55 protein-coding genes, 1 other RNA gene and 1 pseudogene (1 of these 57 cut by a window edge) are annotated in these 57,671 nt (G+C 46.5%); 18 read left to right on the top strand and 39 right to left on the bottom strand.

Annotated features, from left to right (window positions below):
• Positions 1-32: 32 nt before the first annotated feature.
• From moaA to AOB49_RS11350, 4 genes are read left to right on the top strand one after another with little or no spacing between them, the layout of a single operon-like run.
• Entirely contained in the window at positions 33-1,145 is a 1,113-nt protein-coding gene (moaA, locus tag AOB49_RS11365; protein WP_062311168.1) for a GTP 3',8-cyclase MoaA, read from the top strand.
• The gene (mobA, locus tag AOB49_RS11360; protein ID WP_062311160.1) at positions 1,145-1,753 is read left to right on the top strand and encodes a molybdenum cofactor guanylyltransferase MobA; all 609 of its coding nucleotides are present in this window, start codon (positions 1,145-1,147) and stop codon (positions 1,751-1,753) included. Before moaA ends, mobA begins: the two co-directional genes overlap by 1 nt.
• Positions 1,746-3,074, top strand: a complete 1,329-nt coding sequence (gene moeA / locus AOB49_RS11355) for a molybdopterin molybdotransferase MoeA (protein ID WP_062311158.1) — start codon at positions 1,746-1,748, stop codon at positions 3,072-3,074. The genes mobA and moeA overlap by 8 nt, the downstream gene beginning before the upstream one ends.
• Positions 3,075-3,085: 11 nt before the next feature.
• Positions 3,086-3,379 (top strand): hypothetical protein, encoded by a 294-nt coding sequence (locus AOB49_RS11350; RefSeq protein WP_015421612.1) that lies wholly within the window; start codon positions 3,086-3,088, stop codon positions 3,377-3,379.
• 33 nt (positions 3,380-3,412) lie between these two features.
• Here AOB49_RS11350 and AOB49_RS11345 read toward each other — a convergent pair whose 3' ends face one another.
• On the bottom strand, positions 3,413-4,426 hold the full coding sequence (locus tag AOB49_RS11345; protein ID WP_062311156.1) for a 2-hydroxyacid dehydrogenase: 1,014 nt from the start codon (positions 4,424-4,426) through the stop codon (positions 3,413-3,415).
• A 119-nt stretch (positions 4,427-4,545) separates the two neighbouring features.
• On the opposite strand from AOB49_RS11345, the gene fdxA reads away from it, so the two are divergent.
• From fdxA to AOB49_RS11325, 4 genes are read left to right on the top strand one after another with little or no spacing between them, the layout of a single operon-like run.
• Positions 4,546-4,869: a ferredoxin FdxA gene (fdxA, locus tag AOB49_RS11340; protein WP_062311154.1), complete on the top strand. Its 324-nt coding sequence runs from the start codon at positions 4,546-4,548 to the stop codon at positions 4,867-4,869.
• A gap of 1 nt (position 4,870) precedes the next feature.
• The gene (locus tag AOB49_RS11335) at positions 4,871-5,914 is read left to right on the top strand and encodes an NAD(P)/FAD-dependent oxidoreductase (protein WP_062311152.1); all 1,044 of its coding nucleotides are present in this window, start codon (positions 4,871-4,873) and stop codon (positions 5,912-5,914) included.
• Positions 5,915-5,952: 38 nt separating this feature from the next.
• Complete coding sequence (locus AOB49_RS11330; protein WP_062311150.1) at positions 5,953-6,747, top strand: thymidylate synthase; 795 nt, start codon at positions 5,953-5,955, stop codon at positions 6,745-6,747.
• A 14-nt stretch (positions 6,748-6,761) separates the two neighbouring features.
• Positions 6,762-7,259, top strand: a complete 498-nt coding sequence (locus AOB49_RS11325) for a dihydrofolate reductase (RefSeq protein WP_062311148.1) — start codon at positions 6,762-6,764, stop codon at positions 7,257-7,259.
• An 82-nt stretch (positions 7,260-7,341) separates the two neighbouring features.
• Here the strand turns inward: AOB49_RS11325 and AOB49_RS11320 are convergent, their stop codons facing one another.
• Positions 7,342-8,424, bottom strand: a complete 1,083-nt coding sequence (locus AOB49_RS11320) for a TRAP transporter substrate-binding protein (protein ID WP_062311146.1) — start codon at positions 8,422-8,424, stop codon at positions 7,342-7,344.
• A 100-nt stretch (positions 8,425-8,524) separates the two neighbouring features.
• Positions 8,525-9,871: a metalloprotease PmbA gene (pmbA, locus tag AOB49_RS11315; RefSeq protein WP_062311144.1), complete on the bottom strand. Its 1,347-nt coding sequence runs from the start codon at positions 9,869-9,871 to the stop codon at positions 8,525-8,527.
• 26 nt (positions 9,872-9,897) lie between these two features.
• Here pmbA and mog point away from each other — a divergent pair, with 26 nt between their 5' ends.
• On the top strand, positions 9,898-10,521 hold the full coding sequence (mog, locus tag AOB49_RS11310) for a molybdopterin adenylyltransferase (RefSeq protein WP_062311143.1): 624 nt from the start codon (positions 9,898-9,900) through the stop codon (positions 10,519-10,521).
• A gap of 55 nt (positions 10,522-10,576) precedes the next feature.
• On the opposite strand, the gene orn is transcribed toward mog, so the two are convergent.
• The 5 genes from orn to AOB49_RS11285 all read right to left on the bottom strand — a co-directional run bounded on the left by orn (position 10,577) and on the right by AOB49_RS11285 (position 16,099).
• Complete coding sequence (orn, locus tag AOB49_RS11305) at positions 10,577-11,176, bottom strand: oligoribonuclease (protein WP_082784158.1); 600 nt, start codon at positions 11,174-11,176, stop codon at positions 10,577-10,579.
• Positions 11,177-11,246: 70 nt separating this feature from the next.
• Positions 11,247-12,326: an ABC transporter ATP-binding protein gene (locus AOB49_RS11300; protein WP_062311141.1), complete on the bottom strand. Its 1,080-nt coding sequence runs from the start codon at positions 12,324-12,326 to the stop codon at positions 11,247-11,249.
• 35 nt (positions 12,327-12,361) lie between these two features.
• Positions 12,362-14,062, bottom strand: a complete 1,701-nt coding sequence (locus AOB49_RS11295; protein ID WP_062311139.1) for an ABC transporter permease — start codon at positions 14,060-14,062, stop codon at positions 12,362-12,364.
• Between the two features lie 11 nt (positions 14,063-14,073).
• Positions 14,074-15,357, bottom strand: a complete 1,284-nt coding sequence (locus AOB49_RS11290; RefSeq protein ID WP_245640680.1) for an ABC transporter substrate-binding protein — start codon at positions 15,355-15,357, stop codon at positions 14,074-14,076.
• Between the two features lie 88 nt (positions 15,358-15,445).
• Complete coding sequence (locus AOB49_RS11285) at positions 15,446-16,099, bottom strand: histidine phosphatase family protein (RefSeq protein ID WP_245640679.1); 654 nt, start codon at positions 16,097-16,099, stop codon at positions 15,446-15,448.
• Between the two features lie 118 nt (positions 16,100-16,217).
• On the opposite strand from AOB49_RS11285, the gene AOB49_RS11280 reads away from it, so the two are divergent.
• A complete protein-coding gene (locus AOB49_RS11280) occupies positions 16,218-17,468 on the top strand; it encodes a M48 family metallopeptidase (RefSeq protein WP_062311133.1) in 1,251 nt (416 codons plus the stop codon).
• Positions 17,469-17,482: 14 nt separating this feature from the next.
• The gene (rsgA, locus tag AOB49_RS11275; protein WP_062311131.1) at positions 17,483-18,496 is read left to right on the top strand and encodes a ribosome small subunit-dependent GTPase A; all 1,014 of its coding nucleotides are present in this window, start codon (positions 17,483-17,485) and stop codon (positions 18,494-18,496) included.
• On the opposite strand, the gene AOB49_RS11270 is transcribed toward rsgA, so the two are convergent.
• The 6 genes from AOB49_RS11270 to rpsP all read right to left on the bottom strand — a co-directional run bounded on the left by AOB49_RS11270 (position 18,441) and on the right by rpsP (position 22,397).
• A complete protein-coding gene (locus AOB49_RS11270; RefSeq protein WP_062311129.1) occupies positions 18,441-19,400 on the bottom strand; it encodes a CobD/CbiB family protein in 960 nt (319 codons plus the stop codon). The genes rsgA and AOB49_RS11270 overlap by 56 nt on opposite strands.
• Positions 19,397-20,134, bottom strand: coding sequence for a CoA pyrophosphatase (locus AOB49_RS11265; RefSeq protein WP_062311127.1), 738 nt, complete (start codon positions 20,132-20,134; stop codon positions 19,397-19,399). Before AOB49_RS11265 ends, AOB49_RS11270 begins: the two co-directional genes overlap by 4 nt.
• 64 nt (positions 20,135-20,198) lie before the next feature.
• The gene (gene rplS / locus AOB49_RS11260) at positions 20,199-20,588 is read right to left on the bottom strand and encodes a 50S ribosomal protein L19 (RefSeq protein WP_062311125.1); all 390 of its coding nucleotides are present in this window, start codon (positions 20,586-20,588) and stop codon (positions 20,199-20,201) included.
• A 126-nt stretch (positions 20,589-20,714) separates the two neighbouring features.
• Complete coding sequence (gene trmD, locus AOB49_RS11255; RefSeq protein ID WP_062311123.1) at positions 20,715-21,461, bottom strand: tRNA (guanosine(37)-N1)-methyltransferase TrmD; 747 nt, start codon at positions 21,459-21,461, stop codon at positions 20,715-20,717.
• Positions 21,462-21,494: 33 nt separating this feature from the next.
• On the bottom strand, positions 21,495-22,058 hold the full coding sequence (gene rimM, locus AOB49_RS11250) for a ribosome maturation factor RimM (protein WP_062311121.1): 564 nt from the start codon (positions 22,056-22,058) through the stop codon (positions 21,495-21,497).
• A 93-nt stretch (positions 22,059-22,151) separates the two neighbouring features.
• Positions 22,152-22,397 carry a 30S ribosomal protein S16 gene (rpsP, locus tag AOB49_RS11245; protein ID WP_062311119.1) on the bottom strand — a complete coding sequence of 82 codons (246 nt, stop codon included), beginning with the start codon at positions 22,395-22,397 and terminating at the stop codon, positions 22,152-22,154.
• 325 nt (positions 22,398-22,722) lie between these two features.
• Between rpsP and AOB49_RS11240 the strand changes: the two genes are divergently transcribed.
• Both AOB49_RS11240 and AOB49_RS11235 read left to right on the top strand, forming a co-directional pair.
• Positions 22,723-23,175: an META domain-containing protein gene (locus AOB49_RS11240; RefSeq protein ID WP_245640678.1), complete on the top strand. Its 453-nt coding sequence runs from the start codon at positions 22,723-22,725 to the stop codon at positions 23,173-23,175.
• A gap of 35 nt (positions 23,176-23,210) precedes the next feature.
• Positions 23,211-23,657 carry a hypothetical protein gene (locus AOB49_RS11235; RefSeq protein WP_062311116.1) on the top strand — a complete coding sequence of 149 codons (447 nt, stop codon included), beginning with the start codon at positions 23,211-23,213 and terminating at the stop codon, positions 23,655-23,657.
• Between the two features lie 40 nt (positions 23,658-23,697).
• Here the strand turns inward: AOB49_RS11235 and AOB49_RS11230 are convergent, their stop codons facing one another.
• From AOB49_RS11230 to AOB49_RS11210, 5 genes are read right to left on the bottom strand one after another with little or no spacing between them, the layout of a single operon-like run.
• Positions 23,698-25,485 (bottom strand): acyl-CoA dehydrogenase, encoded by a 1,788-nt coding sequence (locus AOB49_RS11230; RefSeq protein ID WP_062311114.1) that lies wholly within the window; start codon positions 25,483-25,485, stop codon positions 23,698-23,700.
• Positions 25,486-25,522: 37 nt separating this feature from the next.
• On the bottom strand, positions 25,523-26,467 hold the full coding sequence (locus tag AOB49_RS11225; RefSeq protein ID WP_062311112.1) for an electron transfer flavoprotein subunit alpha/FixB family protein: 945 nt from the start codon (positions 26,465-26,467) through the stop codon (positions 25,523-25,525).
• Positions 26,468-27,217 (bottom strand): electron transfer flavoprotein subunit beta/FixA family protein, encoded by a 750-nt coding sequence (locus tag AOB49_RS11220; protein WP_062311110.1) that lies wholly within the window; start codon positions 27,215-27,217, stop codon positions 26,468-26,470.
• A gap of 58 nt (positions 27,218-27,275) precedes the next feature.
• Positions 27,276-28,928, bottom strand: a complete 1,653-nt coding sequence (locus AOB49_RS11215; protein ID WP_062311108.1) for an acyl-CoA synthetase — start codon at positions 28,926-28,928, stop codon at positions 27,276-27,278.
• Between the two features lie 42 nt (positions 28,929-28,970).
• Complete coding sequence (locus AOB49_RS11210) at positions 28,971-29,891, bottom strand: histone deacetylase family protein (protein ID WP_062311106.1); 921 nt, start codon at positions 29,889-29,891, stop codon at positions 28,971-28,973.
• A gap of 83 nt (positions 29,892-29,974) precedes the next feature.
• Here AOB49_RS11210 and AOB49_RS11205 point away from each other — a divergent pair, with 83 nt between their 5' ends.
• The gene (locus AOB49_RS11205; protein ID WP_062311104.1) at positions 29,975-31,222 is read left to right on the top strand and encodes a lytic murein transglycosylase; all 1,248 of its coding nucleotides are present in this window, start codon (positions 29,975-29,977) and stop codon (positions 31,220-31,222) included.
• Positions 31,223-31,229: 7 nt separating this feature from the next.
• On the opposite strand, the gene cysM is transcribed toward AOB49_RS11205, so the two are convergent.
• The 18 genes and pseudogenes from cysM to gyrA form a co-directional block, all read right to left on the bottom strand.
• Positions 31,230-32,141 carry a cysteine synthase CysM gene (gene cysM / locus AOB49_RS11200; protein WP_062311102.1) on the bottom strand — a complete coding sequence of 304 codons (912 nt, stop codon included), beginning with the start codon at positions 32,139-32,141 and terminating at the stop codon, positions 31,230-31,232.
• Positions 32,142-32,182: 41 nt separating this feature from the next.
• Complete coding sequence (locus AOB49_RS11195) at positions 32,183-32,578, bottom strand: ComEA family DNA-binding protein (RefSeq protein ID WP_062311101.1); 396 nt, start codon at positions 32,576-32,578, stop codon at positions 32,183-32,185.
• 123 nt (positions 32,579-32,701) lie between these two features.
• Positions 32,702-33,490 carry a hypothetical protein gene (locus tag AOB49_RS11190; protein WP_062311099.1) on the bottom strand — a complete coding sequence of 263 codons (789 nt, stop codon included), beginning with the start codon at positions 33,488-33,490 and terminating at the stop codon, positions 32,702-32,704.
• Complete coding sequence (locus AOB49_RS11185) at positions 33,490-33,927, bottom strand: hypothetical protein (protein ID WP_062311097.1); 438 nt, start codon at positions 33,925-33,927, stop codon at positions 33,490-33,492. Before AOB49_RS11185 ends, AOB49_RS11190 begins: the two co-directional genes overlap by 1 nt.
• A 44-nt stretch (positions 33,928-33,971) precedes the next feature.
• A complete protein-coding gene (locus AOB49_RS11180) occupies positions 33,972-37,136 on the bottom strand; it encodes a CHAT domain-containing protein (protein WP_062311095.1) in 3,165 nt (1,054 codons plus the stop codon).
• Between the two features lie 117 nt (positions 37,137-37,253).
• On the bottom strand, positions 37,254-38,273 hold the full coding sequence (gene rfaD / locus AOB49_RS11175) for an ADP-glyceromanno-heptose 6-epimerase (RefSeq protein WP_062311093.1): 1,020 nt from the start codon (positions 38,271-38,273) through the stop codon (positions 37,254-37,256).
• Positions 38,270-39,199: a D-glycero-beta-D-manno-heptose-7-phosphate kinase gene (gene rfaE1, locus AOB49_RS11170; RefSeq protein ID WP_062311092.1), complete on the bottom strand. Its 930-nt coding sequence runs from the start codon at positions 39,197-39,199 to the stop codon at positions 38,270-38,272. The genes rfaD and rfaE1 overlap by 4 nt, the downstream gene beginning before the upstream one ends.
• 35 nt (positions 39,200-39,234) lie before the next feature.
• On the bottom strand, positions 39,235-40,599 hold the full coding sequence (locus tag AOB49_RS11165) for a UDP-glucose dehydrogenase family protein (RefSeq protein ID WP_062311090.1): 1,365 nt from the start codon (positions 40,597-40,599) through the stop codon (positions 39,235-39,237).
• Positions 40,600-40,631: 32 nt separating this feature from the next.
• Positions 40,632-41,846, bottom strand: a complete 1,215-nt coding sequence (lapB, locus tag AOB49_RS11160; RefSeq protein WP_062311088.1) for a lipopolysaccharide assembly protein LapB — start codon at positions 41,844-41,846, stop codon at positions 40,632-40,634.
• Between the two features lie 66 nt (positions 41,847-41,912).
• A pseudogene (locus AOB49_RS11155) lies at positions 41,913-42,251 on the bottom strand (integration host factor subunit beta); the annotation flags it as partial.
• Between the two features lie 52 nt (positions 42,252-42,303).
• On the bottom strand, positions 42,304-43,977 hold the full coding sequence (rpsA, locus tag AOB49_RS11150; RefSeq protein WP_015421646.1) for a 30S ribosomal protein S1: 1,674 nt from the start codon (positions 43,975-43,977) through the stop codon (positions 42,304-42,306).
• 142 nt (positions 43,978-44,119) lie between these two features.
• Entirely contained in the window at positions 44,120-44,782 is a 663-nt protein-coding gene (gene cmk, locus AOB49_RS11145) for a (d)CMP kinase (protein WP_062311084.1), read from the bottom strand.
• Positions 44,783-44,794: 12 nt separating this feature from the next.
• The gene (gene aroA, locus AOB49_RS11140) at positions 44,795-46,114 is read right to left on the bottom strand and encodes a 3-phosphoshikimate 1-carboxyvinyltransferase (protein ID WP_156471418.1); all 1,320 of its coding nucleotides are present in this window, start codon (positions 46,112-46,114) and stop codon (positions 44,795-44,797) included.
• Positions 46,115-46,122: 8 nt separating this feature from the next.
• Positions 46,123-47,004 (bottom strand): prephenate dehydrogenase, encoded by an 882-nt coding sequence (locus tag AOB49_RS11135; RefSeq protein WP_062311080.1) that lies wholly within the window; start codon positions 47,002-47,004, stop codon positions 46,123-46,125.
• A 40-nt stretch (positions 47,005-47,044) separates the two neighbouring features.
• Positions 47,045-48,169, bottom strand: coding sequence for a histidinol-phosphate transaminase (gene hisC / locus AOB49_RS11130; protein ID WP_062311079.1), 1,125 nt, complete (start codon positions 48,167-48,169; stop codon positions 47,045-47,047).
• Positions 48,166-49,260 carry a prephenate dehydratase gene (gene pheA, locus AOB49_RS11125; RefSeq protein WP_062311077.1) on the bottom strand — a complete coding sequence of 365 codons (1,095 nt, stop codon included), beginning with the start codon at positions 49,258-49,260 and terminating at the stop codon, positions 48,166-48,168. The genes hisC and pheA overlap by 4 nt, the downstream gene beginning before the upstream one ends.
• Positions 49,260-50,357 carry a 3-phosphoserine/phosphohydroxythreonine transaminase gene (gene serC / locus AOB49_RS11120; protein ID WP_062311075.1) on the bottom strand — a complete coding sequence of 366 codons (1,098 nt, stop codon included), beginning with the start codon at positions 50,355-50,357 and terminating at the stop codon, positions 49,260-49,262. The genes pheA and serC overlap by 1 nt, the downstream gene beginning before the upstream one ends.
• A gap of 31 nt (positions 50,358-50,388) precedes the next feature.
• Positions 50,389-53,112, bottom strand: a complete 2,724-nt coding sequence (gyrA, locus tag AOB49_RS11115) for a DNA gyrase subunit A (protein WP_062311073.1) — start codon at positions 53,110-53,112, stop codon at positions 50,389-50,391.
• 159 nt (positions 53,113-53,271) lie between these two features.
• On the opposite strand from gyrA, the gene ompA reads away from it, so the two are divergent.
• The 4 genes from ompA to ssrA all read left to right on the top strand — a co-directional run bounded on the left by ompA (position 53,272) and on the right by ssrA (position 55,740).
• On the top strand, positions 53,272-53,850 hold the full coding sequence (ompA, locus tag AOB49_RS11110) for an outer membrane protein OmpA (RefSeq protein WP_062311071.1): 579 nt from the start codon (positions 53,272-53,274) through the stop codon (positions 53,848-53,850).
• Positions 53,851-53,951: 101 nt separating this feature from the next.
• On the top strand, positions 53,952-54,641 hold the full coding sequence (ubiG, locus tag AOB49_RS11105; protein ID WP_062311069.1) for a bifunctional 2-polyprenyl-6-hydroxyphenol methylase/3-demethylubiquinol 3-O-methyltransferase UbiG: 690 nt from the start codon (positions 53,952-53,954) through the stop codon (positions 54,639-54,641).
• Entirely contained in the window at positions 54,638-55,321 is a 684-nt protein-coding gene (locus AOB49_RS11100) for an HAD family hydrolase (RefSeq protein WP_062311066.1), read from the top strand. Before ubiG ends, AOB49_RS11100 begins: the two co-directional genes overlap by 4 nt.
• Before the next feature lie 60 nt (positions 55,322-55,381).
• Positions 55,382-55,740, top strand: a transfer-messenger RNA (tmRNA) gene (gene ssrA, locus AOB49_RS11095).
• A gap of 61 nt (positions 55,741-55,801) precedes the next feature.
• On the opposite strand, the gene AOB49_RS11090 is transcribed toward ssrA, so the two are convergent.
• Both AOB49_RS11090 and AOB49_RS11085 read right to left on the bottom strand, forming a co-directional pair.
• Complete coding sequence (locus AOB49_RS11090; RefSeq protein WP_245640677.1) at positions 55,802-56,797, bottom strand: tripartite tricarboxylate transporter substrate binding protein; 996 nt, start codon at positions 56,795-56,797, stop codon at positions 55,802-55,804.
• Positions 56,798-56,936: 139 nt separating this feature from the next.
• Positions 56,937-57,671: the 3' portion of a Bug family tripartite tricarboxylate transporter substrate binding protein gene (locus AOB49_RS11085; RefSeq protein ID WP_062311062.1), read on the bottom strand. Its footprint extends 240 nt past the window's final position; only the last 735 of its 975 coding nucleotides appear in the window; the start codon falls outside the window, past its right edge; the stop codon is at positions 56,937-56,939.

Genomic DNA, 57,671 nt, shown 5'->3' with positions numbered 1-57,671 from the left:
GCAGAAACACCGTTTCACAGCCATAATTAGCCATGGTTGAAAAAGTCATCCCCATTCGTTTAGATGAAGGCAAGGGCCTTGTGCCGTCCATTCCCAATCAACTTCGAGCTGCTAATGACTTAACTACCGATACGCGTGGACGTCCTTTGCGAGATTTACGAATCTCCGTAACTGATCGATGCAACTTCCGGTGCACCTATTGCATGCCTAAAGAAGTTTTCGATCAAAACTACCCATACCTCTCCCAAAAAGAACTCTTGAGCTTTGAAGAAATCACTCGCTTAAGCTCTATCTTTGCCACGCTTGGCGTAGAAAAAATTCGCTTAACTGGTGGCGAGCCGCTTCTGAGAAAAAACTTAGAAATTCTGGTTGAGATGTTGGCCAAAATTAGAACGATTGATGGTAACCCCCTCGATCTCACGCTCACAACCAATGGTAGCGTCTTACGCAAAAAGGCTGCTGCATTAAAAGCGGCTGGCTTACATCGACTAACTATTAGTCTTGATGGCCTGAATGATGATATTTTCAAAAAAATGAATGATGTCGATTTTCCGGTGACCGATGTACTCGATGGAATCGCTGCCGCCCAAGAGGCTGGCTTCACCAATCTCAAAGTCAATATGGTGGTTAAAAAGGGTACCAATGACCAAGAGATTATTGCTATGGCAAAACATTTCAAAGGTAGCGGTATTACCCTTCGCTTTATTGAATTTATGGATGTTGGCAGCTCAAATGGCTGGGACATGTCACAAGTACTCCCCTCCCAAGAAGTTGCCAATCGCATTAACGAATTTTTTCCTATTGAACCCATTGAGGCAAATTATGCAGGTGAGGTAGCTCAACGCTGGCGCTATCTTGATGGTTCCGGTGAAATTGGATTTATCTCCAGTGTTACGCAAACTTTTTGTCATGAATGCACGCGAGCACGTATCTCAACTGATGGGCAGCTATATCTTTGTCTCTTTGCGAACTCGGGTTTTGATTTCAAAACACTGCTGCGCTCCGGAAAATCCGATTTAGAGATCGCTAATGCCGTGATGAGTACATGGGCAGCCCGCGATGACCATTACTCCGAAATTCGAGGGTCAAATACGGTCAAAACAAGCGACACTCGCAAGGTCGAAATGTCTTACATCGGCGGCTGATGATTTCCTCAGAAAAAATTACAGGACTCATTTTGGCGGGTGGTCGCGCCCAAAGAATGGGGGGCATCGATAAAGGATTGATTCCCTTCCATGGCAAACCCTTAATTGAGTCTTCTATTAGTCGACTCAAACCTCAAGTAAGCGCGATCATCATCAATGCTAATCGTAATATTACAAAATATGCTTGCTACGGATATCCAGTCATCATGGATGAAACCCCAGACTTCTCTGGGCCATTAGCTGGATTCTCAATTGGACTAAAGCATTGCAAAACTCCGTACCTTTTAACCACCCCCTGCGACTCCCCTCTATTGCCAACTGATCTCGCAGAAAAGATGGTGGCCGAACTCGAGTTAAAGAATCTGGATTTGGTATATGCCTCATCTAGAGAAGCTGATGGAAAAGTCTGGTCTCAACCTGTTTTCTGTTTAATGAAAGCTAGCCTACAAGACTCTCTGAATCACTTCCTTGGCAAGGGCGACTTGAAGATTGATCACTGGTTTAAAGACTTAAAAGCGGGAACCGTAGTGTTTGAGAATGCTCGTGGGTTTGCCAATGTCAATACTCCTGAAGAGCTAGCTACTTTAGAAAACACACCCAATGAATAAGCTTGAAATTCACTCTCCGAATAGCCCTATTTTGCTAACAGCCTCATTGCATGTCGATGAAGCAAGAAAAGCGATCGCCAGTTTGGTCAGTGATTTACTGACCGAATCGCAATCTAGAAATGAGGCTGGGAGTGTTGAGCTTGTCACTCTTGATCAAGCTATTAACCGAATTCTGGCAGAGGACCTACTATCACCTATTGATGTGCCGGCTGCTGATAACTCTGCGATGGATGGCTTTGCGTTTAATGGCGATTGCTTAAGTAGCAAAGACGATATCGTCACCCTGAAAGTCGTTGGCACTGCATATGCAGGCAAACCTTATGAAGGAAGTATTGGGAAGACTGAATGCATCAAGATCATGACTGGCGCACTCATGCCAAACAATTGCGATACGGTCATTCCCCAAGAATTTACCGAGTCTTCTGATAGCTCATCAGTTACTTTCAAACAAAATCAAGTCAAGCGCGGTGAGAACCAACGTTTACGCGGCGAAGACTTGCAAAGCGGCAAAGCAGCAATTTCTGCCGGACGCTTATTAAGACCTTCTGATCTGGGTTTAGCAGCCTCTTTAGGCATTGCTACACTCAAAGTACATCGCAAACTGAAGGTTGCGATTTTGTCCTCCGGCGACGAATTACGCCCTCTTGGGCAAGCTTTGGATGCTGGCGGCATCTACGACAGTAATCGCCATAGTCTTACTGGCTTATTAAATCGCCTCAACTTGGAAATCATTGATTGCGGCATCGTACGTGATGACCCAGCATCGCTTAAATCGGCATTCTTAGAGGCTGCGTCTCTAGCAGATGTTCTAATCTCTTCTGGCGGAGTTTCCGTTGGAGAGGCTGACTTCACCAAGCAAATTATGCAAGAGCTGGGGGACGTGGGATTCTGGAAAATTGCGATGCGTCCAGGTCGACCTATGGCCTTTGGGGTCCTCAAACCAGCGGATCCAAAGAATCCTGATCGGAAGAGCCTTTTCTTTGGGCTCCCAGGCAATCCTGTTGCGGTCATGGTCACTTTTTATCAGTTTGTTCGCTCAGCCCTATTGCAACTGAATGGCGCGAACCAGACTGAGCCGCCATTAATTCAGGCTATTGCGCAAACCCCTATTCGAAAAAAGCCTGGCCGTACCGAATTTCAACGCGCTATTTTGGAGCGTGGGCCCGATGGAAGGCCTACCGTAAGACTTACCGGTAGCCAAGGTGCTGGAATTCTAAGATCCATGAGTGAGGCAAATTGCTTTGTCATCCTCCATCACGACCAAGGGAATATAGCCGCCGGAGACTGGGTAGATGTGGCGCTTTTCGACGGACTGCTTTAAGATTGCATCTCATGAAACTCACCAAAAAAGAAATCGCCTTCGTTGATCCAATGCATACCGCCAAAACCCTAGTTTTGGTTTATCTCTGCTTCTCCGTGCCAATCGTTTTATTAGCCCTGTTTGTGGCTTTCATTCGCGACGGCGCAATCCCTGGATTTACCGTACTCTCCGCATTGATCCTCAATGCTTTGCTTGGTTTTGCCTTATTGTGGATTGCTTGCAAGGTATACAACTGGGTTGCAGGTAAGTTTGGCGGAATCGAACTTGCACTGAGAGAGCTTCCAGAAGAAATTGAAGCCGACTAAATTTCAGTCGACTTCAATAGGCCTCACTCCTTCTTAAGCACCAAATACTTCAGCATTAATCAAGCTTGGTGGTTTTCTGCCAGCAAGCGCTGCATCTAAGTTTTCAATCGCCAGATCTACCATCGCCCTACGCGTTTTTTCTGTAGCACTCGCAATGTGTGGAGCCAAAACAATATTGCTGCATTTCAGCAATTCCGGATGCACTTTAGGCTCACCCTCAAACACATCCAATCCAGCAGCAAAAATCTTTCCCGATTGCAGGGCTTGAGCTAAAGCGACATCATCAACAATTCCGCCACGAGCAATATTAATCAGAGTTGCAGTTGGCTTCATCATGGCAATTTCTGCAGCGCCAATGGTGTGATGATTTTGTGCGGTGTAAGGCAACACCAACACCACATGATCAGCAGTGCGAAGTAATTCTTCCTTGGAAACATAAGTAGCACCACAAGATTTTTCATCCTCAACCGAGAGATGACTACGATTGTGATAAATCACCTTCATTCCAAAGCCTAAGGCACGCTTCGCAATACCTTGACCAATACGACCCATGCCAATAATGCCTACGGTGCTGTGATGCAAATCCATCCCGAGCGGGTTATTCACAATCGACCATTGATCCCACTTCCCATTTCTCACCCAATGCTCAGATTCGGTAATACGTCTTGCCGTAGCCATGAGTAATGCAAAACCAAAATCCGCCGTGGTATCCGTAAGGACATCAGGGGTATTGCTTGCCATAACACCAGCAGCAGTAATCGCTGGCACATCAAAGTTGTTATAGCCAACGGAGATATTGGCAACAATCTTGAGATTTTTAGCGCGACTCAGGGCGCTAGCATCAATTCGCTCGCTACCAGCAACCAAGGCCCCCTCCACCTCCGAGAGGGCATTTTGGAGCTCTTCTGGGGTGAAGATTCGGTCAGATTGATTAGATCGAACCTCGTAAGACTTCTCTAATTTAGCTAGCGCCTCAGGAAATATGGCTCTTGCAACCAAAATCTTCGGCTTATGAGTAAATGCGGGGGTAATGGCTTGAGTATTCATAGCGTGACTTTACCCCAAGTAATTACATACTTTTGCCTGAAAAATAGGCTGATTCGGCTAAAATTGAGGTTTTACAACTTGGCAGCCTAAAAATTTAGGCTCCTCACATCCAAACCATCATGACTTACGTTGTTACTGAAGCCTGTATCCGTTGCAAATACACAGATTGCGTTGACGTCTGCCCTGTCGATTGTTTTCGCGAAGGCCCTAACTTTCTGGTAATCGACCCGGACGAATGCATCGATTGCGCAGTGTGTGTTCCTGAGTGCCCAGTCAATGCCATCTATGCAGAAGATGATGTACCAGGCGATCAGCAAACATTTATTCAATTAAATGCAGACCTGTCACCTTCATGGACATCCATCACTAAATCTAAAGCACCATTACCAGATGCTGAAGAGTGGAAAGACGTTAAAAATAAACTCGACCAATTGGTAAAGTAAATTGCACTCCCCCATTGAAACCGATGCAGTCATTATTGGCGCCGGTCCAGTGGGACTCTTCCAGGTCTTCGAACTTGGACTTCTAGAAATCAAAGCCCATGTCATTGACTCCCTACCTGAGGTAGGCGGTCAATGCATCGAGCTATACCCCGATAAGCCGATCTACGATATTCCTGCGATCCCCGTATGCACAGGTCGCGAACTCATTAGCAACCTACTCCAACAAATCAAACCATTTGCCCCCCAGTTTCATTTAAATCAAGAAGTTTCTACTCTTGAGAAACAAGCAGATGGCCGGTTTCTGATTGGCACATCACAAGATCAACACTTTCTCAGCAAGACTGTTTTTATTGCCGGTGGCGTCGGCGCATTTCAACCTCGCACCCTCAATCTTGATGGCATAGAATCTTTTGTAGATCAGCAAGTCTTCTACCGCGTCAGAGATCCCGAGCAATTTCAAGATAAACGCATTGTGATTTGCGGTGGCGGCGACTCTGCACTTGACTGGGCACTGCACTTTGTTGATAAGGCGGCGAGCGTCACCCTCATTCATCGTCGCGATGACTTTAGGGCTGCCCCGCAATCCGTAGCCAAGATGCGCACCCTTTGCACAGCGGGAGAAATGCAATTATTGATTGGCCAAATTACCGGTCTTGAATTATCGAATGGAAAACTGAGTGAAATTGCAGTTACCAATATTGATGGTGAAGTCCAAATGATTGGCCTAGACTCCCTCTTACTCTTCTATGGCCTCTCCCCCAAACTCGGTCCAATCGCTAACTGGGGATTGAATATTGACCGCAAACAAATAGCCGTTGATACCGCCCAGTTTCAGACCAGCACCCCAGGAATTTATGCCGTGGGGGATATCAATATTTACCCAGGCAAGAAAAAGCTGATTTTGTCGGGATTTCATGAGGCGGCCTTAGCGGCATTTGCTGCAGCTGCCTACATAGCCCCAGAAAAGCAGATTCAACTCCAATACACCACGACCTCCCCCAAGCTTCATAAAGCGCTCGGGGTAAGCTTGCCGACAATCGAGTAAGCTCTCCATATCACTGAATTATTTGACTGAATAAACCCATGCGTCAATATCACAATCTCATGAAGGAAGTCCTCGAAAAGGGCGTCCAAAAATCCGATAGAACCGGAACAGGCACGATCTCTATCTTTGGCCACCAAATGCGCTTTAATTTGGCTGAAGGCTTTCCAATGGTAACCACTAAGAAGCTGCACCTAAAGTCCATCATTTTGGAATTACTCTGGTTCCTCCAAGGCAGTACAGATAACAACTGGCTTAAAGAGCGTGGTGTTTCCATTTGGAATGAATGGGCTGCACCTGATGGTGATCTCGGCCCCATTTACGGCTATCAGTGGCGTTCTTGGCCAGCCCCTAATGGGCAACATATCGATCAAATCGCCGAGGTTGTAGAAACGCTTAAAAAGAATCCTGACTCTCGTCGCATTATTGTCTCAGCCTGGAACGTGGCAGATATTCCGCGAATGGCACTAGCACCATGTCATGCTTTCTTTCAGTTCTATGTTGCTGACGGGAAATTGTCATGTCAACTCTATCAACGTAGTGCGGATATTTTCTTAGGCGTACCCTTCAACATCGCTAGCTATGCTTTATTAACCCACATGATGGCGCAACAGTGCAATCTTGAAGTTGGTGACTTTGTTTGGACTGGTGGCGACTGCCATCTCTATAGCAATCACCTTGAGCAAGTCGACCTTCAACTCTCAAGAGATTTCTATCCATTACCGAAACTCAAAATTTTGCGCAAGCCCGACTCCATCTTTGATTATGAATTCGAAGATTTTGAGATCGCTGGCTATGAATCCCATCCCGCGATTAAAGCCCCTGTAGCTGTTTAAGAAATTAGATCACCATGACTGTAGCCACCCATCCCGCCATCTCCATGATTGTCGCCCGTTCACGCAATCACGTGATTGGTCGAGACAATCAAATGCCTTGGAAGATTTCTGCTGACCTACAGTTCTTTAAAAAAGTGACGATGGGTCACCCAGTCATCATGGGTCGCAAGACCTGGGAATCTATTGGCCGTCCGCTTCCAGGACGTCGCAATATTGTGGTGAGCCGTAATGCTAACTTACGACTGACTGGCGCCGAAGTGGTGAATTCCCTCGACGCAGCACTTGCCACCTTAAGTGAATTCCCCCGCGTATTCGTTATTGGTGGGGAACAACTTTTTACCCAGGCCTTTCCAAAAGCGGATCGTCTATACATTACAGAAATCGATATTGATGTGGATGGCGGCGATACCTTCTTTAAGGTGCCCAACGAATCCGAATGGAAAGAGGTAGAACGTACCCCGGCATCTGAGGGCGACATTACCTTTAGCTTTATTACGCTTGAGCGAAAGTAATTTCGCGCTTAAGTATCAAAGATACACAAATATAAAGGGCTCCTAGGAGCCCTTTATATTTCATTTGCAATCGCAAATCACATCATAATTTTTTAGCAAAGCTGTACTGCGCAAAGGCTTGCTCGGCAACACCAAACCACTGGGCCTCCATGTTTCTGAATACGCGATAGTCTTCGAATATTTTCTTGAACTGCGGATTCTTAGCAGACTCTTCCGCATAGGTTTGTTGAGCCGCCTTGAAGCAGGCATCTAACACGGAAGTATTGAACTTGCGCAATACGGCGCCGTTCTGAATGAGGCGCTGTAATGCTGGCGGGTTCAATGCATCATACTTTGCGCACATATCAGTATGAGCTTCAAAGCAAGCTGCTTCCCATGCGGCTTGATATGAAGGCGGCAAAGAATCCCACTGCTTCTTATTAACCAAGAATGAGAGCCCAGCCGCACCCTCCCAGAATGCGGGGTAATAATAATTTTTAGCCACCTTCGCTAGGCCCAACTTTTCATCATCATAAGGACCGACAAACTCAGCGGCGTCAATCGTGCCTTTTTCTAATGCAGAATAAATTTCACCGGCTGGTAGTTGTTGAGGAACTACTCCTAACTTTGCAAGCACTTGGCCTGCAAAGCCTGCGATTCGGAACTTAAGTCCCTTGAGATCTTCTGGTGATTTGATTTCCTTACGGAACCAACCCCCCATCTGAGTGCCCGTCTGTCCGCCCAAAAAATTCACGATGTTGTAGCTTGCATAAAGTTCACGCATCAATTTCATGCCGTTACCGTGCAACATCCAAGCAGCCTGCTGACGGGCTGTCATACCAAATGGGGCTGCCGTATCAAAAATAAAAGCACTGTTCTTGCCCAGGTAATAGTAGCTGGCCGTGTGCCCACATTCGACAGTACCGTTTTGAACAGCATCTAATACCTGCAATGCAGGCACCACCTCTCCAGCGGCAAAGACTTTGACATTAAATTTACCGTCAGTTGCTTTGCGTAATGCACTTGCAAATACCTCTGGGGTGCCAAATAAAGTATCTAGGGATTTCGGAAAACTGGACACCAAACGCCAGTTGAGCGTTGGCAAGCTCTGCGCCACTACTGGGGTAGCCAACGCTGCTGCGCCTGCGCCAATGGTAGCTTTCTTTAAAAAAGAACGTCTTTGCATTACTCTCTCCTTCAAATTGATTGCATCTATTTTAGTTTTGTATTTTGCTTTTATATCACTTCGGTTTCGCGCTTCGCTTTAACGATTGATTGATATCACTTTATTTACCACCAATGGTCATCGATCCAATTAATATGGACCCAGTCTCCTTGGTACCGCGGATCAATGAATCACTACCAATCATTTGAATATCCAAGAGCATATCTCGTAAATTACCAGCAATGGTTACCTCTTCTACTGGATATTGAATTTCACCATTCTCGACCCAGTAACCAAAGGCGCCTCGCGAGTAGTCGCCGGTCACATAGTTCACGCCCTGCCCCATCAACTCAGTTACCAAGAGCCCAGTACCCATCTCCTTCAACAAGGCAGGCAAACCCCCTTTAGGCGTCTTGCGACTTTGCAATGTTAAGTGGTGTGAACCACCGGCATTGCCGGTTGTCTGCATGCCTAACTTGCGCGCAGAATAAGTGGATAAGAAGTAACCCTGCAAGATTCCCTTATCGACTACTGTTCTGGCAGAAGTCTTGACGCCCTCTTCATCGAATGGCGCGCTTCCTGTCATTCCTTTGAGGTGGGGATTTTCCAAAAGGCTAATATGTTTGGGTAAAACCTGTTTACCTAAGCTATCTAATAAAAAGCTTGAGCGACGATATAAAGCGCCACCTGAGACCGCTTGAACCAAGCCACCTAATAAGCCAGCAGCTAATGGAGCTTCAAAAATCACTGGGCAACGACGGGTGGTGAGCGATCTTGCCTTGAGCCTTGAAAGTGCTCGCTCTGCCGCATATCGACCAATTGCCGCAGGATCTGCCAACGCCTCTGGAATTCGCGAGCTGGAATACCAATCATCCCTTTGCATGCGACCATTTTTACCACCCTCATTTGCAATAGGAGCGCAAGAAATATAGTGACGTGAAAATGGATAACCCCCCATGAAACCATGGCTGGTCCCCATCATGAAATGGGCGTGATGCGCTGAAACGGAAGCACCATCACTATTTTGAATTTGCTTGCTTACGGCAAAAGCAGCGCCCTCAGCAGCACGGGCAATCTCTATTGCTGTGGCGGAATCCAAATTCCATGGATGATACAAATCGAGATCTAAGGGATTTTTTTCTAGGAGTGCTTTTTCAGCAGGTCCTGCGCAAACATCCTCCGCCGTATGTTGAGCAATATGATATGCCGCCTCGATAGTAGTTTTTAAAGATTCCCTGGAAAAATCGCTGGTACTCGCATTGCCCCGTCGATGTCCTAAAAATACGGTAACCCCAACCTGTTTATCGAGACTTTGCTCAATTGTCTCCACTTCACCTTTGCGGACCGTCACCGAAAGACCTTGACCTTCGGAGATCTCGGCTATGGCATCTGAGGCACCCCTTCTTTTGGCCTCTTTAAGCATGAAATCAACGATTTCTTGAAACTGATTTGATGAGTATGTAAACATGTCCTAATAATAGCTAGAATAGAAACATGAAGCATACCGAAGCCTGGAAACGATCCTCCCCCAATGAAATCAAAATTGGCCTAATTTCGATCTCCGATAGAGCAAGCAAGGGTATATATACCGACGAGGGGATTCCCGCACTGCAAACCTGGCTTCAAAACGCTATCAGCACCCCATGCGTCTTTCATGAGCGTCTCATCGCCGATGAGCGCGAGATTATTACAGAAACCATTGTGGAGCTGGCGGATGAGCTGGGGTGCGATTTAATCCTCACTACAGGCGGTACAGGCCCCTCTCGCAGAGATGTGACCCCTGAGGCCACCCTTGATGCTGGAACCCGCGAAATGCCTGGATTTGGCGAGCAAATGCGTCAAATCAGCCTGCGCTTCGTGCCAACAGCCATTCTGTCCCGTCAAACAGCCGTTTTACGAGAAATTGAGGGCCATACCGCCCTGGTGATCAATTTACCTGGCCAACCCAAATCCATTAAGGAAACTCTAGAGGGCTTGAGGGATGCAGAGGGTAAATCAATTGTTCCCGGCATCTTTGCAGCCGTACCCTACTGCATTGATCTCATTGGCGGGCCGTATATTGAAACTGATGAAACCATCGTCAAAGCATTTAGACCCAAAAGCGCCATCAAAAAATGATTGAGTCAGGGATTCTAAAAAGGCCCATATTGGACCTTTTTCTTGATCTCATGCCTTAGCTTGAGGCTTGCGCTGGCAAGGGGACAATGAATTTCTCGCGGTAATACTTCAGCTCTTCGATTGATTCTTCAATATCAGCTAAAGCCGTGTGTGCCTGTTTTTTTGTAAAACCCTTAAGAAGCTCTGGATGCCAACGCTTACAGAGCTCTTTCAGAGTCGATACATCAATATTCCGATAGTGAAAGAAGGCTTCTAGTTTTGGCATATATTTCGCCATAAAGCGCCTATCTTGGCCAATCGTATTACCGCACATCGGCGCAATACCGGGCTTGATGTATTTCTTCAAAAAGGCAATACATTCTGCCTCAACTGTAGCTTCATCCACAGTTGAAGCCTTCACCTTATCGATTAGACCGGAGCGTCCATGGGTGCCCTTATTCCAAGCATCCATTGCATCTAACAATGCATCTTCTTGATGCACTACCCATACTGGAGCCGTCGCAATCATATTGAGATGCGCGTCGGTCACAATAATGGCGATTTCCAGGATCCGCTCTTTTTCAGGATCTAAACCAGACATCTCCATATCGACCCAAATGAGGTGTTCATTGGCTGGTGCTGACTTTGTATTGGTGGTATTCATTGTGTCAATCATATCTTTATTGTGCCGCTATCCCTCATCCGCAAATTATGGGGGAATGCTAACAGCAAAAAATAGTCCACCTCTAAAAGAGTTTCACCTCTGAGAGCTTAAGCGCCAGACTGACTGATGCATTTTCTGCAAATGGTTTTAAACCAATGCGGTGAGGATGATCAACAACCAAATCCACGTCCCCAGCCTTCAGGTGATAGCGGGTAAATTGCCCGAGGAACTCACTTGATAAAACCGTTCCAGAAAAAATAATGCTTTCCTCGGGATTGACTTGATTGGGCTCACATATCTGAATTGCCTGAGGTCTAAAACTCACTTGCACGCGATCTTCAACTCGCCTATGAATCGCAGTCTGCACCAAAAAATCTCCAAGACTTGGGGCGGATAATTCTAGTCCGCCTGCGCGCACCCCCTTCACCCGGGACTCTACAAAGTTCATGCTACCTACAAAGCTAGCCACAAAGGGATTAACGGGGTCATCATATAACTCTGTTGGAGTTCCGACTTGCTGAAGGACGCCCTGATCCAAGACCGCCATTCGATCAGCCGTGGTCATTGCCTCTTCTTGATCATGCGTAACAAAAATAGTCGTTAATCCAAGCCTTCTTTGCATTGAAAGAAGTTCTTGACGCATCTGGACACGTAAGGTCTTGTCCAAATTGGATAAAGGCTCGTCCAAAAGCAGTACTTGAGGCTCAATCACAATAGTTCTTGCAAGTGCTACGCGCTGTTGCTGCCCACCCGATAACTGATTAGGTTTTCGGTGTGCAAATCCCAGCAAGCCAACCTGCTCAAGTGCCGCCGTTACTTTAGACTGGATCAGATCTTTAGGGGTCTTACGCTCAACCAATCCAAATGCAACGTTATCCCACACAGAAAGATGCGGCCAAAGCGCATAACTCTGAAATACCATGCCGATATTTCTTTCCCATGGTGCCTTAGAGCCAATATCCTTTCCATCTACCAATAACCTACCAGCTTGCTGCTGATTAAATCCAGCAATCAAACGTAAGAGACTTGACTTACCAGATCCCGATGGTCCCAGTAGGGCAAAAAATTCTCCCGGCTTAATCTCAAGACTAATATCTTTTAAGACCTCAGTGGCCCCATAAGAGAGTTTGATGTTTTCACACTGAACGGATACTTTTTTCATAGAGCCTAAATTGATTAGTCGATCCAATATAACTTTTAGTGTTGCGATGGGTTTATCTGAGCAGAATGGGTTTTACCAAGTCTCTCAACAATCACATGTGAAAAATAAGTGCCTAATGCCACTACAACAATAGCCAATACCCCCAATGCGGCCCCTGGCCCACGCCCTGCAGCACTTTGCATAAATAGATATATGCCATAACTCATTGGCGCCTGCGCCTCAGTTGAGGTTAATAGCAGGGTTGCAGAAAGCTCAACAGCTGCAGTAATAAAGCTAGTCACAAAGCCTGCCAAAATTCCACCAGCCATTAGTGGCACCAGAATTCTTTGAATAGTTCGCGTCTTACCAGCACCCAAAGATTCTGCCGCCTCCTCAAGGGAAATATGAACCTGCTGTAATGCGGCAACGCAAGAGCGCAAAGCATAAGGTAATCGCCTCACTGCGTATGCCAAAACAATCATTAATGAAGTGCTGGTTAACAAAATATCGCTGCCTGGCAAAGACACCCCCTTAAAAAGACGCAAATAGCCGATGGCTAGCACGATGCCAGGCACCGCCAAGGATGCAGTTGCCATCCAGTCCAATGATTTTCGATAGGGCAACTGTGTGCGGAAAATTAAATAGGCAATCGTTACACCAAGAACCACATCTAGACCGGCGGCCAATCCACAATAAACTAAAGTATTGCGAATCATTTCCGTAGAGCCGTTAAAGATAGTTTGATAATGCTCAAGGGTGTAACCATCTGGCAGCGGAGCAAAGCTCCACACCTTCGCAAAAGACAACAGCAGAACTCCAATATGGGGAGCCAAAGCAATGATCAGCACAACAAAAATCCACCCATAAATAAAGAAAGCGGACCACAAAGATAGTTTGCGCTTTTCAATACTAGAGCCCCCTTTTTGAGTGGTCGAGTATTCCTTATTCGCCAACATCCTGGCAGATAGAGCCATAGCCAGAATCGAAAACAAAATCATGATGACACTAATGACATAACCCAAAGGATCTTCGAGCCCTACCTGGGTAATACGTAAATACGCCTGTGGAGCGAGCATATTCGTTTGCCCCAAGACTAAAGGCGTTCCGAGATCATCAAACACTTTGACAAATACGAGCGAGGCGCCAGCAATAAAACCTGGCATCCCCAGCGGAAATATCACCCTCCAAAACAAACGCCAACCCTTACAACCTAAGTTAAGCGCAGCCTCCTCCATAGCACCATCAATATTTCGAAGTGCGACAGTTAGATTCATCAGGATAAATGGGAAGTAATGGATCGATTCAACAAAAATAATCCCATTCAATCCATCCATCAAAGGAATGGTGAAACCCCAATACTCCTTAAGCAAAAGGTTGATGGAGCCAGATCTACCAAAAATTAACTGCATTGCTACTGCGCCAACAAATGGGGGCATGATTAAAGGTAAAACGCCAAGAGTCTGAATGAGCAAAGCGCCTCGAAACTGAAACCGAACCGTGAAATAAGCTAACGGTACCGCAAGAATTGCTGCCATAACAGCAGACATGCATGCCACATAGAGACTGTTGAAGAATGATTCCCTCATTAAGCCTTGCGCAAAAAATGCAGTGAAATGATGAAGCGTAAAACCGCCATCACCATCGATAAACGCTGTATAAAAAACGCGTGCTACTGGAAGTAATAAGAACAGTAATAGAAAGCTGAAGACTAAGGCCCCAGCAATCCAAACACCCGGCTTAACTTGTTTAAAAGTCATTGCTCAAAGAGTTACTTAGCCAAAGCCAAAGCCTGCTCAGCAAAGTTTTTGGCCTTTGCGTAATGCTCTTTTGCTTGAGCATTCCATCGATCTTCCAGGCCCGAAATCTCCTTATTGGCAGCAGCATCCTTTTTACTAGTCGCAAACAAAGCAAGGAAATTTTTATTACCCACCAGACTCGAGGTCACAATTGGGGTGAAAGCTAAATCCTGCGCCTGTTTCAAAAGAGCCTGACCTTGGGCGGATGGTTTTTTTGCCAATGCTGCGCTAGCTTCATGGATAGCCTTGGTGGCCGCTTGCAATTCTTTGTGGCGAAATGTAATCGTTTGATCAAACATTGAAGAGACAACGTTATAGCGCTCTTCAGATAAATCTGAATTGAAGTTTACTTTTGCACGCTTAGCAATCTCAAACGCATTGGGGTATCCAGCAGGCACCTTGCTAGAAAAATTGTTTAACGGCAAAACAGGTAAACGAGAAATCTTTGGATCTAAAAGTAAAGTCTGACCTTCCAAGGAGACGCTAAACGCTATGAATTTCTTCGCTTCCTCAGAATTTTTACTACCATTGATCAGGCCGATATTAGCCGGCACAATTGCCGTGACATTAGGGTAAGCAAAATCCACCGGGAAACCACTAGCCTTACTAGCCAAAGCAAAAAAATCAACCACTAGGCCTACACCAAACTGTCCATTGTTTACGCCATCAGGCACACCAAAACTTCTTTCAGTAATCGCTGCGCTATTACCTGCAATTTGCAACAACTGACTCCAGCCTTTATCCCAACCCTCACCTTGCAAAATCGTTTCGACTGTTAAATGGGTGGTACCAGATCGCGAGGGAGAACTAATGGCGACATGATTGAAATAAATTGACTTAGTCAAATCGGCCCACTGACTTGGGGCGGGAATCTTATTGGCACTAAGATAGCGTGTGTTCCACATCAAGCCGTACCCAGAAAGGGCTTGACCCAAATACAAACCCTGCGGGTTATTTATCGGATAGTTACCGACTTTGGCGGGCACCGCCTTATTTGCTTGATCACTGACATTGAGCAATAGATTTTGCCCAGCAAGAACCTCAAATGCGTCAGGGGCGGAGGCCCAAAAAATTTCTGGGCGCTGACCAGCCGGCAACTCACGAACGTAGGATATTCCTTGAACAGTATTCTTATTCAGAATCTCCAGCTTAATAGTGGGGTTAGCTTTCTCAAATGCAGTCTTGTAAACCTGTGTAATTTCTTTCGAAAAAGAAGTGATGACGGTCACAGTTCCAGCATCAGAAGCGTTACTCATTAAACCTAGTAGAGCAAGCAAAGAAATGGAGCTTATTTTAGAAAACCGATTCATTGTCAGTCCTTTAGAAAATGATCATACAAATACATTACGGCCCAGGAAAACATTCCTTCATTTCATCTCGACCAGCTTGATCCAGATGCGACACATTTCCCCAATCTACCAATGAAAATCCATTTTCGTCATAGCGAAGATGATTCATAGAGGCGTTCTCCAAAGGCCATGTGCGAGGAATATCCATGGATAGCTTGGTGGCCTCGCGATACAAACAATCTAGCACGCCTCCGTGACACACTACCGCTAAAATTTCGCCAGGATGCTGCTTAGCAATCTGCTGTAACGCTTGAATGCAACGCTCTTTAAATTGATTGCGAGTTTCGCCGCCCTCAGGACCAAATTCGGGCACGCGATCATGCCACTTGCGATGGGCGTCTGGCCAACGCTCCTTAACCTCGGCACCAGTTAGACCCTGAAAAACGCCGTAATGCTGCTCCCGAAGCTCAGGAATGATGCGGACACTCTCATTTCGAGCCTGAGCAATTTCTGCAGCAGTCTGGGCTGCGCGACTAAGATTGCTTGTGTAAATGGCGTGGATAGTTTTATCGCGCAAAAACGAGGCGGCCTGCTTAGCTTGCGCCAGGCCAGAATCGTTTAAAGGAATATCAGTTTGTCCTTGATATCGACCAAGAGCATTCCAATCTGTTTCACCATGCCTAATGGCGATAATGTGAGTTGACTGCATTCCCATCTACTCCTTCAAATTACTAGCTAAGATGCGTTATTTTGAACTCTAACGATTTGAATAAGCATATTACAGCATAGTCCACGCAATCTATTTACGGCGCTTCTATAATGCATAAATGACATTTACTATCGTTTTCCTAATCGCCTTTTTCACCAGCTTTGGCTTACGCCACTGGTTATCCCAGCGTCAGATTCATCACGTGGCCATCCACCGTGATTCGGTCCCCGCGGAATTTTCCTCGCAAATCACTTTAGCGGAGCACCAAAAGGCCGCCGACTACACAATCGCCAAACTTCGACTTGGCATTTTGGAGAATGGCGTCAGCGCCATCATCCTTATCGCCTTCACTTTGCTAGGTGGCTTACAAATTCTCAATATAGCGTTACTGCAACTCCTAGGCGAAGGTATCGCGCAGCAAATTGCACTGCTCGTATCGATCGTATTGATCTCTGGAATCATTGACATTCCATTTTCTTGGTACAAGCAATTTTACTTAGAAGAACGTTTTGGCTTTAACCGTATGAATAAGAAACTCTTCTTTAGCGATATGTTTAAAGGCATCGGTATTGGCGGCGCTATTGGGGTGCCACTACTCTGGGTCATTCTTAGCCTTATGGCTCAAGCGGGTGACTACTGGTGGCTTTGGGCTTGGGGTGTTCTCACTGCCTTCAGTCTTTTGATGCAATGGATATTCCCTACATTTATTGCGCCCATGTTCAATAAGTTCCAACCTCTAGAGGAGGGCCCACTTAAAACCCAAATTGAAGCACTCTTAAAGCGCTGCGATTTTGCAAGCCAAGGCCTCTTTGTGATGGATGGGAGTAAACGCAGTGCGCACGGAAATGCGTTTTTTGCTGGAATGGGAAAAGCAAAGCGCATTGTCTTCTTTGATACGCTAATTGAAAAACTCAATCCTGGTGAAGTGGAGGCCGTTCTTGCTCACGAACTTGGCCACTTTAAGTGCAATCATATTCGCAAACGCCTGTTTGTTTCCTTCGCACTTAGTTTTGCTATGTTTGCATTATTAGGCTGGATTAGTACTCAAGCCTGGTTCTATTCAGACTTGGGTGTAATGCCCAACCCCAATGGTTACAACGGTGGATTGGCCCTAGCCCTCTTCATGCTGGTATCCCCTGTATTTAGCTTCTTTTTCACACCACTTTCCAGTCTTGCTTCTCGCAAACATGAATATGAAGCCGATGGCTTTGCAGCCGATAAATCATCTGCCAAAGACTTGATCACGGCCTTAGTGAAGTTGTATCAAGATAATGCATCAACTCTAACTCCTGATCCAATCTATACGGCTTTTTACAGCTCTCACCCTCCCGCCCCATTACGCATTGCCAACCTCAAACAATTTAAGTAAGAGTGCCGGGATCAATGGAGCAATTTCGCGCACTCTTAACCGCCTCCTACGGTAGGCATTATTTGGCGCAGCGCTTAGTCAAAGATGAGCGCGGAAATGAATCTCCTGCTGGCGAGTTGATTCAGGTCAGTACACCTGCAAAACAACATATTGGTGCAGTAGGTGATCGCATGTTGCTAGAAATGACATCGGCAGATCAAGCGCGCATCATTCATATTGAACCAAGAGAAAATCTCCTTTATCGTTCCGACGCATTCAAAAGCAAGCTCATTGCATCTAACGTAGATCAAATATTAGTAGTCCTGGCTACACAACCCGCCTTCTCACCAGATTTATTAGGCAGAGCAGTCGTTGCCGCAGAAGCCAATCAAATTGGCCTGCATATTCTTCTGAATAAATGCGACCTCAAGGACAATTTGGAGCAGGCTCGCAAAATCATCGCGCCCTACGCTCGTATGGGGTACCCTGTCACTGAGGTATCAGCTAAATTTGACGAAGCCTCGATAGAGGCTTTGAGGCCTGCTATTCGCGGCAAAGTCTCCGTATTTGTGGGTCAATCGGGCATGGGTAAATCCAGCCTGCTAAATGCTTGGGTGCCTAATGCTGCAGCCATCACTCAAGAATATTCAGTGCGCTTAGATACTGGCAAGCACACCACAACAGCCTGCCGCTATTTTGAATTACCAGAGTCCTGGGGTCGCGATGCCAATGGCAAATTAGGCGCTCTGATAGATTCCCCAGGCTTTCAGGAGTTTGGCTTAGCGCATATGTCCGTCAGCGAACTTGAGCATGCCTTTAGGGAGTTTCATGACCTGCTTGGGAAGTGTCGATTTCATAATTGTGCCCACCAATCAGAACCTGATTGCGCAATACGTGAGGCAGTAGACAGAAATGAAATAGCGCCAGAAAGACTAGCGCTATTTAGACAGTTACGCTCAGACTCTAAAACTGCCGATACGCAGATTCAGGGGATTAGCCAAGCCAAAGAGCGATGGTCAGCATTAGCAATAAAGCCATCCAAGCGATAACCAAGCGCCATACCAAGCCAATTGCAGATCGCATAGTGCGTTCATTAGGCTCCAGACCCACCTCGTAAACTACCGGCTCGCCGGCCTCAGCCATACGCAATGCTTCATCGCTATCGGGTTCACTCATCGGCTCACCTAAGCGCACTCCCAGAGCGCCACTTCCAGAAGCCAAAATCACTGCAGATAAAGAGTCAGACCATTTACCAGTCAAGTGACGCCAAGCATATACAGCACCTTCAAAGTTGCCAACAATCGCAAAGCCCATTGCGGTGATGCGAGCAGGAATCCAATCTAATACATAGAAGAAATGACGAGCAGCCTCGCTTAAATTAAAGTCACCCTTCTCAGACCAGCGCTGAGAAGCGGTATCAGCCAGGCGGTACAGAACAACACCAGCGGGACCCATTGGCATTAAGAACCAAAACAATACGCCAAAGACATGATGATGAGAACCAATAATCGCACGCTCCAAAGCCAAGGAGATAACCTCTGTTTCAGTGAGATTGGAAGCATCTAACTCAGGGCCATACCACTGGGCTAACGCTGCGCGAGCTGCAGGTAAGTCGTGATTCGCAATCGCCTCATGAACCAATGTGAATGAGTGGCTAAATTGACGGAACCCGAAGAATAAATAGGCGATCAATACATTCCACACAAACCCTAAAATTGGATATGTCACCATGAAGACAACATAAATCACAAACACAAGAAAGGTTGGCAGAATAAATGCTACCAAGCAAGCCATACGAGCACCAACGGGGCTTGCACCCTCCTCGGTTTTGCCACCAAACTCACCGGCAACCCAATCTAGCCAACGTGCACTGATACGCGCAATCCAATGAGTAGAAGTTACTGGGCGATATTGCTCAGCAATCAACGCGAAGAGTATAGAAAAGAAAGTCATACTTTTAATAAATGATAAAGGTTACGCAACATTCCAGCGGTAGCACCCCAGATAAAACGATTTTCATAGGGCATTGAATAAAACCGACGACCACCTCGATCACTCTCCCAGACCCGCACCTGATGATTTGCAGGATCCATCAAGAAATGTAAAGGCACTTCAAAAACATCCGCCACTTCAAAAGCATCTAAAGCATATTCTGCCTGAGGTTTTACTAATCCCACAACTGGCGTCACACTATAGCCTGAAACAGTCAAGTATTGAGGAAGATGGCCGATAATTTCAACGCCATCAGGGCTTAGACCAATTTCCTCCTGACTCTCTCGCAAAGCGGTGTCATAAGGACTTTGATCCTCAGGATCCATCCGACCTCCGGGGAAGCTAATTTGACCGGCATGATCGTGCAAATGATCAGTCCTCTGAGTCAAGAGAACTGATAAACCAGCTTCATTCAATACCAAGGGAATAAGCACAGCAGCACGAGTGACTTTTCCAGCCGCCTGGCGCTTAGAAACAATATCCATGGCTAGAGCATGTCGACTTTCATCCGTAATTTCCGGTTCCCAGACTGGGGGGTTTTGAAAGCGCTCCCTCAGGCTATGTGGCTCCAACCGAGAAGAGTGCACTCTGGGCTCATTAATACAAACCTCATGAATCGCAACTGCCTGCGCATCAAAACTAGCGGGCGCTGCGAAACTAATCACTTGCTTTTGAGGAGATGATTGCTCAGTCATGGGGCTATTTTAGGACAATAAAAAAGGCAGCCTAAGCTGCCTTCTCTTCGCATTAAAGCAATGCTTATGCAGCAGTTGGAGCGGCAACCTTACGAGCAGGTAGCTTCTCTTTAATACGTGCAGACTTACCTGAACGATCGCGCAAGTAGTACAACTTCGCACGACGTACATCACCGCGACGCTTCACTTCAATGCTAGCGATCAATGGTGAGTAAGTTTGGAATGTACGCTCTACACCTTCGCCAGATGAAATCTTGCGAACGATAAAGCTAGAATTCAGTCCGCGATTGCGCTTAGCAATCACAACGCCTTCAAAGGCCTGAGTACGCTTACGTGTACCTTCAACCACGTTTACACCAACGATTACGGTGTCGCCAGGAGCAAAACTTGGAAGAGTTTTGTTGGCACTTAAGCGAGCAATTTCTTCTTGCTCAATTTTTTCGATCAAATTCATTATTAATCCTTAAACATCTTGTCAGCGTTTAATCCCGAGATTTGCATCAACGGACCAGACAGAGGATGTAGTTAAAACCATTTCACTAAATCAAAACATAAACCATTTATCCGAAACTGCAATTACTCACAGTGTTCGAAGAAATTGCTCATCTTCTTTACTTAGCAACCCATTAGCTCTAGCCGATTCAATTAAATCAGGCCTGAGCCTTAGCGTCAGCTCTAAAGACTTTTGCCGACGCCAATCCGCTATTTTAGCGTGATGTCCGCCTAAAAGCACGTCCGGAACAGATAAATTTTCATATATTTCTGGGCGGGTGTAGTGTGGATAGTCCAAAAGACCATTAATAAAGCTATCCTGAACCGCAGACTCATCATCGCCAAGGACCCCAGGAATCAGACGAATCACCGCATCCATCATAGTCATTGCAGGTAATTCACCCCCAGAAACCACAAAATCACCCATTGAAAGTTGTAAATCTACATTTCTATCGATAAATCGCTGGTCAACAGCCTCGTATCGACCGCAAATAAAGGTTAAATTACGATAATTAAGGATATCTGTTGCTATCTTCTGAGAAAATACCTGACCTTGAGGCGCCAAAAGACAAATTGGCCCAGAAGCTAGCCCAGCAGACTGATGAGCTGCTTTAACAGCAGATATCGTATCTTCCAGGGGTTTTACCATCATGACCATACCTGGACCGCCACCATAAGCGCGATCATCCACAGTTTTACGGGCATCAGAACAATAGTCACGGGGGTTCCAAAGATTCACACTAGCAAGACCCTGCTCGCATGCTCGGCCAGTAATACCCCACTGCGTTAAAGCGGAGAACATTTCAGGAAATAGAGTAACTACATCAAAGCGCATAGTCGAAGATAGGCATCTTTACTGAATATCGGGCTACCAGTCAGCCTGCCAGTCCAGTGTAATGCGCTTGCTTGGTAAGTCAACGTTCTGCACCACTTCCTTAACAAAGGGAACGAGTTGCAAAATAGTTTTTGTTTCTGGGTTGCCAATAGCAATGACACCATGGGCACCATTATCGGTAACGTCAATCACCTCTCCTAAGTCTTGATCCTGGAGATTGATTGCTTTGCACCCAATGAGATCCACCCAGTAATAGCTATCTTTTTCTGTTTTTGGAAATACATCGCGGCCCACCAAAATACGTGCACCTTTTAATGCTTCTGCTTGATCTCGATCAGTAACACCATCAAGAGCAATCACCACGGTGCCGCTATGCATCTTTGCTTGCTTCACTTTGTAAAGCGTTAGTGATGCTTGTTCAGCGGACGCAGAAACGCCCACATGCCGGCGAGGAATGAGAGATAACCAAAGTTCTTTGCTGGATAAGAGGGCAACGGGGTCAGATGAATGAGGGCGAACCTTAATCTGACCTTGTAAGCCTTGAGCATCTTGTACTGCACCGAGCTCAATCAAATCATTTAGAGAAGGTGTGTTCATATTGAAGCCACCCTGTTTCTCCAAATAAAACTACCAATGAATTCTGCTACCAAAGACTTCATCGTGATGAAAAAGTCTTTGGATTTGAAGTCTTTAAACAGCAGGATTGTTTTTGATCAAACGAACTACAGTTGGAGAAATCTGCGCGCCAACACCAGTCCAATAAGTCAAACGGTCTTGAGCGATGCGCATTGCTTGCTCTGACTCAGCTGCCTGTGGATTGAAGTAACCAATACGCTCGATAAAGTTCGAGTCGCGACGATTGCGCTTGTCTGTAGCCACGATGCTATAAAAAGGGCGCTTCTTTGAACCGCCGCGTGCCAGTCGAATGACGACCATACTTATTCCTTAAAATCTAAAATGAAAACAGGTTGATTACAACCCAATGAAATTACTACAAAATCTTGGGCTCCAGCTAACTGAGCAAATTCATAAAACAAATGCACGGTATAGCGGAAAACCTCATATTCTAGACGAAAACCCCTACTTGATCCACCTATTTAAGCGCCCACCCACTTAGCTTAAACAGTAGAATAAGACGTGATAGATAGTTAAATATGTATAAAAAACAATAACTTATAAGAATATGCCCAAAAAAATAGCTTTTTTTACCCCCTCTAAGAGCGCTTCAAACAGGGTATTTCTTGTGATTTCATGTCTAGGATTGAGCTTATTAAGCGCTTGCGCCAATGTCATACCACCCTGTAATGCCAAAATCAGCCCTCCCAGCAGCGAATTACGCAACACCAAATGGGAACTTGTGCGCTGGAATCTAGCCCCCAATGCGCGAGGAGAAGTTCGCAGCCGTCAAATCCCCCAGGGCGATAGTAGCAACCCCATCCAAATGATTTTTGACGCCAATGGTGAACGGCTCAGCGGATCAACTGGTTGCAATCGGTTTACCGCTCGCATCACTGAGGATGCTCGTGGCTTTACTCTTGACCAAATTGCTAGCACCAAGATGGCATGCGCTCCGCAACGCATGGAACTAGAAAACGACTTCCTGTATGAGCTCAATGATTACCGCACCATTGTTCGCAATGGAGATCAATTACTCATGATTGGTGCGGACCGTGAAGTTCTTAGCTTCATACAGAAAAACAACCCTACCAAATAAAAAGATTAGAAAAATATTTGCTATCGAAAGTCTCAATGAAAAAATATAAATTACTGTTCTGCTCTCTTGGATTATTTTTCCCAGGAACGGGATTGAATTGTTTTTATCTACAAGGATTGAAATCCTTCTGGGGCTGGACTCAGCTCTTTGCATTTATCGGCGGTATCGCTGGATGGCTCATCCTCAAAGACTCTCACTTTCACTCCGCTCCGGGCTGGGTTCTGATTACCTTTGGCTTTATTACACTTGAAGCAAGCTGGCTAACCACTATTACCTTTGGTCTTCGCCCTGATGAAAAATGGGACGCTCAGTTTAATCCCGGAATCACTCCCGAGAGGTCTACCAAATCAGGCTGGCCAGTTGTTCTCACGGTTATTTTTTCATTGGTATTTGGTGCCGGCGTCATGATGACATTTCTTGCAGTTGCATTTGAGCAATTCTTTATCTCGCAACTCAAGGAAGCAAAAAAGCTATCCCAATAATGCGGATAGCTTTTGTAAAGTAGCAAGTAATATCAGATTCCTAGAATTGCTCCACAGAAAGTGCATTGGTAGACTGCCCACTTTCTACAATAGAAGTAGCCAAAGCTTGCGCTTGGGGCAATAAATTTTCAGCAAAGAATCGTGCCGTTGCAATTTTCGCATCATAGAAACTAGGATCAGCCCCTCGCAAACTTTGCGCAGCCAATAATGCACGCGCCATTTGCCATGCGCCCAAGACGAGCCCACATAAACGTAGGTAAGCAACACTTCCCGCATACACAGACTTCACTTCAGACTTGGCATTCGCAACGATATAGGCGACAGACAATTCAAATGATTCACGTGCCAGCGTCAATTGCTTAAGAACAGCCTTGGCATCAGCAGTTCCACTACTCGCCAAATCTTTTTCAGTTTGCTGAATTTTTTCCGAGAATATTTTTGCAGTAGCACCACCATCTCGTACCGTTTTTCTTCCAATCAGGTCATTTGCCTGAATAGCAGTAGTTCCTTCGTAGATTGTTAAGATTCGCGCATCGCGATAATGCTGGGCAGCGCCCGTCTCTTCAATAAAGCCCATGCCACCATGAACTTGCACGCCTAAACTTGCCACTTCAATCGACATTTCTGTCGAGAAGCCCTTCACAATAGGGACCAAGAATTCGTAGATAGCTTGATTCGCTTTGCACACAGCCTCTTCTGGAGCTGCATGCTGGGCATCATAAGCGGCGGCGGCATAATAAGCCAAAGCACGAGATGCTTCAGTGTATGCACGCATCGTCATCAACATGCGCTTTACATCCGGCTGATGAATAATTGCCACTGGGCCAGGCGAGCCAGCCAAGTCGCGACTCTGTACGCGATCTTTCGCATATTGAACCGCCTTTTGATAAGCGCGCTCAGCCACGGCAATACCTTGCATACCCACAGCAAAGCGAGCAGCGTTCATCATGACAAACATGTACTCTAGACCACGATTTTCTTCACCCACTAAGTAGCCCACTGCGCCACCATGGTCACCAAATTGCAATACCGCGGTCGGACTCGCTTTAATGCCAAGCTTGTGTTCAATGGAAACACAATGAACATCATTACGCTCACCCAAAGAGCCATCGGCATTGACTAAAAATTTCGGGACAACAAATAATGAAATTCCTTTAACACCCTCTGGGGCGTCAGGGGTTCTCGCTAAAACAAGATGCACGATATTCTTTGCCATATCGTGCTCACCGTAAGTGATATAAATCTTGGTAGCAAAAATTTTGTAAGTGCCGTCACCCTCAGGAACGGCACGTGCGCGGACCATTGACAAGTCTGATCCAGCCTGAGGTTCTGTGAGACACATAGAACCAGTCCACTCGCCTGAGATCATCTTCGGAACATAGCGTTCTTGGAGTTCAGGACTAGCGGCGGTAAGTAAGGCCTCAATCGCACCATCCGTCAACATGGGGCATAAAGCAAAAGACAGACTTGCTGAATGAACCATTTCAAAACAAGCTGTAGCAATCAACTTTGGTAAACCTTGGCCACCAAACTCTGGAGGATGAATCACTCCCTGCCAACCGGCTGCAGCAAATTGTTCAAACGCCTCTTTAAACCCTGGGGTGGTTGTCACCACCCCGTTTTTCAGGGAACTTGGATTTTGATCACCAGGCCAATTGAGTGGCGCCACCACATCTTGATTAAATTTGGCCGACTCTTCCAAAATAGCAGGAGCTAAATCCACATCCGCTCCTGCTTCTGCATACCGGGGATATACCACCACATCGGATAACCCAGAAAGCTCGTTCATTACAAACAACATATCTTTTACTGGGGCTACATATGGCATAAAACTCCAATCAATTGAAAGAGTATTAAAAAGTGGTTTAACTCAATGCGCTAGTCAACTCAGGTATAGCCACATTCAAATCCGCCACCAGGCCATAATCCGCAACAGCGAAGATAGGGGCTTCGGGATCCTTATTGATGGCGACAATCACATTGGAGTCTTTCATACCAGCTAAATGCTGGATCGCGCCAGAGATGCCTACAGCGATATACAACTGTGGAGCAACAATCTTACCGGTCTGACCAACTTGATAATCATTGGGAACATAACCAGCATCGACTGCCGCGCGTGAAGCGCCTAGAGCAGCTCCGAGCTTATCTGCCAGCGGTGTAATCAGCTCTTGATATTTTTCACCAGAGCCTAGGCCTCGACCACCTGAGACAATAATCTTAGCCGCAGTCAGTTCTGGGCGATCGGACTTAGTAAGCTCGCGACCTACAAAAGAAGATTTGCCAGCAGAGTCGGCAGTAGCTGCTTTTTCTAGTGCAGCAGAACCACCGGTAGCTGCGACTGGATCAAATCCAGTTGTACGCACAGTAATCACTTTAATTGGATCATTTGACTGCACAGTTGCTATTGCATTGCCAGCATAAATCGGACGCTCAAAGGTATCGGGTGAGACTACCTTCGTAATATCTGATAGCTGGGCAACATCTAACTTAGCAGCAACGCGGGGAAGAACATTCTTACCATTAGCAGTAGCTGGTGCCAAGATATGGCTATAAGCACTGGCAAGGGAGAGGATTTGCGCGGCCAATGGCTCAGCCAATTGATCGGCTAAGTTTGGAGAGTCGATTTGGATGACTTTACGCACCCCAGCAATTTGGGTAGCAGCCTGAGCAGCCGCATCTGCAGCGCTGCCAGCAACCAAGATATCGACTTCTGGTGAGATTTGTAGGGCAGCGGCTACTGCATTTAGGGTGGCCGCTTTGAGAGATTGATTGTCGTGTTCAGCTATCACGAGTGAGATAGGGGTAGCCATTTAAATCACCTTCGCTTCATTTTTGAGTTTTTCCACCAATGCCGCTACATCGGGAACCATCACACCAGCAGAGCGCTTGGGCGGCTCTTCAACTTTGAGTGTTTTAAGTCGCGGTGCAATATCTACACCGAGCTCTTCGGGCTTAATCACCTCTAAGGGCTTTTTCTTGGCCTTCATGATGTTAGGCAGAGTGACATAACGCGGCTCATTCAAACGCAAGTCAGTGGTGATCACCGCAGGCAAAGTAATCGCAATCGTTTCTAGACCACCATCAACTTCACGTGTCACGCTCGCTTTACCGTCAGCCACTACCACTTTAGAAGCAAATGTGGCTTGCGGGATATCCAATAGACTAGCCAACATTTGACCAGTTTGATTACTATCGTCATCAATCGCTTGTTTACCTAAAATAATGATTTGCGCCTGCTCTTTATCTGATAAAGCTTTGAGCAACTTAGCAACGCCTAGAGGCTGAACATCTTGCTCAGTCTCTACCAAAATCGCACGATCTGCACCAATGGCTAAAGCGGTACGCAGCGTTTCTTGGCACTGGGTAGGACCAACAGATACTACGATTACCTCGGTAGCAACACCAGCCTCTTTTAAGCGCACAGCCTCTTCTACCGCGATCTCATCAAACGGGTTCATGCTCATTTTGACATTTGCCAAATCTACGCCAGAGTTATCGGACTTCACCCGGATTTTGACGTTGTAATCAACAACGCGCTTTGCAGCCACTAGGATTTTCATACTTGCTCTCTACTTTTTTGGTAACTTTTCTATTTTATCCCTCTCGCACTACCTCAGACTAAACGTCGATTGCGGCGGCTGAACCGGCTTGCTTGCGCAGCTCAAACTTCTGGATTTTTCCAGTCGAGGTCTTGGGAAGTTCGCCAAAGACCACCGCCTTAGGAACCTTAAAGCCTGCCAAATGTTGCTTACAGTGGGCAACAATATCGGCTACGGTTACCTCCACGCCTGGCTTAATCTCCAGGAAGGCGCAAGGGGTCTCGCCCCATTTTGGATCTGGCTTAGCCACTACCGCAGCAGCAATAACAGCAGGATGACGATAGAGTACGTCCTCTACTTCGATTGAGGAAATATTCTCGCCCCCAGAAATAATGATGTCTTTACTACGATCCTTAATCTTGACGTAACCATCTGGGTTCATCACCGCCAAATCGCCGGAATGAAACCAGCCGCCCTCAAACGCTTCTTTAGTAGCTTTCTCATTTTTGAGATAGCCCTTCATTGCGATGTTGCCCTTAAACATAATCTCGCCCATGGTTTCACCATCAGCGGGAACGGGCTCGAGAGTTTCGGGATTAAGCACAGTAATCGCCTGCTGCATGTGGTAGCGCACACCTTGACGTGCATTTAAACGAGCGCGCTCACCAATATCCAATTCATTCCATTCATCTTGCTTCACACACACCGCTGCAGGGCCATAGACCTCAGTCAAACCATACACATGCGTTAGATCAAAACCTAATTTTTCCATACCCTCAATAATTGACGCCGGAGGGGCGGCGCCCGCAATCAAACCTTTTACACCAGAGGGCACACCCTCTTTTAATTCATCTGGCGCATTTACCAATAAGTTATGTACGATTGGGGCGGCACAGTAATGTGTTACACCATGATCCTTAATGGCAGCAAAAATATGTTGGGCGTCTACACGACGTAGGCAAACGTTAATACCTGCGCGGGCAGCAACTGTCCACGGAAAGCACCAGCCATTGCAATGAAACATAGGTAAAGTCCAAAGATAGACTGGGTGCTTATTAATATCCCAATCCAAAATATTGGAGACCGCATTAATCGCTGCGCCACGATGGTGATACACCACGCCTTTTGGATTGCCCGTAGTGCCAGAGGTGTAATTCAAGCAAATAGCCTGCCACTCGTCTGCAGGAACCTGCCATGCAAATTGGGGGTCGCCTTCCGCCAAGAGTTGTTCATAGGTCAGCTTGCCTAACTTTTCACCAGGAACATCAAATTCTTTTTCCTCAACATCAATCACCAAGAAATCCCGGCCACTCTCCTTCTTAGCCATTTCCAAAGCCTTCTTCATCACCCCAGAAAATTCCGGATCAACGATAACCACCTTAGCTTCGCCATGGTTAAGCATGAAAGCAATCGACTCTGGATCCAGTCTAGTATTCAGTGCGTTGAGAACTGCTCCAGCCATAGGGATCCCAAAGTGAGCCTCGACCATCGGGGGTGTATTAGGCAGCATCACCGCCACCGTATCCCCAAGACCAATGCCATGCTTTTGAAGGGCGCTTGCTAAGCGGCGGCAGCGGTCATAAGTTTGACTCCAGGTCTGCCGCAATTTGCCATGAACAATAGCTAAACGCCCTGGATACACTTCGGCTGATCGCTCTAAAAATAACAACGGAGTGATTGGCGTGAAATTCGCTGGATTACGTTCTAAGCCTTGCTCAAAAATATTTGCCATATTGACCTTCAATCTATTCTTCGCTAAAAATTAAAATTACTTTCAGATATCAGCTAGCGCCTTCACATGGGCAACTACGCTACGACCCAACGCTGAAAGGTTGTACCCACCCTCCAAGCAACTGACGATCCTGCCCTGAGAATATTGACCTGCAATCTCTTTGAGTTTTTTGGTAATCCAGGCATAGTCATCCTCTACCAATCCCATTTGTCCCAAATCATCTTCACGATGCGCATCAAATCCCGCGGAAATAATTACCAACTCGGGTTCAAAGTCTCGAAGACGTGGTAGCCATTGCTCCTCCACAATTGAACGCACAACATCTCCACGGGTGGATGCTGGTAGGGGAACGTTCACCATATTAGTTGCCTGATCCAGCCCGCTGTAGGGATAAAAAGGATGCTGGAAAAAGCTACACATTAAGACGTTGGGATCGTTAAAAAAAGCAGCTTCAGTACCATTGCCGTGATGAACATCGAAATCAATAATGGCAACACGTTCAATGCCGTAAGTTTCCATTGCATAACGAGCAGCTACTGCTACGTTATCAAAGACACAAAATCCCATTGATCGGGTTGGCTCAGCGTGATGCCCAGGCGGACGAACTGCACAGAAAACATTTTCAACTTCACCCTTCATGACCGCATCGACTCCAGCGATCGCGGCACCTGCAGCGCGCAAAGCAGCGCTCCAAGTATGGGGATTCATAATGGTATCGCCATCCAACATAAAGTAGCCGCTAGCTGGCGCCCGTTCCTTTACAAAGGCAATATGGTCAGGACTATGAACCAGCTCCAATTGATCCTCGGTCGCCAAAGGCGCATCTAGATGATGCAGGAAGCGGTCGACACCACTCCTAATCAGTTGATCATTGATCGCTTGAATACGCTCTGGGCACTCGGGATGATGGCCACCCATCTCGTGTTTCAGAAAATCCGGATGAGTTATGTATCCTGTTGTCATTACTAGAAATCCTCAATAGCAAAACTGTAATTTTTATAATGTAATTTAGTCCAACCGCTGATCAAAAACCCATCCGTCTATTCATGAATTTTCGCGCTTCCTACCTCACCTCAATCCTGCTCTTGACACTGTTCTTAAGCGCCTGCTCTACCGCACCAATTCAAAAGCCGGAACCTAAAGAGACTATCGTAAACCAGTCCGAGGATGTAGCTTCAGAAGCCCGCTTTAGTCAAAACCTGAGCGAACTCTTAGCCCAAGTAGCTCAAAATCAGAAAATCCCGTTGGCTACCCTAGAATCCAGCTTTTCTGATGCTAAAACGATTCCCTCGATTCGGAAATTGGTGTTACCCCCATCGAGCACCTTTAAAAAGAACTGGGTAGCCTATCGCAAACGGTTTATTGAGCCAGTACGCCTCAAGGCTGGCAACAGCTTTTGGGAGCAAAACCGAGCCTACCTCTCCCAAATAGAACAGGAGTCAGGGGTGCCCGCAGAGCTCATTGTGGCCATCATCGGCATCGAAACCATCTATGGGCGACAAACTGGGAATTTTCGGGTCAAGGATGTTCTATCCACCCTGGCATTTAGCTACCCAGATACTCCAAACAAATTAAGCCGAGAGCAGCTCTTTAAAGATCAACTTCGGGAACTTATCCTTTTATGCTGGGCTGAGGCAGGTGGAAATCTTCCGGCCAAGAACACCAATAAAGAAGTTAATCCAAGCCGCTTTAACGCCTGCCTAAATCAAAATAGCTCCTACGCTGGCGCTATTGGCTTACCCCAATTTATGCCCAGCAGCATCCGTAGCTTTGCAGTCGACGGAGATGGTGATGGTTACATTGACCTTAAACAATCTCCTAAAGATGCCATTGCCAGCGTTGCGAATTTCATGAAAAAGCATGGATGGCAACCCGGGATGCCGATTTACTTTCCCATACCAGAATCCGGAATTAATGCAGCTAAAGCCCTTGCTGACGGCGAGCCTCAATTAAAGTATTCCGTTGAAGAACTTATCACGAAAGGGATTTTGATAAAGGCCCAGGGCGATCTACAGGCAGGTGGGGTTGCGCCGCAGAGTAAAGCACTGATTGTTGACTTGCCTTATCCAGACAAAGATGGCAATGATCAGGTGCGCTATGTGGTTGGCTTAAATAATTTTCTAACTATTGTGCAATACAACCGTAGTTATTTTTACGCACAAAGTGTTGCGGAATTCGCTGAAGCGTTGGGATACAAAAATCAAAGTGTGGTGCCAGTAACACCTATCAAATCAAGCACTAAGGAAGTGAAGCCCAAGAAGACGAGCAACAAGAAAAAGTTAAAGCAAACCTAGGCAAATATTATGCTGGAAAAACGCCCGTAGAGAGATAGCGATCGCCCCGATCGCACACAATAAAAACTATCGTGGCATTCTCAACTTGACGAGCAATCCTTAACGCAACCACAAGAGCGCCGCCAGCAGAGATGCCGCAAAAAATACCTTCTTCTGCAGCCAGTCGGCGAGCCATTTCCTCAGCATCCGCTTGGGTAACATACTCAATACGATCCACCCTATCCCCTTGATAAATCTTAGGAAGATACTCCGGAGCCCATTTACGAATTCCGGGGATTTGAGAGCCCTCTTCTGGCTGTGCGCCGATAATCTGAATCGCTGGATTCATGGACTTCAAATAGGTCGATACACCAGTAATCGTTCCAGTCGTTCCCATTGCAGAAACAAAATGGGTAATTTGACCATCGGTATCGCGCCAAATTTCTGGGCCAGTAGTCTCAATATGGGCGCGTGGATTATCTGGATTGGCAAACTGGTCAAGCAATTTACCGCGACCTTCTTTTTGCAATTGAAGAGCGTAGTCTCGCGCAAACTCCATACCACCAGAAGCGGCAGTCAGAATTAGCTCAGCGCCATAAGCGGCCATACTCTGTCTGCGCTCAATACTTTGATTTTCGGGCATAACTAAAACCATTTTGTAGCCTAGCATAGCGGCTGTCATTGCCAATGCAATACCAGTGTTGCCGCTAGTAGCCTCGATAAGCGTATCGCCAGGTTTAATTTCACCACGCTCTTGAGCGCGCATAATCATCGACAGCGCAGGTCGGTCTTTAACCGACCCGGCCGGATTGTTACCCTCCAACTTCCCTAAGATCAGATTATTTTTAGAATCGTTTTCTGCGCCAGGAATACGCTGCAAACGAACCAAGGGTGTATTACCCACGGTCTGTGAAATAGTTAAGTAAGAAGGTGTGCTCATAAAGCCATTTTAGCCATAAGCGGGACTAGACATAAAAGGGCTTAATTTCGGCGATTTGGCCCCGCACGATCCGCATGATTGCGAGAACCATTCTGGCCACGCGAACCACGCCCTCTAGAGCTGGAGCCCTCCTTACTGGTGCGGCCATTGGGCTCGCGAAAAGCGCCAGGAGCCTCAATGGTTAATCCGTTATCCACCATCTTTTCCACTGACTTCATACCAATACCGCGAACCCGTTTTTGCAAATCATTGGCATCTTGAAAATGCCCTCCATCCAAGCGCTCGGCAATAATAGTTTTCGCTTTGGATGGTCCGATACCTTTAATGCTCTCCAACTCGGATTGAGTGGCAGTATTGACATTTATAGGGTTCGCCGCGCTCAAACCTGACACCGCAATCATGGCAGCAAATAGTAAGGACTTTAATAATTGACTCATTTAATCTCCATTAATAAATAAAAAATCCACTCACACAAGGTGCAAGTGGATCAGTTACAACGAATGGAAATAAAGGTTGTTGACCAAATTATAAGAGCTACAAATGAATCAATGATTTCCTACTTAACCAATAATTCCCTTTAAGCCAGTATAGATAGATACGATGGTGGTTCCAAGAGCAACAATTGTTCCACCATATTCCTGCATTTTTTTTAGCGTACTATGAAGACTAGCAGGAGAAATTTGCGCCCCGCCTAATCCGCCAACAACCACTTTTAGGAATGGGTTGATTAATGCCGCTCGAAGATGACGCTGTCTGCTTGCATAAGCAACACCCCCCAATAGCATCCCAGTTAGAAAACTAAAGGCAATACTTGCCGAGTACTCTAAAACTTCGCGCCATTCAAAGCCATTTTGAGGCCAAATGGGAGAACCATCTACGAGCGAAGTCATCCAACTCATTCCAATTACGGACGCTATTGCCAAAAATACCACCCCAATAAACCATGGGAATAGCTTGCGTGGTGCACTCTTAAACAGGAAATAACCAAAAGGTAAAGGCAACACAATTGATATCAACCTCAAATACAAAGGCTTGGTGTCATACACAATGGTAATGAGCCCATGTGCGGCCAATAAAAACAGAAGAGGAACGCCTATGTAAGTAAAAATATCAAGCAAAGACTTAGCGAGACTTCTAGGTTGAGCATATTTTTCAGCTTGCTCATCAAGCAATAACTGCAATTCGGCAATACGATGCTCATAGGCTTCTTGATTTGGAATTTGTTCGAGACGCTTCTCTAGCTCAACTACCTTAGCCATCATTGGCTTAAATAAGTAGACATCTCGAGTACAGACTTTGCAAACTGTAGCCTCCTCAGCAATTTCAGAGAGACAAAATGGGCAATCCATTATTTAGCAACATTCAAAGTAAATACTGAATTTGTTTCTCGCCCATCAACATCTTTCACTGTTACCCGGATCATGTGGGTTCCTGGAGGTATATCCGCCTTTGCAAAATCAATACCACTTGCGCTAATCGCGCTTTTCAGTCGAGGAGTTAGGTCTACAAAAGGGGATTTCATATAGATTACCTTGACAGAATTGGGATCAATTTTTCCCTCACCGCGCGCCTCAAAATGAACCTTAAAATCAATCGGGGAGTTTACGGGAACATCAGCCTCAGGGGAAGCCAGCTTGACTGAAGGCCCTCGAGAAATACCACGTGTTGCCAATGCGCCAGAAGCCGCTGGGAGTGCTGCCTCTTTTGGACTAATTAAAGGTGCTGAAAATGCTATTTGTGCGGCAAGCAGAAAAAGTGATGCAGCAAAAAATTGAATAAATTTCATAAATACCTCAGATCATTAAGAATCAATCATTACACAATACCAAATCAATCACCTACAACCACAAAGGGAGCCCAAAACAAAGGGTGGGCATAAGAATATTTCATGGCTCCACCCTCCCTCATGCCCCCTTGGTCGACTTGATTAAGCATCGCCTGACGCAAAGCTTCAGACTTTGGGAGCCCTTGATTTTGCTGTTGGCGTTTGAATAAGTCCGTCATCAATTGTCTTGATGCCACTGAATCCACTGGCCAATTAGAAACTAAAAGCGCTTTAGCTCCAGCAAAAAAGAATGCTCTACCCAAGCCAGAAACAGCCTCTGAGCCAGCACCCTCGCCTGCCGCAGTATTGCATGCAGAAAGAACCACCCAATCAGCGTCTAACTTCAAAGCAATCACTTTGTCCATTGTTAATAGGCCATCATCTTGGTCCCCTGTTACCTCAGGGGATGACATTGCAAGCGCAGGCTGAGTCAACCCATTGAGCTCGCCAGGAACTAAGCCATGAGTCGAAAACATGATAACTTTGCGATCTGACAAATCCATTGATGTCACCTGCTTCACGCTTGCCTGCTTATGCAAAAATATATCGCTAGACTGTGCCCCAACCACTTTGCCAATCTCCTCAATCTCCAGACTAGTGTCCGGCAATCGCGGTAAAAGAGCCAACTCTGCAGAGCTAACACCCGCAGTTTTAGGAACACTTCTTAGTGCAAGAGGTCTACCACGGGTAGCCAACTGTGTTGAAGCTGATTTTTGAGCATTCCTTTCTTGAGCGCCACTAAAGTAAGGATCTCCAAAGCCAATAAAATTTTTCCTATTTGAGTTACCCTCAGGAAGACTTCTCAGGGCGGTTAGCGCAGTTACAGAGGGAACCTGGGCGACTGCAATTTCCCTAGTAAGCCAAGGTACAGACTTATATCCCTCAAAAGTAATGGGGCCTCCCTTTGCAGGCTGAGCTATCGCCTGGGTAACCAACAAGGAAATTGGCAGCTGGCCAAGCTCTGCATGAGGAACAACCAACATGACTTTCTTGCCCTTAAAACCCGCCTCCACTGGCGCCAAAATTGTTTGATAAAGCTTATAGGCAAGGACTACATCAAACGCTGGTATTTCATCGATTGTTGACACCCCAGGGTCCAGCGCCTTCCTTAATTGCGCAACTTGGGCGGCCATTTGCTTGCGACCAATTGGTAATTGAGAAAATTGGGAGGCGCCCTGCTTGCCTATCGCCCAAACATATCCGACATTTTCGGCAAAATACCAAGAAACGAGAACTTCGTCAGCCTTCAATAAGCGCTGAGTACGCTCAATCGTGGCTGGTTTTGGCTCAACAAGTTCTGCATAATCAGGAAATTTTTTCTCAATCTCTTTTTTAAGCGCTTCACGCTGAGATTTAAATACCTCAAGATCAGACTGAATTTTTCCCTGCACTGCGGGTAACTGCTGATCGGGTGATGCCGAACGCAACCCCGTTAGCAATTCCGATAAGGTATTGATTCTTCTTTGCAAATCCTGCTCTTGCCTTGCCAGACCAGCAAGTTGAGGATCCTGAATATTTGCACGCGCTGCACTTGCAGTTAAAGCCCTCTGAACAGCGCTGCCTCTAGCAATATCTGCAACCTGGAAAGCCTGAGCCGCCGCCAATGAAGCTTGAGAAGAATCTCCCTTCGCGGCTAGCGCTAAGGAAGCTAAATAACTCTCTAGCAGAAACGCCATGCGTTGTTGTTGTCTAATACTCGCTGTATCATTCTCGGCATCATTTCGCGCTTGATCTATCAAGATAGGGATCGAAGCTTTAAACGCCTCATCTGCTTCCGACTGTCTCCCCTCAGCCTGTAAGCTTGCAGCCTTAAATGCGCGCGCCATTGCAAGTCTAGGCGAATTCTTATCGGATATACCCTCGAGATCCTGAGTCATTCTATTGGACATCTCATATGCTTGCTTAGATTTCCCAATCTTCAGGGACGCCAAAACCCAATCGAAGTCACCCAGCCGGTATGTCTTTGCCATCTCAGGGTCAGTTTTAATTCCAGCAACCATCTCATCAAAAACTTGATTAGCTTCGGCATATTTTCCATCCGCCACAAGTGATGCACCTAGAGATCTTCGGGCTAGAGCAAGAGTGCCATTTGCGCCATCCGCACCTGCAGCCTTAACCGTATTTAATGCAACCTTGGAAAGTGCTACAGCTTCAGGATATCGACCTTGCTCATTCACAATTACAGCAAGCGTACGAAGGCCACGAGCAACCTCAATTGAATTTGATCCAAAGCTTGATAATGAAAGTGTGATGGACTTACGAGCATAAAATTCAGCGTCTATTAGCCTTCGCTGCCTCAATAAAACATTTGCTAAATTTAACTCTCTATTAGCAATTTGAGTAACGTAAATTCGAGGGTTATTCATTGGATCCGATGCAGTGCGTACCTCATCGCTTGCTATATCAATTTTGTTGGCATTATGTTTGACTTTTTCATACTGTGCTTCAAGCAAAAAAATCGCCTTTCTCAAAGACCTCTCACTCTCAACCCATTGCCCTTGCGTGGAATAATAAATACCCCGAGCGCTCTCATAATTAGATTCCCAGAATGGGCCATAATTCGTAAAAGCCTTTGTCCGTCTCAAAGTATTTAAAGTAGCCTCTAAAGCATCCAAAGCCTTCTTTGCAGCCTCAAAATTACCTGAATAGGAATAATAGGAACTAAGGAGTCTGCCCATGGTTATTTGGAATCCAGTCAAATTGGGCAGGGTTGATAATTGGTAAGCTTGGGCTTGCTGAATGTAGTTAATTGCAAGCGATTGCTTACCAGCAGAATTCTCCAGGACGCTAAGATCAATTAGATCACCCAAATACAGCTTAGGATTTTTTGATGGGTGCTGTTTAACAGCAATTTCTAGATTTTTTAATGCCTCACTGGTATTACCAAGATCCTCAAACGCGGCTGATCGCCTTCTATAAAAATGATTTAATTCTTCATTATCCTGAGCGCTGGGCACAGGCATCGCGATGATTTTTTTAGCCCGCTCAACTACCGCTAAATCCGGCTTAGTTTGCTCTACTAATCTGAGAATATCCTTAACATCCCTAGGAGGAGCTTTGATACTTTCAATACTTACCTCATCCCGAGTGGTATTAGCTAAAGTGCTACTAGAAAAAAGCGGGAGGCAACAATACAGCAGAAATAACTGAACAGTGAAGTACTTGCGCATATTAACCCCCTAGCTTCATTAGTTACATAGTAGCTCGTGAATAGTTTGAAATAAAGAATAACTAAGTAAGGTACCTATCAAGCTTTGAATGAACCCCCAGGGGCCCTCATTTTCATACTAGAGCGGACTTGCCAAGAAATCTGCATTGGCCGATAGCCAGGCTATATAACGGCTGACACCCTGCTCCACATTTAAGAAAGGCTCTGTATATCCGGCAGCGCGTAGTTTTGTTAAATCAGCCTGAGTGAAGCACTGATACTTCCCCTTAAGAGCGTCTGGAAATGGGATGTACTCAATCGCCTTTTCTTTAACCAACTCTTCTAGGCTAGCGGGGTTAGCGTTATCGATTTTACGCATCGCGTTTGCTACCGCATGAGCAACATCATTAAATGGTTGCGCGCGACCACTGCCAAGATTAAAAATGCCACTAATTTCAGGATGATCTAAAAAATAAAGATTAACCTTCACCACATCTTCAACTGATACAAAGTCACGACTTTGCTCGCCAGGCCCATAACCGCCATACTCGCCAAAGAGCTTAACCTTACCATTCGCTTTGTACTGATGGTATTGATGAAAGGCAACAGAAGCCATACGCCCCTTGTGTGATTCACGCGGACCATACACATTGAAATACCGGAAACCAACTACTTGAGCAGAGTTTGCATTCTCAGCAAAGCGTTTACGCATGACCTGGTCAAACAGGAACTTAGAGTAGCCATAAATATTAAGAGGCTTCTCATGCTCACGACTCTCAACAAATACATCAGAACCACCATAAGTTGCAGCCGAAGATGCGTACAAGAGTTGCACCTTTTGCTCGGTACAAATATCAAGCAAATCCATGGTGTAGCGAAAGTTATTAGCCATCATGAAAATGCCATCAGTCTCCATGGTGTCAGAACATGCGCCCTCATGAAAAACCGCTTTAACCTTACCAAAGCGGCCACTCCTAAATGCTTCTAGGAACTCATCCTTGTCGAGATAATCAATGATGTCCAAGTCAGCAAGATTGCGATATTTATCTGCAGGGCGTAAATCATCTACAGCGATAATATTTTTCTCACCGCGCGCATTGAGTGCCTGAACAATATTGGCACCAATAAATCCAGCGGCGCCCGTTACGATAATAGTCATTGCAATTCCTCGGAAGTCACCGTCGCGGTTCCTAATTTTCCAACAACAATGCCACCCGCACGATTCGCCAAAGACATTGCTCTTTCAAGTGGCCACTGGGCCGCCAACGCTACCGCTAAAGTACCAATCACCGTATCGCCAGCACCCGAAACGTCAAATACTTCGCGAGCCTGAGCCTTGACATGACTCACACCAGCCTCGGTAAATAAACTCATACCCTCTTCAGATCGAGTCAATAGTAAGGCCTGGAGATCAAGGGAGCGTCGCAAATCTTGCGCCCGCCTAGTTAAATCTTCCTCGCTTGTCCACTGACCCACTACTTGACGCAATTCACTGCGATTAGGCGTCAATACAGTGGCACCGCGGTATTTAGCGTAATCATCGCCCTTAGGGTCAACCAATATCATCTTCTTCTGCGCCCTAGCCTGCTCAATCATCAGAGCCACCTGTCCTAAAGCACCTTTTCCGTAATCCGACAAAATCACCACATCAGCATCGCCAACGAGCTTCTCATACCGCTCCAGCTTATGGGCTAAGGCCGCCTCACTCGGAGCCTCTTCAAAATCTAAACGAATGAGTTGCTGCTGTCTCGCAATCACACGCAACTTAACGGTTGTAGGTACCTTGCCATCGATTTCCAGCTGGCTATCTACGCCACTTTCTTTGAGCAACTCGGAAACACGGCGTCCAGACTCATCATCACCAATCACGCCTAAGATCGTTGTCTTTGCGCCGAGCGCCGCTACGTTACGAGCCACGTTTGCAGCTCCACCAAGACGCTCATCAATCTTACCTACCTGCACAACTGGCACAGGAGCTTCAGGAGAAATGCGATTCGTATCACCAAACCAATAGCGATCGAGCATGACATCCCCAACCACCAACAAGCGGGCTTTAGAAAATTGTTCTCGGTTTGCTTTTTCCACGGGAGCTTATTTATCTATTGTTATTTGTATTGCGCTTAATTATGACGACCAATACCCTGGTATTCAATGCCTAATTCTTGCATAGCCTGAGGCTCATATAAATTACGGCCATCAAAGATAATAGGATTCTTGAGTTTAGCCTTCAAAAGATCAAAATCAGGGCTACGGAAGGCTTTCCATTCCGTGACGATAACTAAGGCATCTGCCTGCTCTACTGCAACCATCGGATCATCTACCAGCGATACTTGTTTTAGGCCTGCTGGATTATTCTTAAAGTCGAGATCCAAGCAATGTTTCGCCTCAGGCATTGCCACAGGGTCATGAGCAACGACCTGTGCTCCACGCTTAACCAGCTCTGTGATGATGACCCGGCTAGGTGCTTCGCGCATATCGTCAGTATTGGGTTTGAAAGCGAGGCCCCACAAAGCGAACTTTTTACCAGACAAGTCCTTGCCAAAGCGTTTCTCGATCTTTTCAACCAGAATATATTTTTGCGCCTCATTGACTGCTTCAACAGCATCCAGAATCTTAAGATCGCGGCCATGCTCGATAGCAGTCTTAGATAAAGCTGAAACGTCTTTAGGAAAGCAAGAGCCTCCATAGCCAGTTCCAGAATATAAAAAGCCATATCCAATGCGAGAGTCCGAACCAATACCTTGGCGAACCGCCTCAATATCAGCACCAACCAAGTCAGCCAAATTAGCCAACTCGTTCATGAAAGAAATGCGGGTGGCTAGCATTGCATTAGCGGCGTATTTAGTGAGCTCAGCACTTTTCACATCCATGTAATAGGTGCGCTCATGATGACGATTAAATGGAGCGTAGAGTTTACGCATTTGCTCTTTAGCGCGCTGACCAGCTGGAGTGTTTTGAGTTCCAATCACAATACGATCAGGGCGCATAAAGTCTTCTACAGCAGCGCCCTCCTTAAGAAACTCTGGATTAGAAACCACTGAGCAGAGTTCTGGCGAAAGACCTCTTTTACTTAACTCCTCGGCGATAGCAGCCGAAACTTTATCGGCAGTACCTACTGGTACAGTCGATTTATCCACGATCACTTTCGGAGTGGTCATATGGCGACCAATATTACGAGCAGCAGCAACCACATACTGAAGATCGGCTGAGCCATCTTCATCAGGAGGAGTACCAACAGCAATAAATTGAATATCGCCATGAGCAACAGAGGCTGCGATATCTGTCGAAAATTGGAGTCTACCAGCTGCGCGATTGCGCTCAATCATTTCTTTTAAGCCTGGCTCATAAATGGGGACGCCACCAGAATTCAGAATATCAATTTTTTTGGGATCCACATCCACGCAAAAAACATTATTACCCTGTTCTGCTAAGCAAGCGCCAGTAACAAGACCGACATAACCGCTTCCAATGATGGTGACTTTCAAAATATCTCCAAGTAAATCGTAATTATTTTCAGTTACATCGAAGGGCCGCTAGGAACGGCTCCCTCGCTACGCCTTGGGGAGTATGCCTCCCAATGATTACAGCCTGGGCATTGCCAATAAAAACGTCGCGCCCGAAAGCCGCAGTTCCCGCAGGTGTAGCGCGCAAGACTAGTTGTTCGCTGCTTCAATAAACTTAAAGTTGCCTGTAAGTCAGCAATTCTTTCTGGTGAACCGCTATTTGTCTGGGCAAGCATCAAACGTGTCTCAGCAAGTTTTGATAAAGCACTTAAGCTTGGTGAGTCCTGCATTACTTGGACCAACATCGCTTCGGCAGCTTGCGCACCACGAATTTGCACCATATGCTTTTGAACGATATCTAATAACTCGCCTGAAGCTTGAGTCTTTAGCAATTCGCAGAGGGCAGTCAAACCAGCATCCGCCTTATCAATCACGGCGTGCGCCGCCATCCAACGATCCGCCAATAAATGCATATATGCAGGATGGGTGCCGGCCACAATGCTCCAAACTTCTATTGCTTGAGCTGGACGATCAACCGCCATCAAATAATCACCCTGCAAAATCAATGCGCGCGCATGATTTGGAATGGCTTGCAAAGCCAATTGAATCGATCTCTCGACTTCCGGTAAATCTTTTCGGCGAAGCGCCTCTTGCCCAATCTCACAATGAAATTGTGCGATTTCTGTATGGTGTGACTTGCCCTGCAAACCTTCTAGCTCACTAGCAGCAACAATCGCTTTTTTCCAATCACGCTCGATCTGATACATCTCCAGCAAGCTTTCTTTCGCGGGGGCAGCGAACTTACCATCGCCCACACGATTCAAAGAAGCTTCCGCACGGTCTAGCAAGCCAGCACGTAAAAAATCGCGGCCTAATTCATAGGCGGCATGATCACGATCGCGGGGTTTTAAGTCATCGCGGTTGGCTAAATGTTGATGCACCCGAATAGCTCGCTCAGTCTCACCACGGCGGCGAAATAAGTTACCCAAAGCAAAATGCAACTCAATAGTTTCAGGATCTAATTGAGCAATCTTGACTAAAGTTTCAATTGCCTGATCTGGCTGTTCATTTAATAAAAGGCTTAAACCTTTAAATGTGGAGCGCTGCTGTCGCATACGCTCACGTTCATCCATGCGATTTTCAAGACGCAAGTCCCAGCGTGAAGCCAGCCACCCTACCCCGAATAGAATAGGCAACAACAATAGCCATGAGGTTGAGATCTGAATCATGATGTGCAGAACTTAAATAAAAAAATGGCCCGAATGGACCACTGCTTATGTGTTAGGCGACTAGGCACCAGAACCCTCTTTGGGTCCCGCTTGCTTTAGCGGCTTGTAATCAACGCGCTCACGCAATTCTTTTCCAGGCTTAAAGTGTGGCACCCTTTTTTCTGGGATTAATACCTTCTCACCAGATTTAGGATTGCGGCCAGTACGTGCTGGACGGTGATGCAAAACAAAACTGCCAACACCACGCAACTCAATACGCTTACCTGCGGCTAAAGCGTGAGTCATAGCGTCTAACAATGTTTTTACTGCTAACTCCACATCCCTAGGCAGCAGCTGGGGAAATTGTTCCGCCAAGCTCTCCACAAGTTCGGAGCGAGTAATTGCTTGTTGCTCTTGATCTGACATGATCTATCAATAAAAAACCGCCGCTCTCCTAATGGAAAGCGGCGATATTGATTTAGCCTTGATTGTCCAACTTAGCCTTCAACAAAGCACCCAGATTGGTTGTGCCAGACTGCGCATCACCTTGGAGCTTGCTCATAGCATCTTGTTGGTCAGAGCTGTCTTTAGCTTTGATTGAAAGATTGATTACACGTGACTTACGATCAATGTTAATGATCATTGCAGTTACGCTATCGCCTTCTTTCAATACATTGCGTGCATCTTCTACGCGATCTGTTGAGATCTCGGAAGCGCGCAAGTAAGCTTCAACTTCATCAGCCAAGTGAATGGTTGCACCCTTAGCATCAACAGCCTTCACAGTGCCAGTGACAAGGCTACCCTTATCGCTTACGGATGTGTAGTTATTGAATGGGTCACCAGACAATTGCTTAATGCCAAGAGAGATACGCTCTTTCTCAACATCGATGGCCAATACAGTAGCTTCAACTTCATCGCCTTTTTTGTATTTCTTAACAGCCTCTTCGCCTGGCTCATTCCATGAGAGGTCTGAGAGGTGAACTAAACCGTCGATACCACCTGGCAAGCCGATGAACACACCGAAGTCAGTAATAGACTTGATTGCGCCAGTCAACTTATCGCCTTTTTGCTGGCCACGTGAGAACTCTTCCCATGGATTAGCTTTGCACTGCTTGATGCCCAAGCTAATACGACGCTTGTCTTCATCAATGTCCAGAACCATCACTTCAACTTCGGTTCCTAGTGCAGTAGCTTTACTTGGGGCAACGTTCTTGTTGGTCCAGTCCATTTCAGAAACGTGTACCAAACCTTCAATGCCAGATTCGATTTCAACGAACGCGCCGTAATCAGTGAGGTTGGTTACCTTACCGAATAAACGGGTGTTCGGTGGGTAACGGCGAGCGATACCAACCCATGGATCATCACCAAGCTGCTTCACACCGAGTGAAACGCGGTTCTTCTCTTGATCGAACTTCAAAATCTTTGCTGTAACTTCTTGACCAACAGTCAACATCTCGCTTGGGTGACGCACACGACGCCATGCCAAATCGGTAATGTGCAAGAGGCCATCGATGCCACCGAGATCCACGAATGCGCCGTAGTCCGTAATGTTCTTAACGATACCTTGAACAACGCTACCTTCTTTAAGGTTAGACATCAACTTCGCGCGCTCTTCACCTTGGCTAGCTTCAACCACTGCACGACGTGACAACACTACGTTATTACGCTTACGGTCAAGCTTGATAACCTTGAACTCCATCGTCTTACCTTCGTAAGGGCTGGTGTCTTTGATTGGGCGTGTATCAACGAGTGATCCAGGCAAGAATGCGCGGATACCGTTAACCATCACAGTCAAGCCGCCTTTAACCTTACCAGTAACAGTACCGGTAACGATCTCAGCTTGCTCGAGAGCTTTTTCCAAGTTCATCCATGATGCCAAGCGCTTCGCTTTGTCACGGGAAAGGATTGTGTCGCCATAGCCGTTCTCAAGAGCGTCAATAGCAACAGAAACGAAATCGCCAGGAGCTACTTCAATCTCGCCAGCGTCGTTATGGAATTCTTCAACGGGAATAAACGCTTCAGACTTTAAGCCAGCGTTAACAACGACGAAGTTATGGTCGATGCGAAGAACTTCAGCCGAAATAACTTGGCCGGTCTTCATATTCGATCGGGTTAATGATTCTTCAAATAGTTCTGCAAATGATTCAGACATGTATATTCACTTTGTGCCGCCAGAAGGCCTGACGGGTTAGGTTAAAAAAGCCCCAAGAAACACGCTCTATTAGAAAATCGCGTTGTAGAGTTCCCCAAGACACCAAAACTACAGCTTTACTACTGACATCTACTACTGACGCTTAAGTTGCCTTGGATTGATACCAATCTAAAACCGTCTTAACCGCTTGATCTATCGATAATTCTGATGTTTCAAGCACTTTGGCGCCATCTGCTACCAACAAGGGTGCGGCACCTCGACTGCTGTCTCTGGCATCACGCTCCTGCAAATCATGCAGCAAGTCTTCAAGTTTAGCAGAAATTCCCTTAGCTATCAATTGCTTATACCGACGTTCGGCCCTAGCTTGAGCTGTTGCAGTCAGGAAAACCTTTAAAACTGCATCTGGAAATATCACGCTGGCCATGTCACGACCATCAGCAACCAAGCCAGGGGCAACCCGAAAACCATGCTGAACACCTACCAAGGCCTGCCTAACCTCAGGGTGGACAGCAATTGCTGAGGCGCGCAGACCGATTTCCTCGGCACGAATAGCTTCGGTGACATCCTCAGAATCGAGCAGAATTTGACCATTTTTAAAAGAAATCACCAGTTTTTTAGCCAAAATACCCAGCTCTGGACCGTTTTTTGGGTCAATTGAGGCTTTTTGACTGCCTAAGGCAACTAAGCGATAGAGCGCTCCACTATCCAAGTAATGAAAACCTAGCTTTTCTGCTACCAAAGAAGCAACCGTCCCTTTACCAGAAGCAGTTGGGCCATCAATCGCAATCACTGGGGGTAGATTCATTAATGCCAAGCGTTAAGAAACGACCTTTGCAAACTCAGCAAAGTAAGTTGGGAATGTTTTAGCCACGCAATCAGGATCATTAATCTGAAGTGCATTAGGACCAAACGCTGCCAAGGAGAAACACATGGCTACCCGGTGGTCGTCATAAGTATCAATACCCTCACTCGGTGACTTCCAATCTGCCGGAGCATGGGGTGCCTGAACGACGATATAGTCAGGACCCTCTTCGACAATTGCACCTAATTTTTTCAACTCTTTGGCCATTGCCGCAATACGATCTGTTTCTTTTACACGCCAACTAGCAATGTTATTAAGGCGAGTTGGGCCCTCGGCAAATAACGCAGCAACAGCGAGCGTCATTGCCGCATCAGGAATCTCCGTGCAATCCATCGTAATGCCATTGAGTTTGCCATTGGAATTTTTTACACCAGTGACCTCAATCCAATCCTCACCAGCATCAATCTTCGCACCCATCAATGCAAGCGCATCCGCAAAAGCGACATCACCCTGAATGCTATCGCTACCAACACCCAATACGCGCACAGGTCCACCACCAATAGCGCCTAGCGCCAAGAAGTAAGATGCTGAAGATGCATCACCCTCTACAGATAAGGTTCCAGGGCTTTGATATACAACTTCTGATGTTTTGGCAGGGATAATAAATGACTGCGCATCAGGGCAAGCGACCTTGACACCAAAACGCGACATCAATTTGAGTGTGATCTCAATATACGGTCGAGAGATGAGTTCACCAATCACTTCAATTTTGACCGACTGTGTAGCCACTAATGGCAATGCCATTAACAAAGCGGTGAGAAATTGACTAGATACGTCACCTCGAACCCTAACCACATCTTTAATTTGAATATCCGCGCCGGAGATCTTGATAGGCGGGTAACCTTCTTGCAATTCGTAATCAATCTTCGCGCCCACTTGGCGCAAACCATCCACCAAATCACGAATAGGGCGCTCATGCATACGTGGCACTCCCGATAAACGGTAGTTGCCACCCTGCATTGCGAGCGCGGCAGTTAGTGGACGAATCGCTGTACCCGCATTACCCATAAAAAGATCTGCATCTTGTATTGGAAATTTGCCGCCACAACCTTCGATCACACAAATCTTATTCGGCTGATCCGTTACGGTTAAACCCAACTTACGCAAAGCATTGCGCATCACTTGAGTATCATCAGCATCCAGTAAATTTTTGAGGGTAGTGGTACCCGTAGATAAGGCTGCTAATAAAAGAGCGCGATTGGAAATACTCTTCGAGCCCGGCAAGACAATGGAGCCTTGTGCTCGCTTAAATGGACCAATCTTAATGCCTGGCAAGCCACTCATCAAAGCACATCCAAATCTTGACGTGCTTTACTAGCCTTGTTAAATAATTTTTCCAGACCAGCGCCATCACTTTCAGAGATTAATTTACGCATATGACCGACGATCAATAAGTATTGATCCAATTCTTTTAGGATCGCCGCACGATTACCCAAACAAATATCTCGCCACATCTCGGGGCTCGAAGCTGCAATGCGGGTGAAATCCTTAAAGCCCGCACCGACATGACTGAGCTTTTGCTCTGCATCTTCTGAATTAACCACACTTGCCATCAATGCGTAAGACAGTAAATGAGGTAAGTGGGATACCGCAGCATAGATCGCATCATGCTGCACACAAGAAATCTTCTTCACTACAGATCCAGTGGACTGCCAAAAACCTTCGATTAAATCGGTATCTTGTGGAGAATTTTCTTGCAAAGGACAAAGAATCGTTTGTTTGCCCTCAAAGAGATCTGCTTTAGCAGCGCTAGCACCGTGTTGGGCACCACCCGCAATAGGATGTGCTGGAACAAACTGACAAGCTTTCTTACCTAACACTTCCTTAGCGGCCAATATCACATCGCCTTTAGTACTACCAGCATCGGTAATCATGGTTCTAGCTTCTAAATGAGGCTCAAGCACCTCAAAGGCCGCCCTCATTTGAGCAACGGGCACACAGAGCACAATCACGTCGGATTGCTTAGCGGCATCTGTTAAATCCACAACGCCATCAATGGCACCCATCTTTAGAGCCTGATCTAGATTTTCCTGGCTGCGCCCCACTCCCAAGACTTTTTTGACAACGCCAGCTTTCTTGAGAGACAAACCCAGAGACGCGCCAATCAAACCAACGCCAACAATAGTGACGGTACCGAAATTGCTTACTGGATTAATAATTGCCATGGGCGTCTTGAATGGATCTTCTGATTGTTGAATGATCGAATTACTTCGATGTCAAGATATCACTCAGTGCGGATATGAATGCATCATTCTCTTGAGGCAAGCCAATCGAAATTCGCAGCCACTGCGGCAGACCATAGTTACCCACTGGACGAACAATAACGCCACGTTTGAGCAACTCTAAATTAATACGAGCGCCAGCACCATCATCCTCGCCCACCTTGACCAATACAAAGTTACCGGCCGAAGGCAAATAGTTCAGACCAAGCCGATCAAATGCTTGGGTCAACTGAGCAAAGCCCGCACGATTTAATTCATAGCCTTGCTGCAAAAATTCAGCGTCTTGTAGTGCAGCAATTGCTGCCGCTTGCGCCAAACTGTTCACATTAAAGGGTTGACGAATACGATTCAATAAATCAGTCAAGACAGGCTGAGCAACACCGTAACCAATCCGCAAACCCGCTAAACCATACGCTTTAGAAAAGCTACGCGACAAAATCATATTCGGAAAACGCTTTACCCAGGCAACAGCGTCATATTGCTGCTCAGGAGTCAGGTACTCGTTGTAAGCCTCATCTAGTACCACGACAACATGCGGTGGTAAGGCAGAGAGAAACTCTTCAATCTCTTTGGCGCTTAAGTAGCTACCGGTTGGGTTATTCGGGTTAGCAACAAAAACTAGTTTCGCCTTATCGCCAGAGGCCTTAACAGCTTGCAACATGGCAGGCAAATCATGGCCATAAGCTGCGGTAGCATCTACTTCTATTGCGCGAGCTCCAACCGCTTGAGCGGCCAACGGATAAACGGCAAATGCGTGTCGAGAAAAAATAATGTCATCGCCTGATTGCGCAACAGCCCGTGCTGCCAACTCCAAAATATCATTACTACCATTACCTAAGGTAATCCAATCTGCTGGAACTCCTAAACGAGCAGACAGAACATTTTTTAACTCAAAGCCATTAGAGTCAGGATAGCGGCCTAAATCACCGGCAGCCTTGAGCATGGCCTCTTGAGCGGACTTTGGCATACCCAATGGATTCTCATTAGATGCTAGCTTCACAATCTTGTTTTCATCCAAGCCGTATTCGCGAGCTACTTCGCTAATAGGGCGACCACCTACATAAGGTGCGATTGCCTGAATATGTTTTAAACCGATCTTAGAGCTCATGCTGAGTGTGGATATGAACCAAGGTTTTTATAAAAAGCTGCTGTCGTCTTTAACTCTGCTAAAGCCTTTGCGACTCTAGCATCTTCAGCGTGTCCTGCGACATCAATGTAAAAGTGATATTCCCAAGTGCCCTTGCGCGCTGGACGTGACTCGAAACGATTCATTGAAACACCATGTTTTGCAAGAGGCTCAAGTAAGCGATGAACAGCGCCAGGTTGGTTATCTACAGAAAGCACCAAAGAGGTCTGATCTTTACCAGTAGGCTGACACTCATAAGTACCCACTACAACAAAACGCGTACGGTTATGTGGATCATCTTGAATCTGCGCAGCAACTGCCTGCAAGCCATATGCCTCTTGCGCAGGCTCACCTGCGATCGCAGCTAAGGTGGGATCGCTAGCAGCCATTCGAGCAGCCTCAGCATTGCTACTGACTGCCTGACGCTGAAGTTGTGGTGCATGCAAGCTCAACCACTGCTGACATTGGGCCAAAGCTTGAGCATGAGCGCAAACTGTTGTGACGCCATTCAAGTTACCGCTCTTTGTTAGAAGATGATGGCGAATCGGTAGGACTACTTCGCCACTAATGCGCATTGGAGAATCTAGTAGCAAGTCCAAGGTTCTTGAAATCGCACCTTCACTTGAGTTCTCGACTGGAACAACGCCAAACTGTGCCGCACCCTTCTCAACCGCTTTAAAGACTTCATCAATACTGCTACAAGGTAAACCTGCAATTGAGTGACCAAAATAGGTTTGTGCCGCTTGCTCTGAAAATGTTCCAACCGGACCAAGATAAGCAATAGTCTGGCGAGCCTCTAGGGCACGGCAAGCTGACATCACTTCACGCCAAATTGCAGCAATTCCATCTGGTAATAAAGGGCCCTTGCTGAGTTCTTGCAAGCGGGCAACGACTTGGCGCTCACGCTCCGGCCTAAAGACTGGCGATGCAAATCCGCCTTTGATGTGGCCGACTTCTTGAGCTGCTTTTGCGCGCTGTGTCAGCAAATCCAAAATCTGCGCATCGAGTGCGTCAATCTTGTCCCGTATTGGTGCTAAACGCTGCTCTTCGGTACTCTGGTCTTTGGAGCTCATTAGGCACGCCTTTCAAAGTCACGCATAAATTCCACTAGCGCCTTGACACCCTCGAGTGGCATTGCGTTGTAAATACTGGCACGCATACCGCCGGCCGCCTTATGACCACGCAGGGCTACTAGACCCGCTGCATTGGATTGCTCTAAGAACTGTGCATTTAAATTTTCATCCTTCAAAAAGAAGGTGACATTCATGCGGGAGCGATATTCCTTAGGGATACGATTCTCATACAAACCACTTTGATCCAGGAAGTTGTAAAGTAAATCCGCCTTTTCTTGATTGCGCTTCTCAATGGCCTTCACACCACCTTGCTTCAATAGCCACTTAAAGCCAAGACCAGCCATGTAGATTGCAAAGGTAGGTGGAGTATTAAGCATCGACTGATTGGCGGCTTGCTTTGTCCAATCCCAAATCGACGGTGTGATCTTCATACTATGACCAAGCAAATCTTTGCGGACGATCACAATCGTAACGCCAGATGGGCCAATATTTTTCTGAGCACCACCAAACCAAACCCCACATTTGGTGACATCCATTTCCTTGGAGAGGATATTGCTCGAGACATCGGCAACCAACAGTTTGCCATTGACATCGGGAACGCCCGGAAACTCTACACCGCCAATTGTTTCATTCGCACAATAATGAACATAAGCAGCATTATCAGATAAGCGCCAGGTAGAGCGTGCTGGAATCGTATTAAATTTTTCGTCTGCAGAGGATGCCGCTAAATGCGCAACGCCATATTTGTCCGCCTCTTTATAAGACTTTTCCGACCAAATACCAGTCACCAAAAAATCTGCTTTAGGGCCATTAGGTCCCAAGGACATGAGATTCATGGGAATAGCTGCGTTTTGACCAAGCCCGCCACCTTGAAGCAACAAGATCTCATATGAGTCGGGGATATTCATCAAAGTACGCAGGTCATGCAAGGCCTCTTCATAAACCGCCATGAACTCTTTACTGCGGTGACTAATTTCCATCACGCTAGTGCCGAGTCCATGCCAGTTCAACATCTCAGCAGCAGCCTGCTTTAGCACCTCTTCAGGCACGGTAGCTGGCCCCGCAGCGAAATTGAAAATGCGGCGGTCAAACGTCATGATGAATTAATTAACCTTAATCAAATGCCAATTAGGCATCACCAGCTTCATCGGAATTAGAGTCAACCGCTGGATCAGCGGCTACATCACCTGCTTCGCCCTCTTCACCATCATCGATTTCATTCTCATCATCCGAATCACTCTCAGCGATACGCTGTAAGCCAGACAAACGAGTGCCTTCATCGACGTTGATCAAGGTCACACCTTGAGTGGCGCGACCCATCTCACGAATCTCTGATACACGTGTACGTACCAAGATGCCGCCAGTGGTAATCAACATAATTTGGTCTTCAGGAGAAACTAAAGCCGCGGCCACCACCTTACCGTTGCGCTCTGTCGTCTGAATTGCAATCATGCCTTTTGTTCCGCGGCCATGACGGGTGTACTCGCCAATCGGCGTGCGCTTACCAAAACCATTTTCAGTTGCAGTTAAGACGCTGCTAGGAATAGTTACCCCATTAGCATCCACAACCGCAGCCTCAGCACCTTCCGCTGCTTCAGCTGGAGCAACTAGCATCGCAATCACTTGGTGGCCATCGCCCAAATTCATACCCCGTACACCGCGTGCTGTACGACCCATTGGACGCACATCATTCTCATCAAAGCGTACCGCTTTACCAGCATCAGAGAACAACATCACATCATGCTGACCATCAGTAATAGCTGCGCCAACTAAGAAGTCATTCTCATTTAAATCGACAGCAATAATTCCAGCCTTACGTGGGTTAGAGAAATCAGATAAACGCGTCTTCTTCACCGTGCCCAAGCTAGTAGCCATAAAGACATAGTGATCATCCTGGTATCCCTTGATTGGGAGAATCACAGTAATCTTTTCTCCTTCAATCAGCGGGAACATATTGACGATTGGTTTGCCGCGTGAGGTACGGCTTCCTTGCGGAACCTCCCACACTTTGAGCCAATACATGCGACCACGATCAGAGAAGCACAGAATAATGTCGTGCGTATTTGCGACGAATAAAGTTTCAATCCAATCTTCGTTCTTGGTAGCTGCAGCCTGCTTGCCACGACCGCCACGCTTCTGCGCGCGGTACTCGCTCAATGGCTGGCTCTTCATATAGCCGGTATTAGAAAGCGTGACCACCATATCTTGAGGAGTGATCAAATCTTCTGTAAACAATTCAGTCGCATTCATTTCAATAAATGAACGACGACCAGTATCGCCACCAGCAATACCGAATTCAGATTGAACTTCTTTTAATTCAGATTCAATGACTTGAGTAACGCGCTCTGGCTTCGCAAGCAAGTCGAGCAAGTCGGAAATTTCCGCCATTACCTCTTTATATTCATTCACAATCTTGTCTTGCTCGAGGCCAGTCAAGCGCTGTAAACGCATCTGCAAAATTTCTTGCGCTTGACTATCGGATAAGCGATATAGGCCAGTGGTCTGCATACCGTACTCTGGCAACAAACCTTCAGGACGATACGCATTACGACCACCAGGAGTATCGGTTTCAGCGCGAGCTAACATCTCACGCACCATAGATGAATCCCAAGCCTTACCCATTAACTCTTGCTTAGCAACAACTGGGTTTGCAGCGGCTTTAATGATGGCAATAAATTCATCAATATTTGCCAACGCAACAGCTAAACCCTCTAAGACATGGCCGCGTTCGCGCGCTTTGCGCAATTCAAAAATCGTACGACGAGTCACTACTTCGCGACGATGCTGTAAGAAGTACTCCAGCATCTGCTTTAAGTTCAACAAACGTGGCTGGTTATCAACCAAGGCCACCATGTTCATGCCAAAGTTGTCTTGAAGCTGGGTGCTCTTATAAAGGTTATTCAATACAACCTCAGGTACCTCACCGCGCTTAAGCTCAATCACTACGCGCATACCTGATTTATCAGACTCGTCGCGCAGATCAGAAATACCTTCTACTTTTTTCTCATTCACCAGCTCAGCGATGCGCTCAAGCAAGTTCTTCTTGTTTACTTGGTAAGGCAACTCATCAACGATGATGGCTTGGCGCGCACCCTTGTCGATATCTTCGAAATGGGTTTTGGCCCGCATAACCACACGGCCACGACCAGTGCGATAGCCCTCGCGAACCCCTTGAACCCCATAAATGATCCCGGCAGTTGGGAAATCTGGTGCCGGAATGATCTCGATGAGCTCATCAATCGTGCATTCAGGGTTATGAAGGACGTGTAAACAGGCTGAAACCACCTCATCCAGGTTATGGGGGGGGATATTTGTCGCCATACCCACAGCAATGCCAGAACTGCCGTTAATCAGCAAATTAGGCACTTTTGCAGGAAGAATCAGGGGTTCTTTCTCGCTGCCGTCATAGTTTGGTCCAAAGTCAACGGTTTCTTTGTCCAAATCGGCCAAAAGCTCATGAGCGATCTTACGCAGGCGGATCTCGGTATATCGCATCGCAGCGGCGTTATCGCCGTCTACGGAGCCGAAGTTACCCTGGCCGTCAACCAGCATATAGCGTAGCGAGAAGTCCTGGGCCATACGAACAATGGTGTCATACACCGCAGAATCGCCATGTGGATGGTATTTACCGATCACATCGCCAACTATACGGGCAGATTTTTTGTAAGCACGGTTCCAATCGTTGTTTAATTCATACATCGCGAATAAGACCCGTCGATGCACGGGTTTAAGCCCGTCACGCACGTCTGGCAGGGCTCTGCCGACAATGACGCTCATTGCGTAGTCCAAATAGGACCGCCGCATTTCGTCTTCGAGGGATATTGGTAGTGTTTCTTTAGCGGCTTGTTCCATTTAGAAATAATATCATTTTGATGACTGGTAGCCCCTATGCTAAGATTCTGTCAGTTTGTACGAAATTGAGATGTGTCGCTTTGCGGTTTTTTGCTTCAAAGTAGGGCGAATTACATTTAAGTTTGACTTTAATTAAAAAGAGATTTTTGAGGACTAAAAATGAACAAAACCCTAAAACTGTTGCTCGCTTCCGTTATTACTGTTTCTGCATCTGCAGCAATGGCTTCTGATAACTGGCAAAACGGCGATGGCGCCCTAAACTGGAAAAACGGCGATGGCACATTGTGCTGGCGCGATAACAACTGGACACCTGCAACTGCTGCTAAGGGTTGTGATGGCTGGTTGGCCCCTAAAGCTGCTGCTGCATCTGGTGTAAGCCAAAGCAAGATCACTTTGCAAGCTGACACACTTTATGACTTCGACAAAGCGACATTGAAGCCAGAAGGCAAGGCTACTTTGGACAAGATCGCCGCTGACTTGAAGAAGATCAAATTAGAAGTAATTATTGCTGTTGGTAACACTGATAGCGTTGGTACAGACGCATACAACATGGCTCTTGGCCAGCGTCGTGCTCAGTCTGTTAAAGCTTACTTAGTAAGCAAAGGTGTTGACGGTAGCCGTATTTACACAGAATCAAAAGGCAAGAGCAATCCGGTTGCAAGCAATGCAACTGCTGAAGGCCGCGCTAAGAACCGCCGTACTGACATCGAAGTTGTTGGTACAGCTGCAACTAAGTAATTCTTTTTACTTGTAAAAAAGCCCGCTTCTAGCGGGCTTTTTTATTTCCGCTATATTCGTAATTTATTCCACTTCAAGCATCACTCATTACCCTGAAAACTATGAACGTCGATCAGTCTGAAATCGCTAAATTTAGCGCCCTAGCGCACCGCTGGTGGGATCCCAATAGCGAATTCAAGCCATTGCATGCAATCAATCCCTTACGCCTAGACTGGATTAAGTCCTTCGTGGATCTGAATGGAAAAAAAGTGCTTGATGTGGGCTGCGGTGGCGGCATCCTCGCTGAATCCATTGCTCAATCAGGAGCTGATACCTGCGGCATAGATTTATCTGAAAAAGCACTCAAAGTCGCTGAATTACATGCGCTAGAGGTCGGCGCCAACCTCACATATCGTTCTATTTCGGCCGAAGCACTCGCTGAGGAAGAGCCAGAGCAATACGACGTTGTCACTTGCATGGAGATGCTAGAGCATGTTCCAAACCCAGCATCAGTAGTCCAGGCCTGCGCAAAGCTGTGCAAACCAGGAGGCACCCTATTTTTTAGCACCTTAAATCGCAGCCCAAAATCCTACTTATTTGCCATTATTGGGGCTGAATACATCCTCAGACTACTGCCGAAAGGCACTCACGAATACGCCAAATTCATCAAACCATCAGAATTAGTGGCATTTACCCGCCAAGCTGACCTAGAGATGATCGGCATTAAAGGAATGAGCTACAACCCCCTCTCCCAGGTCTACAGCCTCGGTGATGATGTGGATGTGAACTACATGATTGCTGCGCGCAAATGAATAGCGGCTTAAAAAGCCCCTACAACGGGGTGTTTTTTGATTTGGATGGCACCCTTGCCGATACCGCTCCAGACCTTGTAGCGGCTGCTAATCAGCTTCTGGTCGCGCGCAAACTCAAACCTAAGCCCTATGAAGTATTACGCCCCTGCGCCTCTGCTGGAGCTCGGGGATTGATTGGGGGCGCCTTTGGCATTGATACCGATCATCCCGACTTTATTTCCCTAAGAGATGAATTTTTCACTAACTATGAAAAAGCACTTCTGGTTGACAGTCAATTATTTGAAGGGATTGACCACTTACTCAACCAGTTAGATTATGCGCAACTCCCTTGGGGTATCGTCACCAATAAGAGTGAACGCTTTACCCATCCCTTAACCGAGCTAATGGGCCTGCGCCAAAGGGCTGCTTCTACGGTATCGGGTGACACTACGCCGTATTCAAAACCTCACCCTGAACCCATTTTGCACGCTGCAAAAATTGCCAACATTGATCCATCCAAGTCTATTTATGTCGGCGATGATATTCGTGACATCGTTGCAGGGAAAGCGGCGGGCATGAAAACTATCGCTGCTGCTTATGGCTACTGCGGCTGCGATGAACCTCCCGAGGCTTGGGGGGCCGATTACCTCGTACGCCACCCTCTTGAACTGCTAGAAATCATCTTTCCCAATAGGGGATAAAAGAACATCAGCAATTTAAGGCTATCGGCCTTAAAATAGAGATACCAATGCATGAACTCCGGGGTCGACATGGTTTCGACGTGGATTACAAAGCATCAAGGGCATACCGAGGACCCGTTATCTCGTAAATCAATGGGAATGTAATAACTGCTAACGACGAACGTTACGCACTAGCCGCTTAATTGCGGTTGCCCCTGAACTGATTCTCTCTTGGGTCAGGTAGCGCAAGCTACATCAGGGTCATTTACAAGAGATAAGACTATCTCGCGTCACGAGGGGTAGTACGAAAATTTAGTGAATCGTCAGCGTGGAACATGTCAATCTGTGCCTAGCTGGCTAAATTAAATGATATGACTAAGTATGTAGAACTTGTTGTGGAGGATTTGCGGACGCGGGTTCGATTCCCGCCGACTCCACCATTTTGAAGTATGTAACAGTCCAACGCCACCCACCAGGGTGGCGTTTTTCTTTTCAGCTCAATTACTCTACTTTGCCAATTTTCTTCACGACATTAACCATTTGCGCCGACTCTTTATCCCAGTAGACCTTAAATTCAGGCGCATCCATATACAAGATCGGACTACCAGCGCCATTGATTACCGTCCTTACGCGCTCATCATTTGCAGCCAATTTAGATGCTTCACGTAACTTATTGGTAATCGCATCAGGGGTCGCACTTGGAACAAATAATCCAGCCCACTGAGCAAATTCAATCTTGACGCCCAATTCTTTAAAGCTTGGCACATCCGGCATACTCGCTAGACGACCATCACCCCAATGCGCAAGAGCCCGAACTTTACCCGCCTTCAACTGTTGAACAATGGAAGATGGGCCAGTAGCAATTGCATCAACTTGCCCGCCAAGCAACCCTACAATTGCAGGCCCAGCACCTGTGTACGGAATGTGCACCATATAAAACTTCTCTGAGGACTTCAACATCTCCATGGGAACATGCATCGTTCCGTAATTACCAGATGATCCAAAATTATATTTACCTGGATTTGCCCTCATTGCAGCCACAAATGATTTGTAATCTTTCCAAGGACTATCAGCTCGAACAACCAAAACCGTTGGATCCGCAGTGAATCGAGCAATCGGCTTTAATTGATTAAGCTGAAAGGATGGCTCCTTACCTACTACCTTATCAGCCTCTGGAATAATCGAGATTGAAGATAAAGCCATCAGAATGGTGTAGCCATCAGGCTTAGATTTTGCAACGGCAGCCATACCAATTCCACCACCAGCTCCAGGTTTATTCTCTACGACGACAGGTTGCCCCAAAATTCTAGTGAGCGCCTCCGCAACCGGCCTCCCTACAGTATCTGCCACACCACCCGGAGGAAATGGCACCACCATCGTAATTGGCTTGGTGGGCCAAGCATCCGCAGTCTGGGCAAAACTCGGGCCAGCTATGGCGGCCCAAAAAATACATGCCACATAAGAGAAAAAAGTACCCATTTGGAATTGTTGTCTCATATTATTTAATTAAATTAGTTATTGATTGCTGATGATTTTCATACTACAACAAGGTTTTAATAGATAGAACAAATGCGCACTCAAAAAAACCCCCAACATTTCTGCTGGAGGTTTAATAAATACGGCTTAACGGCCACAATTACTGCATGGTGATGTTGGCATCTTTAATAACCTTGCCCCAACGCTCATATTCCTTACCCATATAAACGGTCATGGCCTCAGGGGGTGCATACGCACTTTCCACGCCGGCATCAAACAAAGCCTTCTTTGTTTCAGGGCTTGCCAATATCTTCACAATTTCTTTATTCAGTTTATTGACAATATCTGGCGGAGTGTTAGCGGGAGCAAGTAATGCTAACCACACTGATGCTTCATAACCAGGAACCCCCGCTTCAGCCAAAGTGGGAACATTAGGAAGCTGAGGAATACGCTTACCAGTGGTTACTGCCAAAGCGCGCAACTTACCCTGCTGGATATGAGGCAGCACATTAGGTACCGCAGCAAAGCTACTTTCCACAATACCCGCCAGTAGATCATTGGTAGCACCAGAACTACCTTTGTAGGGCACATGTTGGAGCTGGATATCAGTCATGGTGGCAAATAGGCCTCCCATTAAATGCTGATTTCCGCCATTACCAGATGATGCATAGCGAATAGAGTCTGGGGAAGCCTTCGCTAGCGCAATAAACTCCTTCACATTCTTCGCTGGCACCTTTGGATTAACGGCAAGAACGTATGCAGAATCAACTAACTTGCTGACAACCGTAAAGTCCTTTAATGCGTCATAAGGAACCTTTTTATAAATCCAGGGTCCTAAAACGTGGGCCGTTGAGACCATCACCAAGGTGTAACCATCCGGAGCTGCTTTAGCAAC

It is taken from the genome of Polynucleobacter sinensis, from assembly GCF_001595985.1.
Classification (GTDB): domain Bacteria; phylum Pseudomonadota; class Gammaproteobacteria; order Burkholderiales; family Burkholderiaceae; genus Polynucleobacter; species Polynucleobacter sinensis.
Note: the sequence above shows the minus strand (reverse complement) of the source record. Positions and strands in the feature narration are given on the sequence as shown.

Bases quoted from the DNA above. Each gene is read 5' to 3' on its own strand.
- moaA (WP_062311168.1), top strand. From the start codon at position 33: ATGGTTGAAAAAGTCATCCCCATTCGTTTAGATGAAGGCAAGGGCCTT.
- mobA (WP_062311160.1), top strand. From the start codon at position 1,145: ATGATTTCCTCAGAAAAAATTACAGGACTCATTTTGGCGGGTGGTCGC.
- moeA (WP_062311158.1), top strand. From the start codon at position 1,746: ATGAATAAGCTTGAAATTCACTCTCCGAATAGCCCTATTTTGCTAACA.
- AOB49_RS11350 (WP_015421612.1), top strand. From the start codon at position 3,086: ATGAAACTCACCAAAAAAGAAATCGCCTTCGTTGATCCAATGCATACC.
- AOB49_RS11345 (WP_062311156.1), bottom strand. From the start codon at position 4,426: ATGAATACTCAAGCCATTACCCCCGCATTTACTCATAAGCCGAAGATT.
- fdxA (WP_062311154.1), top strand. From the start codon at position 4,546: ATGACTTACGTTGTTACTGAAGCCTGTATCCGTTGCAAATACACAGAT.
- AOB49_RS11330 (WP_062311150.1), top strand. From the start codon at position 5,953: ATGCGTCAATATCACAATCTCATGAAGGAAGTCCTCGAAAAGGGCGTC.
- AOB49_RS11325 (WP_062311148.1), top strand. From the start codon at position 6,762: ATGACTGTAGCCACCCATCCCGCCATCTCCATGATTGTCGCCCGTTCA.
- AOB49_RS11320 (WP_062311146.1), bottom strand. From the start codon at position 8,424: ATGCAAAGACGTTCTTTTTTAAAGAAAGCTACCATTGGCGCAGGCGCA.
- pmbA (WP_062311144.1), bottom strand. From the start codon at position 9,871: ATGTTTACATACTCATCAAATCAGTTTCAAGAAATCGTTGATTTCATG.
- mog (WP_062311143.1), top strand. From the start codon at position 9,898: ATGAAGCATACCGAAGCCTGGAAACGATCCTCCCCCAATGAAATCAAA.
- orn (WP_082784158.1), bottom strand. From the start codon at position 11,176: ATGATTGACACAATGAATACCACCAATACAAAGTCAGCACCAGCCAAT.
- AOB49_RS11300 (WP_062311141.1), bottom strand. From the start codon at position 12,326: ATGAAAAAAGTATCCGTTCAGTGTGAAAACATCAAACTCTCTTATGGG.
- AOB49_RS11295 (WP_062311139.1), bottom strand. From the start codon at position 14,062: ATGACTTTTAAACAAGTTAAGCCGGGTGTTTGGATTGCTGGGGCCTTA.
- AOB49_RS11290 (WP_245640680.1), bottom strand. From the start codon at position 15,357: ATGAGTAACGCTTCTGATGCTGGAACTGTGACCGTCATCACTTCTTTT.
- AOB49_RS11285 (WP_245640679.1), bottom strand. From the start codon at position 16,099: ATGCAGTCAACTCACATTATCGCCATTAGGCATGGTGAAACAGATTGG.
- AOB49_RS11280 (WP_062311133.1), top strand. From the start codon at position 16,218: ATGACATTTACTATCGTTTTCCTAATCGCCTTTTTCACCAGCTTTGGC.
- rsgA (WP_062311131.1), top strand. From the start codon at position 17,483: ATGGAGCAATTTCGCGCACTCTTAACCGCCTCCTACGGTAGGCATTAT.
- AOB49_RS11270 (WP_062311129.1), bottom strand. From the start codon at position 19,400: ATGACTTTCTTTTCTATACTCTTCGCGTTGATTGCTGAGCAATATCGC.
- AOB49_RS11265 (WP_062311127.1), bottom strand. From the start codon at position 20,134: ATGACTGAGCAATCATCTCCTCAAAAGCAAGTGATTAGTTTCGCAGCG.
- rplS (WP_062311125.1), bottom strand. From the start codon at position 20,588: ATGAATTTGATCGAAAAAATTGAGCAAGAAGAAATTGCTCGCTTAAGT.
- trmD (WP_062311123.1), bottom strand. From the start codon at position 21,461: ATGCGCTTTGATGTAGTTACTCTATTTCCTGAAATGTTCTCCGCTTTA.
- rimM (WP_062311121.1), bottom strand. From the start codon at position 22,058: ATGAACACACCTTCTCTAAATGATTTGATTGAGCTCGGTGCAGTACAA.
- rpsP (WP_062311119.1), bottom strand. From the start codon at position 22,397: ATGGTCGTCATTCGACTGGCACGCGGCGGTTCAAAGAAGCGCCCTTTT.
- AOB49_RS11235 (WP_062311116.1), top strand. From the start codon at position 23,211: ATGAAAAAATATAAATTACTGTTCTGCTCTCTTGGATTATTTTTCCCA.
- AOB49_RS11230 (WP_062311114.1), bottom strand. From the start codon at position 25,485: ATGCCATATGTAGCCCCAGTAAAAGATATGTTGTTTGTAATGAACGAG.
- AOB49_RS11225 (WP_062311112.1), bottom strand. From the start codon at position 26,467: ATGGCTACCCCTATCTCACTCGTGATAGCTGAACACGACAATCAATCT.
- AOB49_RS11220 (WP_062311110.1), bottom strand. From the start codon at position 27,217: ATGAAAATCCTAGTGGCTGCAAAGCGCGTTGTTGATTACAACGTCAAA.
- AOB49_RS11215 (WP_062311108.1), bottom strand. From the start codon at position 28,928: ATGGCAAATATTTTTGAGCAAGGCTTAGAACGTAATCCAGCGAATTTC.
- AOB49_RS11210 (WP_062311106.1), bottom strand. From the start codon at position 29,891: ATGACAACAGGATACATAACTCATCCGGATTTTCTGAAACACGAGATG.
- AOB49_RS11205 (WP_062311104.1), top strand. From the start codon at position 29,975: ATGAATTTTCGCGCTTCCTACCTCACCTCAATCCTGCTCTTGACACTG.
- cysM (WP_062311102.1), bottom strand. From the start codon at position 32,141: ATGAGCACACCTTCTTACTTAACTATTTCACAGACCGTGGGTAATACA.
- AOB49_RS11195 (WP_062311101.1), bottom strand. From the start codon at position 32,578: ATGAGTCAATTATTAAAGTCCTTACTATTTGCTGCCATGATTGCGGTG.
- AOB49_RS11190 (WP_062311099.1), bottom strand. From the start codon at position 33,490: ATGGATTGCCCATTTTGTCTCTCTGAAATTGCTGAGGAGGCTACAGTT.
- AOB49_RS11185 (WP_062311097.1), bottom strand. From the start codon at position 33,927: ATGAAATTTATTCAATTTTTTGCTGCATCACTTTTTCTGCTTGCCGCA.
- AOB49_RS11180 (WP_062311095.1), bottom strand. From the start codon at position 37,136: ATGCGCAAGTACTTCACTGTTCAGTTATTTCTGCTGTATTGTTGCCTC.
- rfaD (WP_062311093.1), bottom strand. From the start codon at position 38,273: ATGACTATTATCGTAACGGGCGCCGCTGGATTTATTGGTGCCAATATT.
- lapB (WP_062311088.1), bottom strand. From the start codon at position 41,846: ATGATTCAGATCTCAACCTCATGGCTATTGTTGTTGCCTATTCTATTC.
- rpsA (WP_015421646.1), bottom strand. From the start codon at position 43,977: ATGTCTGAATCATTTGCAGAACTATTTGAAGAATCATTAACCCGATCG.
- cmk (WP_062311084.1), bottom strand. From the start codon at position 44,782: ATGAATCTACCCCCAGTGATTGCGATTGATGGCCCAACTGCTTCTGGT.
- AOB49_RS11135 (WP_062311080.1), bottom strand. From the start codon at position 47,004: ATGGCAATTATTAATCCAGTAAGCAATTTCGGTACCGTCACTATTGTT.
- hisC (WP_062311079.1), bottom strand. From the start codon at position 48,169: ATGAGCTCTAAGATCGGTTTAAAACATATTCAGGCAATCGCACCTTAT.
- pheA (WP_062311077.1), bottom strand. From the start codon at position 49,260: ATGAGCTCCAAAGACCAGAGTACCGAAGAGCAGCGTTTAGCACCAATA.
- serC (WP_062311075.1), bottom strand. From the start codon at position 50,357: ATGACGTTTGACCGCCGCATTTTCAATTTCGCTGCGGGGCCAGCTACC.
- gyrA (WP_062311073.1), bottom strand. From the start codon at position 53,112: ATGGAACAAGCCGCTAAAGAAACACTACCAATATCCCTCGAAGACGAA.
- ompA (WP_062311071.1), top strand. From the start codon at position 53,272: ATGAACAAAACCCTAAAACTGTTGCTCGCTTCCGTTATTACTGTTTCT.
- ubiG (WP_062311069.1), top strand. From the start codon at position 53,952: ATGAACGTCGATCAGTCTGAAATCGCTAAATTTAGCGCCCTAGCGCAC.
- AOB49_RS11100 (WP_062311066.1), top strand. From the start codon at position 54,638: ATGAATAGCGGCTTAAAAAGCCCCTACAACGGGGTGTTTTTTGATTTG.
- AOB49_RS11090 (WP_245640677.1), bottom strand. From the start codon at position 56,797: ATGAGACAACAATTCCAAATGGGTACTTTTTTCTCTTATGTGGCATGT.